Source organism: Flavobacterium phragmitis, assembly GCF_900112575.1.
GTDB classification, from domain to species: Bacteria; Bacteroidota; Bacteroidia; order Flavobacteriales; family Flavobacteriaceae; genus Flavobacterium; species Flavobacterium phragmitis.
The window spans coordinates 1-57,671 of sequence record NZ_FOMH01000014.1 but is presented as its reverse complement, the minus strand read 5'-3'; the positions used below and the strand labels follow the sequence as shown (position 1 = coordinate 57,671).

Annotated in this window: 53 protein-coding genes and 1 tRNA gene (1 of these 54 running past the window's edge); 24 read left to right on the top strand and 30 right to left on the bottom strand. The window is 32.8% G+C overall.

Translation table 11 applies throughout. The features are described 5' to 3' along the window. Nucleotides 1–893: the 5' portion of an HD domain-containing protein gene (locus BM289_RS21905; RefSeq protein ID WP_091497677.1), read on the bottom strand. Its footprint begins 337 nt before the window's first position; 893 of the gene's 1,230 nt are visible here — the first part of the coding sequence; its start codon is at nt 891–893; its stop codon lies beyond the left edge, outside the window. Nucleotides 894–1,118: 225 nt separating this feature from the next. Here BM289_RS21905 and porX point away from each other — a divergent pair, with 225 nt between their 5' ends. The 4 genes from porX (at nt 1,119) to BM289_RS21885 (ending at nt 4,997) form a co-directional block, all read left to right on the top strand. Further along, nucleotides 1,119–2,672 carry a T9SS response regulator signal transducer PorX gene (gene porX, locus BM289_RS21900; protein WP_091497676.1) on the top strand — a complete coding sequence of 518 codons (1,554 nt, stop codon included), beginning with the start codon at nt 1,119–1,121 and terminating at the stop codon, nt 2,670–2,672. 115 nt (nt 2,673–2,787) lie between these two features. After that, nucleotides 2,788–3,195 carry a tRNA (adenosine(37)-N6)-threonylcarbamoyltransferase complex ATPase subunit type 1 TsaE gene (tsaE, locus tag BM289_RS21895; RefSeq protein ID WP_091497916.1) on the top strand — a complete coding sequence of 136 codons (408 nt, stop codon included), beginning with the start codon at nt 2,788–2,790 and terminating at the stop codon, nt 3,193–3,195. Between the two features lie 191 nt (nt 3,196–3,386). Then, nucleotides 3,387–4,586, top strand: coding sequence for an alanine dehydrogenase (locus BM289_RS21890; protein WP_167365481.1), 1,200 nt, complete (start codon nt 3,387–3,389; stop codon nt 4,584–4,586). 36 nt (nt 4,587–4,622) lie between these two features. After that, complete coding sequence (locus BM289_RS21885; RefSeq protein ID WP_091497673.1) at nt 4,623–4,997, top strand: DUF4258 domain-containing protein; 375 nt, start codon at nt 4,623–4,625, stop codon at nt 4,995–4,997. 183 nt (nt 4,998–5,180) lie between these two features. On the opposite strand, the gene BM289_RS21880 is transcribed toward BM289_RS21885, so the two are convergent. Further along, nucleotides 5,181–5,846 carry a uracil-DNA glycosylase gene (locus BM289_RS21880; RefSeq protein WP_091497670.1) on the bottom strand — a complete coding sequence of 222 codons (666 nt, stop codon included), beginning with the start codon at nt 5,844–5,846 and terminating at the stop codon, nt 5,181–5,183. A gap of 117 nt (nt 5,847–5,963) precedes the next feature. Between BM289_RS21880 and BM289_RS21875 the strand changes: the two genes are divergently transcribed. Both BM289_RS21875 and BM289_RS21870 read left to right on the top strand, forming a co-directional pair. Next, complete coding sequence (locus BM289_RS21875; protein WP_091497668.1) at nt 5,964–8,129, top strand: endonuclease MutS2; 2,166 nt, start codon at nt 5,964–5,966, stop codon at nt 8,127–8,129. Nucleotides 8,130–8,420: 291 nt separating this feature from the next. Further along, nucleotides 8,421–8,834, top strand: a complete 414-nt coding sequence (locus tag BM289_RS21870; RefSeq protein WP_091497665.1) for a thiol-disulfide oxidoreductase DCC family protein — start codon at nt 8,421–8,423, stop codon at nt 8,832–8,834. A 120-nt stretch (nt 8,835–8,954) separates the two neighbouring features. Here the strand turns inward: BM289_RS21870 and ettA are convergent, their stop codons facing one another. The 3 genes from ettA to holA all read right to left on the bottom strand — a co-directional run bounded on the left by ettA (nt 8,955) and on the right by holA (nt 11,974). Then, nucleotides 8,955–10,646 carry an energy-dependent translational throttle protein EttA gene (ettA, locus tag BM289_RS21865; protein WP_091497662.1) on the bottom strand — a complete coding sequence of 564 codons (1,692 nt, stop codon included), beginning with the start codon at nt 10,644–10,646 and terminating at the stop codon, nt 8,955–8,957. 76 nt (nt 10,647–10,722) lie between these two features. Beyond that, complete coding sequence (locus tag BM289_RS21860) at nt 10,723–10,905, bottom strand: CAL67264 family membrane protein (protein WP_091497659.1); 183 nt, start codon at nt 10,903–10,905, stop codon at nt 10,723–10,725. Between the two features lie 64 nt (nt 10,906–10,969). Continuing rightward, nucleotides 10,970–11,974, bottom strand: coding sequence for a DNA polymerase III subunit delta (gene holA / locus BM289_RS21855; protein WP_091497657.1), 1,005 nt, complete (start codon nt 11,972–11,974; stop codon nt 10,970–10,972). A 69-nt stretch (nt 11,975–12,043) separates the two neighbouring features. Here holA and BM289_RS21850 point away from each other — a divergent pair, with 69 nt between their 5' ends. The 3 genes from BM289_RS21850 to BM289_RS21840 are packed head-to-tail and all read left to right on the top strand — an operon-like array spanning nt 12,044 to nt 14,403. Continuing rightward, entirely contained in the window at nt 12,044–12,496 is a 453-nt protein-coding gene (locus tag BM289_RS21850; RefSeq protein WP_091497654.1) for a type I restriction enzyme HsdR N-terminal domain-containing protein, read from the top strand. A gap of 21 nt (nt 12,497–12,517) precedes the next feature. Continuing rightward, a complete protein-coding gene (locus tag BM289_RS21845; RefSeq protein WP_091497652.1) occupies nt 12,518–13,537 on the top strand; it encodes a glycosyltransferase family 2 protein in 1,020 nt (339 codons plus the stop codon). 32 nt (nt 13,538–13,569) lie between these two features. After that, nucleotides 13,570–14,403 carry an OmpA/MotB family protein gene (locus tag BM289_RS21840; RefSeq protein ID WP_091497649.1) on the top strand — a complete coding sequence of 278 codons (834 nt, stop codon included), beginning with the start codon at nt 13,570–13,572 and terminating at the stop codon, nt 14,401–14,403. Nucleotides 14,404–14,561: 158 nt separating this feature from the next. On the opposite strand, the gene BM289_RS21835 is transcribed toward BM289_RS21840, so the two are convergent. The 4 genes from BM289_RS21835 to BM289_RS21825 form a co-directional block, all read right to left on the bottom strand. Further along, nucleotides 14,562–15,182: an L-threonylcarbamoyladenylate synthase gene (locus tag BM289_RS21835; RefSeq protein WP_091497648.1), complete on the bottom strand. Its 621-nt coding sequence runs from the start codon at nt 15,180–15,182 to the stop codon at nt 14,562–14,564. 95 nt (nt 15,183–15,277) lie between these two features. Beyond that, nucleotides 15,278–17,614, bottom strand: a complete 2,337-nt coding sequence (locus tag BM289_RS21830) for an ATP-dependent helicase (protein ID WP_091497645.1) — start codon at nt 17,612–17,614, stop codon at nt 15,278–15,280. 217 nt (nt 17,615–17,831) lie between these two features. Next, nucleotides 17,832–17,996 (bottom strand): hypothetical protein, encoded by a 165-nt coding sequence (locus tag BM289_RS25520; RefSeq protein WP_167365480.1) that lies wholly within the window; start codon nt 17,994–17,996, stop codon nt 17,832–17,834. A gap of 116 nt (nt 17,997–18,112) precedes the next feature. After that, complete coding sequence (locus BM289_RS21825; protein WP_091497642.1) at nt 18,113–18,880, bottom strand: sulfite exporter TauE/SafE family protein; 768 nt, start codon at nt 18,878–18,880, stop codon at nt 18,113–18,115. 124 nt (nt 18,881–19,004) lie between these two features. On the opposite strand from BM289_RS21825, the gene BM289_RS21820 reads away from it, so the two are divergent. Then, nucleotides 19,005–19,529 (top strand): DUF7935 family protein, encoded by a 525-nt coding sequence (locus tag BM289_RS21820; protein WP_091497640.1) that lies wholly within the window; start codon nt 19,005–19,007, stop codon nt 19,527–19,529. Between the two features lie 8 nt (nt 19,530–19,537). Here the strand turns inward: BM289_RS21820 and BM289_RS21815 are convergent, their stop codons facing one another. The 4 genes from BM289_RS21815 to BM289_RS21800 form a co-directional block, all read right to left on the bottom strand. Further along, entirely contained in the window at nt 19,538–19,972 is a 435-nt protein-coding gene (locus BM289_RS21815; protein ID WP_091497637.1) for a hypothetical protein, read from the bottom strand. Nucleotides 19,973–19,982: 10 nt separating this feature from the next. Next, nucleotides 19,983–20,891: a patatin-like phospholipase family protein gene (locus tag BM289_RS21810; RefSeq protein ID WP_091497635.1), complete on the bottom strand. Its 909-nt coding sequence runs from the start codon at nt 20,889–20,891 to the stop codon at nt 19,983–19,985. A gap of 129 nt (nt 20,892–21,020) precedes the next feature. Then, nucleotides 21,021–23,081 (bottom strand): M1 family metallopeptidase, encoded by a 2,061-nt coding sequence (locus BM289_RS21805; RefSeq protein WP_091497632.1) that lies wholly within the window; start codon nt 23,079–23,081, stop codon nt 21,021–21,023. Between the two features lie 8 nt (nt 23,082–23,089). Beyond that, nucleotides 23,090–23,812, bottom strand: a complete 723-nt coding sequence (locus BM289_RS21800) for a transposase (RefSeq protein WP_208610273.1) — start codon at nt 23,810–23,812, stop codon at nt 23,090–23,092. 88 nt (nt 23,813–23,900) lie between these two features. On the opposite strand from BM289_RS21800, the gene BM289_RS21795 reads away from it, so the two are divergent. Further along, complete coding sequence (locus tag BM289_RS21795) at nt 23,901–24,644, top strand: Dph6-related ATP pyrophosphatase (protein ID WP_091497625.1); 744 nt, start codon at nt 23,901–23,903, stop codon at nt 24,642–24,644. Next, a complete protein-coding gene (locus BM289_RS21790; protein WP_091497622.1) occupies nt 24,644–25,030 on the top strand; it encodes a hypothetical protein in 387 nt (128 codons plus the stop codon). Before BM289_RS21795 ends, BM289_RS21790 begins: the two co-directional genes overlap by 1 nt. Here BM289_RS21790 and BM289_RS21785 read toward each other — a convergent pair. The 4 genes from BM289_RS21785 to BM289_RS21770 all read right to left on the bottom strand — a co-directional run bounded on the left by BM289_RS21785 (nt 25,023) and on the right by BM289_RS21770 (nt 28,124). After that, complete coding sequence (locus tag BM289_RS21785; RefSeq protein WP_091497619.1) at nt 25,023–25,424, bottom strand: DUF4348 domain-containing protein; 402 nt, start codon at nt 25,422–25,424, stop codon at nt 25,023–25,025. The genes BM289_RS21790 and BM289_RS21785 overlap by 8 nt on opposite strands. Next, nucleotides 25,424–25,963 carry a DUF1697 domain-containing protein gene (locus BM289_RS21780; protein ID WP_091497615.1) on the bottom strand — a complete coding sequence of 180 codons (540 nt, stop codon included), beginning with the start codon at nt 25,961–25,963 and terminating at the stop codon, nt 25,424–25,426. Before BM289_RS21780 ends, BM289_RS21785 begins: the two co-directional genes overlap by 1 nt. Before the next feature lie 41 nt (nt 25,964–26,004). After that, on the bottom strand, nt 26,005–27,771 hold the full coding sequence (locus BM289_RS21775; RefSeq protein WP_091497612.1) for a hypothetical protein: 1,767 nt from the start codon (nt 27,769–27,771) through the stop codon (nt 26,005–26,007). Between the two features lie 92 nt (nt 27,772–27,863). Continuing rightward, nucleotides 27,864–28,124, bottom strand: a complete 261-nt coding sequence (locus BM289_RS21770; protein WP_091497609.1) for a hypothetical protein — start codon at nt 28,122–28,124, stop codon at nt 27,864–27,866. 279 nt (nt 28,125–28,403) lie between these two features. Between BM289_RS21770 and recG the strand changes: the two genes are divergently transcribed. Continuing rightward, the gene (gene recG / locus BM289_RS21765) at nt 28,404–30,512 is read left to right on the top strand and encodes an ATP-dependent DNA helicase RecG (RefSeq protein ID WP_091497606.1); all 2,109 of its coding nucleotides are present in this window, start codon (nt 28,404–28,406) and stop codon (nt 30,510–30,512) included. Nucleotides 30,513–30,743: 231 nt separating this feature from the next. Here recG and BM289_RS21760 read toward each other — a convergent pair whose 3' ends face one another. From BM289_RS21760 to BM289_RS21745, 4 genes are all read right to left on the bottom strand, one after another. Next, entirely contained in the window at nt 30,744–31,343 is a 600-nt protein-coding gene (locus BM289_RS21760) for a PAS domain-containing protein (protein ID WP_091497603.1), read from the bottom strand. 63 nt (nt 31,344–31,406) lie between these two features. Beyond that, complete coding sequence (locus tag BM289_RS21755; RefSeq protein WP_091497601.1) at nt 31,407–31,751, bottom strand: hypothetical protein; 345 nt, start codon at nt 31,749–31,751, stop codon at nt 31,407–31,409. A 53-nt stretch (nt 31,752–31,804) separates the two neighbouring features. Beyond that, nucleotides 31,805–32,659 carry a histidine kinase gene (locus BM289_RS21750; RefSeq protein ID WP_091497911.1) on the bottom strand — a complete coding sequence of 285 codons (855 nt, stop codon included), beginning with the start codon at nt 32,657–32,659 and terminating at the stop codon, nt 31,805–31,807. A gap of 32 nt (nt 32,660–32,691) precedes the next feature. Beyond that, nucleotides 32,692–33,291 carry a TlpA family protein disulfide reductase gene (locus tag BM289_RS21745; RefSeq protein WP_091497598.1) on the bottom strand — a complete coding sequence of 200 codons (600 nt, stop codon included), beginning with the start codon at nt 33,289–33,291 and terminating at the stop codon, nt 32,692–32,694. A gap of 493 nt (nt 33,292–33,784) precedes the next feature. On the opposite strand from BM289_RS21745, the gene BM289_RS21740 reads away from it, so the two are divergent. From BM289_RS21740 to BM289_RS21720, 5 genes are all read left to right on the top strand, one after another. After that, a complete protein-coding gene (locus tag BM289_RS21740; RefSeq protein WP_091497595.1) occupies nt 33,785–34,843 on the top strand; it encodes an efflux RND transporter periplasmic adaptor subunit in 1,059 nt (352 codons plus the stop codon). 86 nt (nt 34,844–34,929) lie between these two features. Further along, entirely contained in the window at nt 34,930–38,028 is a 3,099-nt protein-coding gene (locus BM289_RS21735) for an efflux RND transporter permease subunit (RefSeq protein ID WP_091497592.1), read from the top strand. A gap of 62 nt (nt 38,029–38,090) precedes the next feature. Then, complete coding sequence (locus BM289_RS21730) at nt 38,091–39,401, top strand: TolC family protein (RefSeq protein ID WP_091497589.1); 1,311 nt, start codon at nt 38,091–38,093, stop codon at nt 39,399–39,401. A gap of 223 nt (nt 39,402–39,624) precedes the next feature. Continuing rightward, complete coding sequence (locus BM289_RS21725; RefSeq protein WP_091497586.1) at nt 39,625–40,488, top strand: bestrophin family protein; 864 nt, start codon at nt 39,625–39,627, stop codon at nt 40,486–40,488. A gap of 74 nt (nt 40,489–40,562) precedes the next feature. Then, nucleotides 40,563–41,486 carry an AraC family transcriptional regulator gene (locus BM289_RS21720; RefSeq protein ID WP_091497584.1) on the top strand — a complete coding sequence of 308 codons (924 nt, stop codon included), beginning with the start codon at nt 40,563–40,565 and terminating at the stop codon, nt 41,484–41,486. Between the two features lie 119 nt (nt 41,487–41,605). Here BM289_RS21720 and BM289_RS21715 read toward each other — a convergent pair whose 3' ends face one another. The 3 genes from BM289_RS21715 to BM289_RS21705 all read right to left on the bottom strand — a co-directional run bounded on the left by BM289_RS21715 (nt 41,606) and on the right by BM289_RS21705 (nt 45,082). Further along, nucleotides 41,606–41,980: a DUF779 domain-containing protein gene (locus BM289_RS21715; protein ID WP_091497581.1), complete on the bottom strand. Its 375-nt coding sequence runs from the start codon at nt 41,978–41,980 to the stop codon at nt 41,606–41,608. Nucleotides 41,981–42,283: 303 nt separating this feature from the next. Next, complete coding sequence (gene adhP / locus BM289_RS21710; protein WP_091497578.1) at nt 42,284–43,318, bottom strand: alcohol dehydrogenase AdhP; 1,035 nt, start codon at nt 43,316–43,318, stop codon at nt 42,284–42,286. Between the two features lie 258 nt (nt 43,319–43,576). Then, nucleotides 43,577–45,082, bottom strand: a complete 1,506-nt coding sequence (locus tag BM289_RS21705; RefSeq protein WP_091497576.1) for an aldehyde dehydrogenase family protein — start codon at nt 45,080–45,082, stop codon at nt 43,577–43,579. Nucleotides 45,083–45,357: 275 nt separating this feature from the next. Here BM289_RS21705 and pheT point away from each other — a divergent pair, with 275 nt between their 5' ends. Further along, entirely contained in the window at nt 45,358–47,778 is a 2,421-nt protein-coding gene (gene pheT, locus BM289_RS21700; RefSeq protein ID WP_091497573.1) for a phenylalanine--tRNA ligase subunit beta, read from the top strand. Between the two features lie 364 nt (nt 47,779–48,142). On the opposite strand, the gene BM289_RS21695 is transcribed toward pheT, so the two are convergent. The 4 genes from BM289_RS21695 to BM289_RS21680 all read right to left on the bottom strand — a co-directional run bounded on the left by BM289_RS21695 (nt 48,143) and on the right by BM289_RS21680 (nt 53,823). Beyond that, the gene (locus BM289_RS21695; RefSeq protein WP_091497570.1) at nt 48,143–48,517 is read right to left on the bottom strand and encodes a hypothetical protein; all 375 of its coding nucleotides are present in this window, start codon (nt 48,515–48,517) and stop codon (nt 48,143–48,145) included. A gap of 235 nt (nt 48,518–48,752) precedes the next feature. After that, entirely contained in the window at nt 48,753–49,577 is an 825-nt protein-coding gene (locus tag BM289_RS21690) for an N-acetylmuramidase domain-containing protein (protein ID WP_091497567.1), read from the bottom strand. Next, nucleotides 49,577–51,730, bottom strand: a complete 2,154-nt coding sequence (locus BM289_RS21685) for a hypothetical protein (RefSeq protein ID WP_091497565.1) — start codon at nt 51,728–51,730, stop codon at nt 49,577–49,579. Before BM289_RS21685 ends, BM289_RS21690 begins: the two co-directional genes overlap by 1 nt. A gap of 77 nt (nt 51,731–51,807) precedes the next feature. Further along, nucleotides 51,808–53,823: a hypothetical protein gene (locus BM289_RS21680; RefSeq protein WP_091497563.1), complete on the bottom strand. Its 2,016-nt coding sequence runs from the start codon at nt 53,821–53,823 to the stop codon at nt 51,808–51,810. A gap of 262 nt (nt 53,824–54,085) precedes the next feature. On the opposite strand from BM289_RS21680, the gene BM289_RS21675 reads away from it, so the two are divergent. From BM289_RS21675 to BM289_RS21660, 4 genes are read left to right on the top strand one after another with little or no spacing between them, the layout of a single operon-like run. Then, nucleotides 54,086–54,517 (top strand): hypothetical protein, encoded by a 432-nt coding sequence (locus tag BM289_RS21675; RefSeq protein WP_091497560.1) that lies wholly within the window; start codon nt 54,086–54,088, stop codon nt 54,515–54,517. A 7-nt stretch (nt 54,518–54,524) separates the two neighbouring features. Continuing rightward, a complete protein-coding gene (locus tag BM289_RS21670; protein ID WP_091497558.1) occupies nt 54,525–55,172 on the top strand; it encodes a hypothetical protein in 648 nt (215 codons plus the stop codon). Continuing rightward, entirely contained in the window at nt 55,145–55,927 is a 783-nt protein-coding gene (locus BM289_RS21665) for a sensor histidine kinase (protein WP_091497554.1), read from the top strand. The genes BM289_RS21670 and BM289_RS21665 overlap by 28 nt, the downstream gene beginning before the upstream one ends. Beyond that, nucleotides 55,917–56,567 (top strand): response regulator transcription factor, encoded by a 651-nt coding sequence (locus BM289_RS21660; protein WP_091497551.1) that lies wholly within the window; start codon nt 55,917–55,919, stop codon nt 56,565–56,567. Before BM289_RS21665 ends, BM289_RS21660 begins: the two co-directional genes overlap by 11 nt. 1 nt (nt 56,568) lies before the next feature. Here the strand turns inward: BM289_RS21660 and BM289_RS21655 are convergent, their stop codons facing one another. Continuing rightward, nucleotides 56,569–57,081 carry an adenine phosphoribosyltransferase gene (locus BM289_RS21655; RefSeq protein WP_091497548.1) on the bottom strand — a complete coding sequence of 171 codons (513 nt, stop codon included), beginning with the start codon at nt 57,079–57,081 and terminating at the stop codon, nt 56,569–56,571. Nucleotides 57,082–57,197: 116 nt separating this feature from the next. Between BM289_RS21655 and BM289_RS21650 the strand changes: the two genes are divergently transcribed. Beyond that, a tRNA-Arg gene (locus tag BM289_RS21650) sits at nt 57,198–57,271 on the top strand. Between the two features lie 107 nt (nt 57,272–57,378). On the opposite strand, the gene BM289_RS21645 is transcribed toward BM289_RS21650, so the two are convergent. Beyond that, nucleotides 57,379–57,671, bottom strand: a 293-nt coding sequence (locus BM289_RS21645; RefSeq protein ID WP_143102112.1) for a transposase, incomplete at its 5' end; no start/stop codon positions are given.

The following is a 57,671-nucleotide window of genomic DNA, read 5'->3' as shown; positions in this document are numbered from 1 at the left end:
TGTCTCTGCCATGCTTTTAAGGCGCTTATAATATCAAAATCATCTAATTGAGAAAACAAATCCAGTTTTTCGGCATCAAAGTCTTCAAGTGTTACCTTATTATGCATGAAATACGAAAGCGGTTCACTGCAAGGTAATTTAATTCCTTTTAACGTCAATTCTTTCGCTCTTTTTAGCACTTTCATCAGAATTAATTCGGCAACCAAACTTGTTTTATGCAAATAAGCCTGCCAATACATTAATCTTCTGGAAAGCAGAAATTTCTCTACAGAATAAATTCCTTTTTCTTCTATAACCAAAACATTGTTCTCCACATTCATCATCTGAATCAAACGTTCAGAATTCACATTTCCTTCTGCAACTCCTGTATAAAAACTATCCCGTTTTAAGTAATCCATTCGATCCATATCCAATTGACTAGAAATCAATTGCAACATGAATTTTCTATGATATTCTCCTTTAAATACCTGAATCGCCAAACTTAATCTTCCATCAAATTCGTCATTCAGCTGATTCATAAATAATAATGAAATCGCTTCGTGGTGCACATCTTCAACAATACTTTTTTCCATTGCATGAGAAAATGGTCCGTGTCCAATATCGTGAAGTAGAATCGCGATTAACAGTGCATTTTCTTCTTCTTCAGAAATGACAACATCTTTAAAACGAAGCGTATCAATTGCTTTTTTCATCAAATGCATGCATCCTAAAGCATGATGAAAACGAGTATGATTTGCTCCTGGATACACTAAATACGACAATCCCATCTGAGAAATTCGACGTAAACGCTGAAAATATGGATGCTGAATCAAATCGTAAACCAGCTCATTTGGAATCGTTATAAAGCCATATATAGGATCGTTGAATATTTTAAGTTTGTTGATATGAGTCACTAGTGCGATATTTTTTAGGTCAACAAATATAAGTAAATAAGTATAAAGAGATTGGTGTTTTTTATTTAAAAATGAAAGTCGAAATTATAATGATTATCAATAAAATAGATTAAAAAATGTTAAATTTTAAAATAAATTCATAGTTCTGCTTTGGTAATTTTATACTATTTTTAATAGTTTTTAAGTTCTATTACTTTTAAATTGCAGTATAAATTAATTTGTTTTATGGATAAGATCAAAATACTTTGGGTCGATGATGAAATCGATCTTTTAAAGCCCCACATATTATTTCTGGAAAAGAAAAACTACGAAGTAACTACTTGTAATAACGGCCTTGATGCAATTGCCTTATTTGAAGAAGATAATTTTGATATTGTTTTTCTGGATGAAAACATGCCCGGAATGAGTGGCCTGGAAACACTTTCTGAAATGAAAGAAAAAAAATCAGCTATTCCAATGATTATGATTACCAAAAGCGAAGAAGAATATATTATGGAAGAAGCCATAGGTTCTAAAATCGCCGATTATTTAATCAAACCAGTTAATCCTAATCAGATTCTATTAAGTTTAAAGAAAAATCTGGATGATTCAAGGTTAATTACTGAAAAAACCACTTTAGATTACCAGAAGGAATTCAGAAAAATTGCAATGGAATTGGCAATGGTCAATTCTTACGAAGATTGGATCGAGTTGTATAAAAAGTTATTGTTCTGGGAGTTAAAACTAGAAGATATAAACGATACAGCAATGATCGAAATTCTGGAATCTCAGAAAGTAGAAGCCAATTCGCAATTTGGAAAATTTATTGAACGAAATTATGAAGATTGGTTTGCACCAAAAGCAGACAAGCCAATTATGTCCAACAATCTATTCAAGGAACTGGTTGTTCCTGAACTTAAAAAGAAAGAAAAACCAATTCTTTTCGTAGTAATTGACAATCTTAGATATGATCAATGGAAAGCCTTTGAATCTGTTGTGGCTAATTATTATAAATTAGAAAAAGAAGTCCCTTATTATTCTATTCTTCCAACCGCTACGCAATACGCCCGAAATTCAATTTTCTCAGGTTTAATGCCTGTTGAAATGGAAAAACAATTTCCTCAATATTGGAAAAATGACGTGGAAGATGGAGGAAAAAACCTTTATGAAGCAGAATTTCTTTCAGCACAATTAAAGCGTTTAGGCTTAAATATTAAGGAAGATTATTTCAAAATCACAAATTATTCTGGAGGTAAAAAGTTAGCCGAAAACTTTAAAGCTTTAAAAGGAAACGACTTAGTAACGGTAGTTTACAATTTCGTCGACATGCTTTCACATGCTAAAACTGAAATGGAAGTTGTAAAAGAATTAGCTTCAGATGACAAAGCCTATCGTTCATTAACATTGAGCTGGTTTAAAAATTCTCCTTTATTAGAGATTATCCAACAAGCACAGCTTTTAGGCTTTAAATTGATCCTAACTACGGATCACGGAACAATTAATGTAAAAAATCCGTCGAAAGTTGTGGGAGATAAAAATACAAGTTTAAATTTGCGTTACAAAACGGGTCGTAGTTTGACATACGAGCAAAAAGATGTTTATGTAGTTAAAGAACCTAAAACAATTGGTCTTCCTGCAATAAATATGAGTAGCTCGTTTATTTTTGCCAAGAATGATTTTTTCCTGGCTTATGTAAACAACTACAATCATTATGTAAGTTATTACAAAAACACGTATCAACATGGAGGAATTTCACTAGAAGAAATGATCATTCCGTTTTTGGTATTTAATCCGAAATAAAAAGTATATCGCCACGAATTACACAAATTATCACTAATTTATTTTGATAATTTGTCAAGAAAACAAGTTTTAATTCGTGAAAATTAGTGAAATTCGTGGCAAAAATAAAACAACAATGAACATCGTTTTTTCATTAGATCAAATTCAGGAAGTTGCACAGCAGATAATAGATTCTAATCCTAAAAAAATTATTCTTTTTAATGGAGAAATGGGAGTTGGAAAAACTACATTAATCAAGCAATTATGTAAAACTTTAGGGGTTCAGGACGCAACCAGCAGTCCAACATTTTCTTTAGTTAACGAGTATTCTGCCAGCAACAATCAAATTGTGTATCATTTTGATTTTTACCGATTAAATAAAGAAACCGAAGCTCTGGATATGGGTGTCGATGATTATTTATATTCTGGAAATTGGTGTTTTATTGAATGGTCTGAAAAAATCGCAAGTTTAATTCCAGAAGAACATTCTACAATAAATATCAAATTACTTTCTGACGGAAAAAGAGAATTGAATCTAAGTTAAAATCTTTGTGAATCTCTGTGTCAACTCTGAGAATCTTTGTGGAATAAAGCGACAGAGCAATATATAAAACAATTTATCGCCTGAGAAGTATAAAAAATTTCTTAACATTCCCATTTACAGTATTAGCAGAATTTTTGCATTAATTTTAAAACTTTTTACGTAATTTGTACCTTTAATTTTTTGCGCAATCCATGTCAATTACCTTAACTCCGTTTACAAAACAACAATTAATACCGCAGGAAGAAAAACTTGAGGTTGGTCGTTTTAAAAGAGAATTATTTATAGGAATTCCTAAGGAAACCAGTTATCAGGAACGTCGTATCTGTCTTACTCCTGATGCCGTAAATTCCCTAACTTATGCCGGACATCGTGTAATGATTGAATCCGGAGCCGGAGAAAGTTCAAGTTATACAGATAAGGAATATGCAGATGCAGGTGCCGAAATCACAAAAGATACTAAAAGAGTTTTTGGCTGTCCGATTTTATTAAAAGTCGAACCGCCTACATTAGCTGAAATTGAAATGATTAATCCTGAAACGACTATCATTTCGGCTATTCAGCTTAAAACCAAAAAGAAAGAATACTTTGAAGCATTAGCAAAAAAGAAAATCACAGCTTTAGCTTTTGAATATATCAAGGATGAAGACGGCTCTTATCCTGCCGTTAAATCCTTAAGCGAAATTGCAGGAACTGCATCTGTTCTAATTGCTGCGGAATTAATGATTACAAACGAGTTCGGAAAAGGGCTTTTATTTGGAAATATTACGGGCGTTCCTCCTACTGAAGTAGTTATCCTTGGAGCTGGAACTGTTGGCGAATTTGCTGCAAAAACTGCAATAGGATTAGGTGCCAATGTAAAAGTTTTTGACAATTCAATCACCAAACTTCGTCGTCTTCAAAATAATTTAAGCCAGAGAATTTTCACTTCTACCATACAGCAAAAAGGACTTTTAAAAGCTTTAAGACGTTGTGATGTCGCTATTGGCGCGATGCGTGGAAAAGAAAGATGTCCAATCGTAGTAAGCGAAACCATGGTGGAACACATGAAAAAAGGCGCTGTAATTGTTGATGTAAGTATCGATACGGGAGGTTGTTTTGAAACTTCTGAAGTTACAACTCACGAAAAACCTACCTTTATAAAAAATAACGTTTTACATTATTGCGTTCCAAATATTCCATCTCGTTATTCCAAAACCGCCTCATTATCAATAAGTAACATTCTAACACCATATCTGCATCAGATAGCCGAAGATGGTGGTTTAGAAAGTGCTATAAGATGCAACAAAGGACTTAAAAACGGAATATATCTGTATCACGGAATCCTAACAAACAAAGCTATTGGCGACTGGTTTGATTTACCTGATAACGATATTAATTTACTTGTATTTTAAAGGAACTTTAATGTACCTTTGCAAAAAAATTATTTCATGAAGTTCGTACACCGTTTTGCATATTACTTAATCGGCCTAATTATGGGTTGTTTTATTGTTTCAGGATTTTTTATTGGTAAAGACACCCGTTGCAATTATTTCCCAAATGCCCGAGTTTTAAATAATCTTCGTACAAAACCTTTTCAATATTCAGATAAAGCTGTTCAAACCCTAAGCGAAAAATGGGTTGATACGGCTGATATAAAAAACACTTTAACTTACGGAGATGTTGATTTTGACCAAAGCAATATTCCGTTCAAAAAAGGAAAACTGTATATCATTGAAGGGAAAACGGCAAAAAATCAGCCGATTATTTTAAAAGTGGTGAATTATGAGAATAAAGCTGTTTTAGAAGAAATTTTAAAAAAATAATATTTCTGTCATTTCGACTGAAAGGAGAAATCACACTAGATTTTCCGCAAAGTAAAATCCAATCTTTGTAGAGTCTCTAGTGTGATTTCTCCTTTCAGTCGAAATGACAAAATTGAGAAAAAAAAGCAAAGTTTTTCCCTTTGCCCCTTTGTTACTCTGAAACTTTGTAACTTTAAAAAAAAATCACCACTCAATTTCTTTCAATCCTTTAGATTTTAAGAATTCATTGGTCTGACTAAAATGTTTGTTTCCAAACCAAAAACCTCTATTAGCGCTCAACGGCGAAGGATGTCCCGATTTTAAAATATAATGTTTTGATGCATCAATCAAAGAAGCTTTTTTCTGAGCGAAACCACCCCAAAGTAAAAAAACAACATTTTCAGATTTAGCAGAAATTTGTTTGATTACAGCATCGGTAAATTTTTCCCAGCCTTTTCCCTGATGGCTTCCGGCTTCAGATTGTCTTACGGTCAAAGTAGCATTTAAAAGAAAAACGCCCTGATCTGCCCATCGCTCCAAGTTTCCTGTTTTTGGCAATGGCTTACCCAAATCGGTTTCGATTTCTCTAAAAATATTATATAGTGAAGGCGGAAACGGAATTCCGTCATTTACAGAAAAACATAATCCGTTAGCCTGATTTGGACCATGATAAGGATCTTGTCCAATTATAACCACTTTTACCTGATCAAAATGACAATGATCAAAAGCCGAAAAAATCTGATTCCCTTTTGGATAACACACTTTTGTCGCGTATTCAGATTTTACAAAATCAATTAAGGTATTGAAATATGGTTTTTCAAATTCTTCATTCAAAACAGGTTTCCAAGAAGAATGCATTTTTACGTCCATAACTTTTTTTTGCGAATTTCAGAAATTAATACTAAAAATCATATTTATGCATAGATAATTTTCGATTTCAATCATAATGTTTTTGTACTTTTGCCTTTACTTTCATAAAGTTATTAAATGATCAGTATTACCGAAAAAACGTTACAAGACTTACAATTTCCAACCGTTCTAGAAACCATTTCAGATGGATGCAACACCGATATTGGAAAAGAAAAGGCTTTACAAATAAAACCAATCAGAGACAAAGAAGAATTGATGCAGTCTTTAATGCAGACATCAGAATATGTATCTTCATTTCAAAATAATAACGCAATTCCAAATCATGGATTTGATGCGATTACTCATGAAATAAAATTTCTTGCCATAGAAGACAGTTTTCTTGAAGTGGGAAGTTTTAGAAAAATTGCTAATCTTTCTGCAACAACAAATGTACTATTGAATTTCTTAAAAAAATTCGATGACTACTATCCTAATCTAAATGCAAGAGCTTCAAGAGTAGAACTGACTAAAGATATCATTACTGCGATTGATACTATTGTAGATAAATACGGAGAAATTAAAGACAACGCCTCTCCTGCTTTGGCTGGCATTCGTCAGAATATGAATTTGGTTCGCGGAAAAGTAAATCAAAGTTTTGGTTCTGCTTTAACACAGTATAATAGTTTAGGATATTTAGATGATATTAAAGAAAGCTTTGTTCAGAACCGTAGAGTTTTAGCGGTTTTGGCAATGTATCGTCGAAAAGTAAAAGGTTCTATTTTAGGAAGTTCTAAAACTGGAAGCATTGCTTACATCGAACCAGAAGCCACTTTAAAATATTCTAGAGAATTAGCAAATCTGGAATATGAAGAGAAAGAAGAAATTACAAGAATTTTAAAAAATCTGTCTAATGTAATTCGCCCTTATCTTCCTTTATTAATTGAATATCAAGATTTTTTAAGCGATATTGATGTCGTTGCAGGTAAGGCAAAATATGCAAATCGAATTAATGCAATTTTACCAACAATTACTGAAGAAAGAAGATTATTCTTTAGAGAAGCGTATCATCCAATTTTGTATCTGAACAACAAACAGAAAAAGGAAGTAACTCATCCACAAACCATTGAGTTAAAACAAGAAAATAGAATTATTGTAATCTCGGGGCCAAATGCCGGAGGAAAAACGATTTCCTTAAAAACAGTTGGCTTATTACAATTGATGCTACAATCCGGAATTTTGATTCCGGTTCATGAAAGAAGTGAAACTTTCTTGTTTGACAGAATCTTAACTGATATTGGAGACAATCAATCTATTGAAAATCATTTAAGTACTTATTCATATCGTTTAAAAAACATGAATTACTTTTTAAAGAAATGTAATAAAAAAACCATGTTTTTGATTGATGAATTTGGTACTGGTTCTGATCCTGAATTGGGTGGAGCTTTGGCGGAAATTTTCTTAGAAGAATTTTACCATCGTGAAGCTTTCGGAATTATCACAACACACTATTCTAATTTAAAAATTTTAGCAAACGAATTGCCTTATGCTACAAATGCGAATATGATGTTTGATGAAAAATCTCTTGAACCAATGTACAAGTTAGCTTTGGGACAAGCAGGAAGTTCATTTACTTTTGAAGTTGCTCAGAAAAACGGAATTCCGTTTGGACTGATCAATCGTGCGAAAAAGAAAATCGAGGTTGGAAAAGTTCGTTTTGACAAAACAATTGCTACTCTTCAGAAAGAGCGTTCGAAATTGGAAAAAACGTCGCTGAATTTAAAAGAAGAAGAAACTCGTGCACGTGAGGAAAGTAAAAAGATGGAAAACATTAATACTAAAATCCAGCAGAAATTAGAAAGCTATCAGGAATTATACGACAGTAATCAAAAAATAATTTACATTGGACAAAAAATTGATGATATTGCTGAGAAATATTTCAACAACAAAAACAAAAAAGAACTAATTGGCGAATTTTTGAAAATTGTTGAGATTGAAAATTCGAAACGCAAAAAAGCAACTCCGAAAGAAGTCAAAGCAAAAGTTGAAAAACAAAAAGAAATTATTGCTGAAGTACAGGTAAAAGTCGAAGAAATTAGAAAAGAGAAAAAAGAGAAAAAACTTAAACCTGTTGTCGAAAAACCTAAACCAATTTTAAAAGTAGGTGATCGAGTAAGAATGCTTGACGGAAGATCTGTGGGAAGTATTGATTTGATAGAAAAAAATAAAGCAACAGTAAATTACGGGATCTTTACTTCGAAAGTAAGTTTGGATGAATTAGAATTAGTTGAAGCAGTTAAAAAATAAAGGTTTCAGTTGTCCATACAATTTTCAACCTAAAAAAAGCTAAAAAATAGTCAAAATCAAAATAAAGCGATTTAAGAAACGATAAAAAGTAAAACGACAAAAGAGGTCAACAATTTTTAAAAACACATTAAAATAAATTTATTAAAGCCAGTTTTAATATATTAAAATTATAAAAAATTTAAACTTAATAGATTTTATAAATACATCCTCTATAAACTGTTTTTCTTGTCCATTTTAACACTTTTTACACGTATTAAAACTTGAAATATTAAATCTAAAATTCTGTTTTTAATGGAAAGTCTTCCAAAAGATAAAAAAATAATTCTTTTTGATGGAGTTTGCAATCTCTGTGATTCTGCTGTGAAATTTATTATCCAACATGACAAGAAAGATGTTTTCAGATTTGTAGCATTACAATCAGAATTAGGAATAAAAATTTGCAAACATCTGGGAATTAGTTTTTCAAAAATGGACAGCATTATTTTATACAATCCTGAAACTGCCTATTTTTACAAATCTTCAGCTGTTATTGAAATAGCTAAAAATTTTGGTGGTTTTTGGAAATTACTCCAAATCTTTAGAATTGTACCTATTTTTATCAGCGACAGGATTTATGATTACGTTGCTAAAAACAGATACAATTGGTATGGCAAAAAAGAAAGCTGTATGATTCCCACTCCGGAATTGAAATCAAAATTTCTTTAAATTTTTAAATTCCAATTTAGAAATTCCAAATTCAAATTTAGTATAATTCAAAACCTAATAAAAAATCCCAAATTCACAATAATTGGAATTTGGGATTTTCATATTGAAATTTTCAGATTCTTATCTAATCAATTTTCTGTATTTAATACGTTTTGGAGTTAAGTCACCACCAAGACGTTTCTTTTTATTTTCTTCATATTCCGTAAAACTTCCTTCAAAAAAATAAACTTCAGAATCTCCTTCAAAAGCTAGAATGTGCGTACAGATTCTATCTAAGAACCATCTGTCGTGAGAAATAATTACAGCACAACCAGCAAAATTCTCCAAACCTTCTTCCAATGCACGAAGTGTATTAACGTCAAGGTCATTCGTAGGCTCATCCAGTAAAAGTACGTTTCCTTCTTCTTTTAAAGTCATTGCTAAGTGCAAACGGTTACGCTCACCACCTGACAACATAGAAACTTTTTTGTTTTGCTCTCCACCACCAAAGTTGAAACGTGATAAATAAGCTCTTGAGTTCACTTGCTTTCCTCCCATCATAATCAACTCCTGACCATCAGCAAAGTTTTCCCAAATAGATTTGTTCGGATCAATATTAGCATGAGACTGATCTACGTAAGCAATTTTTACAGTTTCACCAACCGTAAATTCACCACTGTCAGTAGCTTGCTCACCCATAATCATTTTGAAAATAGTAGATTTACCTGCACCGTTTGGTCCGATAATTCCAACAATACCAGCTTGTGGCAAAGTAAAATTCAAATTATCATATAATAATTTATCACCAAATGCTTTTGCAACATTTTTAGCTTCAATAACATTTGTTCCTAAACGAGGACCATTTGGAATGTAGATCTCTAATTTCTCATCCAGTTGTTTTTGATCTTCATTTAATAATTTATCGTAGTTCTGTAAACGCGCTTTTTGTTTTGTCTGACGACCTTTCGCACCTTGGCGAACCCACTCCAGCTCACGCTCTAAAGTTTTTCTTCTTTTTGAAGCAACTTTTTCTTCTTGCGCTAAACGATTCGATTTTTGATCCAGCCATGAAGAATAGTTTCCTTTCCACGGAATACCTTCTCCTCTATCCAACTCTAAAATCCATCCTGCAACATTATCAAGGAAATAACGGTCGTGCGTTACAGCAATTACAGTTCCTGCATATTGTGCTAAATGTTGCTCTAACCAAAGTACTGACTCCGCATCTAAGTGGTTGGTAGGCTCATCCAGAAGTAAAACATCTGGTTGTTGCAACAACAAACGGCATAAAGCTACACGACGACGCTCACCACCAGAAAGGTTTTTAATTGGTGTATCCCCGTCTGGAGTACGTAACGCATCCATTGCGATTTCTAATTTTGTATCGATTTCCCAAGCACCCAGAGCATCAATTTTATCTTGCAATGCTGCCTGACGGTCCATCAATTTATCCATTTTGTCCTGATCTTCGTAATATTCCGGAAGACCAAACAAATCATTAATTTGATTATATTCCTCTAAAACTGCCATAGTTTCAGCTGCACCTTCACGAACAATTTCGATAACAGTTTTAGAATCATCAAGAATTGGTTCCTGCTCTAAATATCCAACAGTGTAACCTGGCTGAAAAACTACATCACCTTGATAATTTTTATCAACCCCTGCAATAATTTTTAAAAGAGAAGATTTTCCAGAACCGTTAAGACCTAAAATACCAATTTTTGCTCCGTAGAAAAAACTCAAATAAATATTTTTAAGTACTGGTTTGTCTGCTCCCTGATAGGTTTTACTCAATTTCTGCATTGAGAAAATTACTTTCTTATCGTCTGACATTTTTTATTTTTTATTTTTTATTTTTATTATTTACTTTTTTTTTTTGATATTGCAATTGTTATTGCCATTGAATATTTTAAACTCTACCTTTTAATGCATTAAAAACCCATGCATTAGCTAAAAACCCAACTCCAACAGCTCCAAATCCCCATCCTGAAACATCACTATATCTAAAAGCCCCGAGACCTATAAGCAAGAATCCCATTAGTACCATTATAAAAGTTGCCCAGCCTAAGACAGTATTTTTATTCATTCCCATAATTGTGTAATAATTTTAAAGTAGTAAAATTTTTAGAAACGCAAATATCGTGAATTTTAATGGCTTAATTAAATATTTTATACAGCATTTCTTTTAAGAGATCAGATTGTGGTAAAGCATTCGCTCCGACACCTTTACTTTTAATATCGATATCTCGTAAAGCACCTACAATCTGACTTACCTTTCGCATTGGATAATTTTTCACAGCCAAATCATACTCTTTTAGAAAGAACGGATTTACACCAAGAACCGATGCCACATTTTTAGGGTTTTTATCTTTTAATCCGTGATATTTTAAAAGCTGTACAAAAAAACCAAACACCAAACCAGTTGTCATAACCAACGGATACTCTTTTGGATTATGAGCAAAATTATCTGCTATCTTGTAAGCTTTCAACTGATTGCGTTCTCCAATTGCTTTTCGAAGTTCAAAAACATTATAATCTTTACTAAAACCAATATTTTCTTCAATATGTTCTGCCGTAATCATTGTGCCTTTCGGCAAAATAATCTGCAGTTTTTCCAGTTCATTATTAATTTTACTCAAATCAGTTCCTAAAAACTCCACAAGCATGGCATTTGCTTTGGGATCAATAGTATATTTTTTTCCTGCCAATACGCGTTTAATCCAGTCTCCAACCTGATTTTCGTATAATTTTTTACTTTCGAAAACCACTCCTTTTTGCCCCAGTAATTTGGTAACTTTTTTACGTTTATCAAGTGTCTTATATTTATAGCAAAACACTAAAACGGTAGTCTGCATCGGATTATCTACATAAGATTCAATTTTATCAATTGTCCTTGATAACTCCTGAGCTTCTTTTACAATAACAACCTGACGATCAGCCATCATCGGATAGCGCTTAGCTGTTGAAACAATATCGTCTACAGAAACATCTCTTCCGTACAAAACCGTCTGGTTAAAACCTTTTTCTTCTTCGGCTAAAACATTCTCTTCAATATATTCCGATAACTTATCTATATAATAAGGTTCTTCACCCATTAAAAAATAAATTGGCTTTATATCTCCGGCTTTAATATCGTTGACAATTTTAATTACTTCGTCCATTTAATTATTGTTTCAAGTTTAAAGTTTCAAATTCGTTTGAAACGAAAAACTATTTTTTATTTTTGCTCTATGATTAAACTTAATTTCCCTGCTTATAGTTTCCGATTCAAAAATAACGAAAATAAAGTCTCTATTTTTGATGAAATCAGGAAAAAATTTATAATTCTCACACCAGAAGAATGGGTTCGTCAACACGTTGTCCATTTTTTAATGCATGAAAAAAAATATCCAAAATCTTTAATCAATGTAGAGAAAGTTTTAACTGTCAATGGATTACGAAAGCGTTACGATGTTGTGGTATTCAATCCAGATGGCACAATACACATCTTAGTAGAGTGTAAAGCACCCGAAGTTAAAATCTCTCAGGCAACTTTTGATCAAATTGCTCGTTACAATATGACAATGCAGGCACGGTTTTTGAATGTCACAAACGGACTAAACCATTTTTACTGTCAAATGGATTTTGAAAACGAAAGATATGAGTTTTTAAGAAGCCTGCCTGACTATAAAGAAAACCATTAAAAATAAATAATTAAAGTACTTTTGGATAAGATAGCAGTAGTCATTTTAAATTGGAACGGAGTAAAATTGCTGGAGCAGTTTTTACCATCTGTTATTCAGTTCTCAGAAGGCGCGACGATTTACGTTGCAGACAATGACTCTAAAGATAATTCAGTTGAATTTGTTCAACAAAATTTCCCTACAATTAAAATTGTAAAAAACACTGGCAATCATGGCTTTGCAAAAGGCTACAATGATGCTTTACAACATATTGATGCTGAAATTTATGCATTAGTAAATTCAGATATTGAAGTAACCGAAAATTGGCTTAAACCCATTTTGGAAACTTTTGAAAATGAAAAACAAACTGCTATTATCCAGCCTAAAATTCTTGATTTTAAAAACAAGGAATATTTCGAATATGCTGGAGCCGCAGGTGGTTTCATTGACAAATATGGTTTTCCTTTCTGCAGAGGAAGGATTTTTGAAACCTTAGAAAAAGACAACGGACAATACAATGATAACAGTGAATTATTCTGGGCATCTGGCGCTTGTTTCTTTATCAGAAAAAATGTTTATCATGAACTTGGAGGTTTTGATGAAAGCTTTTTTGCTCATCAAGAAGAAATTGATTTATGCTGGCGTGCTTTAAACGAAGGACATATTATTAAATACAATTATCAGTCTCTGGTTTATCATGTTGGGGGAGCAACTTTACAACAAGGCAATCCAAAAAAGACGTATCTGAATTTTAGAAATTCATTATTAATGCTTGTCAAAAATCTACCGAAAAGAGGATTATTCTGGGTGATTTTCTTCCGTATGGTTTTAGACGGTATTGCAGGTATGCGCTTTCTTACACAAGGGAAAATTGGACATACTTTTGCCATTTTAAAAGCACATTTTTCATTTTATTGCGTATCTTTAAAATATCTCGGAAAACGAAAAGAATTTCAGATTCAGCAATACTATATGGTAAAAAGCATCGTTTTTCTTTATTATATAAGGAAAATGACCTTATTTAAAGAAATCTTTAACAGTATTCAAAATATTAAAAACTAAATTTGTAATCAAGTCTAATTAAAATTAAATTTATGAGAAAAATAGTTATCGCACTATCAGTATTAATGGCCCTAACGTCATGTGTTTCTAAAAAGAAATATGCGGAATTAGAAGCTAAAAACAAAGAGACTCAAGATTTGTTAAACTCTTGTACTGTAAAATTAAACACGTGCTTAGAAGAAAAAGCTGGATTAGCTGCAACAGCTGAGAGCTACAAACAACATAATCAAGACTTAATCAACAGTTCTAAAGATTTAACCATCTTAACAACTAAAGGTGCTGAAAACCTAGAGAAATCTCTTGAAAGCTTAAAAGAAAAAGATTTGAAAATCTCTAGACTTCAAGATGCTTTAACTAAGAAAGACAGTGTTACTTTAGCATTAGTTACAAGCTTAAAAGGAGCTGTTGGAATCAACGATCCAGATATCGAAGTAAATGTTGAAAAAGGAGTTGTATTCATCTCTATCGCAGATAAATTATTATTCAAAAGCGGTAGCTATGACGTAAGTGATAAAGCTAAAACTGTTTTAGCTAAAGTTGCTAAAGTTGTAAATGACAAACCTGATTTCGAATGTATGGTTGAAGGCCACACTGATAATGTACCATACAAAAGCAACGGAATTATCTTAGACAACTGGGATTTAAGTGTTAAGCGTTCTACTTCTATCGTTCGTGTATTAACAAACGATCTTGGTGTTAACCCAGCTAAATTAATTGCTGCAGGTAGAAGCTCTTATGTACCATTAGTTGCTAATGATACTGCTGAAGATAAAGCTCGTAACAGAAGAACTCGTATCGTAGTTATGCCAAAAATCGATCAGTTCTATGATATGATTGAAAAAGAAATGAAAAAACAAGCTAAATAATTCCTTGTTTTAGATTTTATAAAAACAGAAAAAGCAGGTCAATCGACCTGCTTTTTTGTATCCTAAAAAGAATAAAAGTATTTTAGATAACTAACTAAATTTTAACTGTAATAAAGTTAGGCATTATTTTTATAAGTTTACACAATTAAAGTATTTATTTACAAAATATCAATATCACCCTTTCCTTCTCTTACAATAACTGGCTCATGTTCAGAAAGATCTATAATTGTAGAACCCACATTATCTCCATAACCACCATCAATTACCATATCTACAAGATGTTGCCATTTTTCGAAGATTAATTCTGGATCTGTAGTATATTCAATTACATCATCCTCATCCCGAATCGAAGTCGAAACTACTGGATTTCCTAATTGACGTACAATTTCTAAAATGATATTATTATCTGGAACACGAATACCAACTGTAGTTTTCTTTTTAAATTCCTTCGGAAGATTGTTATTCCCTGGCAAAATAAAAGTATAAGGTCCCGGTAACGCTCTTTTCAAAATTTTAAAAGTCGAGGTATCAATTTGGCGTACATAATCTGAAAGGTTACTCAAATCATGGCAAATAAAAGAAAAATTCGCCTTTTCTAATTTCACTCCTTTAATTCTAGCGATTTTTTCTAATGCTCTTGAATTGGTAATATCACAACCTAAACCATAAACAGTATCTGTTGGATAAATTACCAATCCACCATTCTGAAGCACTTTTACTACTTTTGCAATTGCTGCTTCACTTGGTTTATCTGGGTATATTTTTATAAATTCGGCCATTTTGTTTTTTATTTAAAGTTAGGTTTGTTTTGAGTTAAAAACATTACACTTTTAAAATTTCATATTTCATATTTATCGCCTAATAATTAAAACAATTATCCAACGATATCTAATTTAGCAAATCTTAAAAGCAATTTCTTAATTCCCCCTACTTCAAATTTTATTTCTGCTTTTCTATCTGCACCAACACCTTCCATATTAATAACTTCACCTTTTCCAAAACGTTCGTGCATTACAATATTTCCGATTGTCAATTTGTTGTCAAATAAATTTGCACCACTTGCATTTGGATTAGTTCCTGTAACAGGTTTTAGTTTTCTAATATTAAGATCCGGTTTCGGACTATTATCGGTAACATTTTTAGGAGGAGTTCCTGCAACAGGTTTGTTTAATCTCAATTTAGATTTATCTACATCTCCAAAAATATCTCCATCAATTGGCGACTTATAACGGTAATTGGTTTCTGCAGGAGTTAGATATTCCAAATACTGATCTTCGATTTCCTCAATAAATCTAGAAGGTTCACTATCTGTTAGTTTTCCCCAACGGTAACGTGATTGTGCATAAGTCAAATAAGCCTGATGTTCAGCTCTTGTTAAAGCAACATAAAATAATCGACGCTCTTCTTCCAATTCACTTCTTGTACTCATACTCATGGCACTCGGAAATAAATCTTCTTCCATTCCTACCACAAAAACGTGTGGAAACTCCAATCCTTTTGCCAAGTGAATTGTCATCAAAGCCACGCGATCATCATCATTGGTATCTTTATCTAAATCTGTTGCTAAGGCTACATCTTCCATAAACTCAGAAAGCGCACCTCTAGCTCCGTCAATTTCTCTTTGTCCTTCAGTAAAGTCTTTAATACCGTTCAAAAGTTCTTCGATGTTCTGAATCTTTGCCATTCCTTCAGGAGTCGCATCTTTTTTCAATTCCTGAACCAAACCGGTTTTCTTGGCAACATGATCCGTAATATAAAAGGCATCCTGATTTTGATCAATTACCTGAAAACTCTGAATCATCGTCACAAAATCTTTCAATTTGTTTTTTGTTCCAGCATTTAATTTCAGGTCGATTTTATCAATATTCACCATTACTTCCCAAATCGAACGTTTGTAATGGTTAGCCGCAATAGTTAATTTTTCGACAGTTGTATCTCCAATTCCACGGGCTGGATAATTAATTACACGAATTAGCGCTTCCTCATCTTTCGGATTTAAAACCAAACGTAAGTAACACAAAACGTCTTTAATTTCTTTACGTTGATAGAAAGATAATCCGCCATAAATTCGATATGGAATATCACGTTTCCTCAAAGCGTCCTCCATCGCACGCGACTGCGCATTGGTACGATACAAAATTGCAAAAGAACCATTATGCAACTGGTGCTGCATTTTCTGCTCAAAAATGGTGCTCGCAACAAAACGGCCTTCTTCAGCATCTGTCAAACTTCGGTGGACTTTAATTTTTGGTCCAAATTCGTTAGCCGTCCAAACTACTTTATCCAGTTTGGTTTTATTATGTTCCATTACAGTATTCGCCGCTTCCACGATATTTCGCGTCGAACGGTAATTCTGCTCCAAACGAAACATTATTACCCCTTCATAATCTTTTTGAAAATTCAAAATATTATTGATATTCGCTCCACGGAAAGCATAAATACTCTGCGCATCATCCCCAACCACGCAAATATTCTGAAATCTATCCGATAAAGCTCTAACAATCAGATACTGAGAGTGGTTCGTATCTTGGTACTCATCAACCAGAATATAACGAAAACGGTCCTGATATTTAGCTAAAACTTCCGGAAAACGATTCAGTAATTCGTTGGTTTTCAACAACAAATCATCAAAATCCATTGCTCCAGCTTTAAAACAGCGTTCCACATACTGTTGATAAATTTCTCCTAATCTTGGTCTTTTTGCCATTGCATCGGCTTCAACCAATTCTGGATTATTAAAGTACGCTTTAACCGTAATCAAACTGTTCTTATAATTGGATATACGCCCCAGAATTTGTTTTGGTTTGTAAATATCACGATCCAGCTGCATTTCCTTAATAATCGAAGAAATTAATCTCGCTGAGTCTTGAGAATCGTAAATAGTAAAATTAGAAGGATAACCTAAATGATCCGATTCTGCACGAAGAATACGTGCAAAAATCGAGTGAAAAGTTCCCATCCAAAGATTTTTTGCTTCAGATGCTCCCACAATATCCGAAATCCTTTGTTTCATCTCACGAGCCGCTTTATTGGTAAAAGTAAGCGACAAAATATTGAAAGCATCAATTCCTTGAGCCATCAAATACGCAATCCTAATTGTTAAAACACGGGTTTTTCCCGAACCTGCACCAGCAATAATAATCATTGGCCCGTCTTTCTTTAAAACAGGCGCTCTCTGTGCTTCGTTGAGCTGGTCAATATATTTCTGCATGTAATTTTTCTCCTTTTATGCAAAATTAAGAATTTAAAAAGAAAGTTCCTAAGATACTGAGATGCTAAGGTTCTAAGTTTTTTTTGAAGCCAAAGAATAGGCATTTTATCAAACAAGGATTCCCGCTTTCGGCTTTATCTCTTCGCTCCACTACGAGGATATCGCCTCTATCGGGGCTAGATTTAAACAATTGGCTTTCTTTAAATAATTCGAAAAATCAATTTTTAATATTGTACTTCTTTTGTAATTTTTCTTTAAACTCGGAAAAAGAAATAGTTCTACCGTTTCTTATATCATCCTCACTTTTCTGAAGCTCTTTAAGAATGGTATCACCTGACAAATCATCATAAAAATCTTGAGAATCTTCGATAATTTCATTCATAATTATAGTTTTAATTATTTAATAAATATAATAATTGCAAATTAGAATTGCTAATGGTTTTGGTGAACGGTTGCTAAAAAAAACTTAGCAACTTAGCGCCTCAGAATCTTAGTATCTCATTTAAGAAACACATCATAAGCAAATCGAATCAAAGTTCCAACCACCACAATCAAAAAGAAAATTCGAATAAAACCATTTCCTTTATTAATTGCCAGTTTAGCGCCAAGCCAGCCTCCAAGTCCGTTGCTTATTGCCATTGGAATTGCAATTGTCCAGATGATTTTACCTTTCATCATAAATAAACAAATCGAACCAAAATTAGTCGCCAAATTCACCATTTTGGCATTAGCGGAAGCGTGAAGAAAATCAAAACCCAAAAGTGCAATAAAAGCCACTACAAAAAAACTTCCTGTACCTGGACCGATAAATCCATCATAAAAACCAACAATTATACTGATTACAACGGCATAAATTATTTGTGTCATTTCAGAATGGTCTTTAGCCACGTGTTGTCCAAAGTTTTTCTTAGCATACGTATAAATAAACAATAACGATAAAACAACTAATAAAAGCGGTTTCATAAAATCATTACTAACAAGCGTTAAAACCGTTGATCCTAAAAATGCAGAAGGAACCGCCAAACACATCATTATGATTAATAATTTCCACTGAATTACCACTTTTTTTAAATACTGAAAAGCGGCAAAAGCAGTACCGCTAAAAGCTGGAATTTTTAGAGTGCCAATAACTGTAGAAACTGGAAGATTGGGCAATAAAATTAGTCCCATTGGAGTTTGAATTAATCCGCCACCACCAACAATAGCATCAATAAATCCCGCGGCAAAAGCAGCCAAACAAAGGAAAAGTATTATGTATGAATCCATTAAAAATATATTTCACTAACTTTAAAAAACAAGTCGTAAAAGTACAGTTTCCTTTTTGTTTATTGTCACAAATTTAAAATGGATTTCTCGTCAAAAAGTATATTTTTGCTTAAAAATTATACCAATGGATTTTAACAAAATAATAGAACTCGCTAGTTATACTTTGCCAGCAATAGTTACAGGATTTGTAGCTTATCGTTTTTTTGAACTGCATATTAAGAACAACGATAGAAAACGTGCTTTTTTACTAAATAAACAAGCACATAAAGAATCTCTTCCAATTCGTCTGCAGGCTTTTGAGCGCATGACTTTGTTTTTAGAGCGTATTAATTTAACGAAACTACTAATTAGAGTTTCTCCAATCTCACAAAACAAACACGATTACGAAAACTTTCTAATCGATCAAATAGAACAAGAATTCGAACACAATTTAACGCAGCAGATTTATATGTCTGAAGAATGCTGGACCATCATTGCGACAGCTAAAAATGCAACAATTCAAATGATTCGCAAGGCTGCAATGAGCGATAAAGTAGAAAATGCCGATAAATTGCGTGAAGTAATTTTAAATGATTTATTAGAAAAACAATCACCAAGTAACGCTGCTTTGAGCTTTATTAAAAATGAAGTGGCCGAACTTTGGTATTAAACGTACTTTTAGATTGATTTTAATATTTTCTGACCCCAATCTTCATCTGTATCAGAAATTAAGATAGTTTTAAAACCAAACTTTTCACCTTCAATTTCGACTCCTATTGAATCATCTATATGAACATCAATATTAAACATGGGAGGAAACTTTGAACAAGAAAAATTCCTATTAGATATATTTTTATGGTGTTTCTGTTGATTTATAATATAATCAACAGAAATACCATAAGTATAGAATATCCACTTTATTCTTGATATACTTCTATGAGAGGTTGTATAAATATAAATTTTATGTTTTCTTCTTCTTAATTCTTTAAACAACAATAATGTTCCTTTTCTTATTCTTTCGATTTTAAGCAACTTCTGAAATACATTTACTTTCTCTAAATCGAATTTATTATTTGCTATTAAAGTATCGTCAAGATCAAAGGAAATTATCATAATATAAATCTCAAATCAATATTTTGTTATCACTCATAACTTCCGATTTATTCTGAGCATATTCATAACCCTGTTCCCACCATTCCTTCATAACATCCTTATTAAAAATCAAGGCGTTATCGGTTAATTTTATCGGAGTGTAATATAAATTAAGTTTTACATTCTTGTTCGTTGCCATAAGTTTTCCTATAGCAATATCATGTTTTTCTACCTGATCTAAAGCGATCCGAAACAAGTCAATCATTAGAGAAAACGGGTTTTTGCCAATAACTGTTTTTGTTGTATTTACTTCTGTTTCTAAAACAATAACATCAATTTCAGTAGCACCTCTGTTGATTGCTTCACGTATTGGAACCAAACTTGAGAATCCTCCGTCTCCATATTCACAATTGTTTTTTTCGACCAGACTCATAAAAGGAACATAGTTGCTGGAAATCCAAGACCACTCGCAAAACTCCTCATAAGTACAATCTTTAACCGATTTATATTCTGATTCGTTTTTGGTAAAATTAGTTACTGTTACAATAACGTCTGTTTTCAGCTTTTTAAGTTTGTTGAAGTCAGATAAAGAGAAATTATTCTGTATGTATTTCTTTAATCCTTTACTTTCTCCAAAAGTTCTTTTTCCTTTAAAAAACTGACGCAAAACATTAAAGTGATTAATCGTTACTATGTCAACTCCATCTTTATTTTTAACCACAAAAGGACAAATATTAAAAATACTTGCCATCGTAACATTGGTATAAACAGAATGTATTTTTTTAATATGACCGAGAGCTAAATGCGGAATTAATAAACTTCCAGTTGAAGTTCCTAAAAACAAATCGTATTCGTGCTTTTTTTCTTCTATTAAATACTGGGCAACACCACCGGCAAAAGCACCTTTACTGCCACCACCTGAAATAACCAATGCTCTCATAAAATGTATGTAGGTTTTATTTTTGGGTTTTTATTCAAGAAAAAAGAATATAGAATATAAACTTTTATTGAATCTATTCTCTTTACTCTATTCTCTTTACTCTATTTTCTATGCTCTATTTTCTATGCTCTACTCTTTCAACAAACGATCTAATTGAAATTGTTCATCGGGGTTCAAATTAGGCAAAATTCTATTAAATGAAGCACGCATTTCAGGATTTTTTAATAAAAGTCGAATGGTATCTCTTCCAAACTTTGAAAACTGCCACATATGATGCGTCGTTGCTCCAACTAAATTACTCAAAACCTGATCGTTAATTATTTTAAAAGCAATCAACTTTTCTAAAGCATTTTGTCTTGTTGTCGCTTCATATTTAGTAGACGAAAAAGCGATTAATTCATTGATCAAAGGCTCGGGATCAGAAGTGTAATTTGTCGTTGATAATGCTAGCGAAAGCCATAAAGTACGCAGGTTATAATCATTAAAACCAATCCAGTTTCTAGATTTGTCCAAATAAGTAGTTCTATGAGACGGAAAATTTCTCCAAAGCCAATACAAAGCTATTTCTTGAGTTTGATACGATTTATCATCCAAAAAAGTTTCATAATTTGCTCTGAAGTCTTCAGGGATTTTAGTCATAGTTTCCGCTATATTCTGACGAACCTGAATATCATTAGTTTCCAATGCTAAAAGTAAAAGTGGTTTCTTTGCTTCATATTTTTCATTTTCCAATTGGTCTACAATCGCTTCTTTTACTGAACGATAAACATTAGATTCCAAAGTAGTTTTTAAAATATCTATTTTTTCAGCCAAGGGTGTTTTCTTTAACTTATCGATTTCCAATCTTTTCTCAATGGCTTTATTCTTGCTCAGCAATGCATTCGCCGTCGGTGTATCAAAAACTGTTGATTCCAGCCATGTCTTTTTAAACTTATCCAAATCAAAATCAGATACTTTTTTAATCTCATCGAAGAAATTCTGAGTATTTACGGTTTTATAAGCATATTTGTTCAAATAACTTTTTATTGCCTTTTTAAAAGCTTTATCTCCAATAGATTCATGCAAAACAAATAAAGTCCAAGCTCCTTTTTCGTAAAATGTTAATGAACTTGCTTTAGCATTTAAAACCGGAATTGTATCGGTTCTCGAAGCAAATTTGATTTGCTGCGCAGTATCGTATAATTTGGAATAAAAATAATCTTCTCCATAAATATCTTTTTCTGCCAATAACGCAAAATAAGTCGCAAATCCTTCCTGAAGCCAATGATGCGTACTACTTTCTGCTGTGATTAAATCTCCAAACCAGTGATGTGCTAATTCATGGGCATCAACATTAGTATAATTTCGATCGCAGAAACCAATTGAATCTACCACATAACGAGTCGCAAAAAGTGTCGCGGTTGTATTTTCCATTCCCGCATACAAAAAATCACGAACTGGAATTTGTCTATTAATCTGCCAAGGATATTTAACTCCGATTTCCTTCTCCAGAAAATCAAAAATACGCTTTGAGTAACGGTAAGTCGGTTCAAAACGATTGGAATCTTTTGGCTCGTAATAATACTCTAATGGAATTTTGCTTTTAGATTTAAATTCTTTTTTATCGAATTTTCCAATTGCCAACATCAGCAAATAGGAACTCATTGGTTTTTCCATTTTGTACTGCCAATGAATTAGATTTCCATCTTCTTTTTTTTCTTTTAAAAGTCCATTAGACACAACCTGATATTCTTTATCAAACGAAATTCCTAAATTGAAAATTAGTTTCTCATTTACATCATCAAAACTCGGAAACCAATTGCTGGTATACCTTCCTTGTCCTTGTGTCCAGATCTGAACTTCATCATTTTCAATATCAACAAAATATAAAGCTTGTTTTGGCTTTGTTTTATAATTGAAAGTTAAACGATTTTGTCCTTTCTCAAAATGAGAAATCAATTTTAATTGTTTATTGTTATTTTGAATGGTTACTTCTTTGTCATTGATTTTCACATTGGAAAATTCCATGTTTTTAGCATCAAGCGAAATGGTGTCACAATCCCTTAAAACCTCAAATTGAAAATCGACGGCACCCGAAATTGTTTTTTCTTTTGAATTTAAAGACAATTGCCCTGAAACCGATTTGAAATCAACATTCTGTGTTTGCTGTGCAAAAATAAAACTGGTAAATAATAGGAAAATATATTTCATTGAAAATTTTATTTTAAAGAATCTGTGTCCCAAGATATTGGATTGTGCTTAATATAATCGTAAATCTTTTCAAAAGTTTTGTAATTTCTAACAATATGATCGTGATAATTGGTTTGCCAAATTGATTCTGTACCGTTTATCTGTTTGGTCGTTATCGATTTAAAAATTGCTACAAAGGATGAAATTGAATTAGATTTTCGAGAAAATTTAGATTCGCTACATTTCTTTGTTGATATACTGGATGTAGACGCACTGCAGTGCGTCTCTACTATATTCGTTGTGGATAATTTGGAATCTATGATTTCGTCAGATTGGTTTTGTAGAGACGCACCGCAGTGCGTCTCCGCAACGTTTATCGACAAAGATTCGTTGCATTCTGTTGCGGATATACTGGATGTAGACGCAACGCTATTCGCCTCTACAATACATGACGTCGTATTCGTTTCGGTCGAAATATCTTCGTTTTGAATTTCAATTAATAAATGTATGTGATTTGGCATAATAATCCAGTTATGGAAAAACCAATTTTTTCTGATTTTAATCGATTTCAAAAGTTCTCTTTCAACAATCTGTCCATTTTCACTTAAAATCATTTTATCTTCTTCAATATTTCCGAAAATTGATTCTCTGTTTTTTGTCACTATCGTGATAAAATAAACAGCTTCACTAGAATAATCCCAATTTTTTAATCGGTTAGAATCGGTTTTAAATTTATCATTATACAACATCATCATTTTGACATGTAAAATCCCAAAGTTACAAACCTTTCACAAACAAATAGAATGAAATTTGTAAGTTTACATTATAAAATACAAAATCGTGCCTACACCCCAAAAAGCTTTATTTAATTGGAGCAGCGGAAAAGATTCTGCTTTGGCTCTTTTTAAAATACTACAAAATCCAGATTACAAAATTGAATATTTGTTGACTAGCGTAAACCAACAATACCAGCGAATTTCTATGCATGGCGTTCGTGTAGCATTATTACAAGCGCAAGCCGAAAGCATTGGGATTCCATTAAAAATTATGGAAATTCCCGAAATGCCTACAATGGAAGTTTATGAAAATGTAATGATGGAAACGCTTGCAGAATTAAAAACCAAAGGAGTCAAATATTCTGTTTTTGGAGACATCTTTTTGGAAGATTTACGATTGTATCGAGAAAAACAATTAGAAAAGATTGGCTTTGAAGGTGTTTTTCCTATTTGGAAAATGCCAACCCGAGATTTGATTCAAGAATTTATTTCATTAGGATTTAAAACCATTGTCGTTTGTGTAAATGAAAAACATTTAGATAAAAGTTTCGTTGGAAGAATTATAGATGAGGATTTTAGAAATGATTTACCAGAAAATGTAGATGTCTGTGGAGAAAATGGCGAATTTCATACTTTTACTTTTGATGGCCCTATTTTTTCTAAACCTATAGATTTTGAAATCGGCGAAATTGTTTATCGAAAATATGAAAAGCCTAAAAACGAGGATTCATCAAACACAGCTTGTGATACCAGCGATGATAGTGCTTTTGATTTTGGTTTTTGGTATTGTGATTTAATTAAAAAATAATGAATACTTTCTACAATAAAATTGCGCTTGCAGTAACTTTGATTTTTACCTGTTTTTCTCTTCAAAGTTGCTTAGTCAACAGATGCAAAAGACCCCAAATTACAGGTTATATTTACGATTCAGAAACCAAACTGCCCATTGCGAACTGTAAAGTTGGTGAAACTTTAAATCTACAAAACGGATATTTTTCACTGAATGAAAAACGTTATCACCAGTTTACTTTTTTTGGTTTTGAAGCTCCAACTTTAATGGTAAACGAACCAATAAAGAAAGAAGGTTATGAATCACAGCAAATCCATTTTATGCAACCTTTTGGAGGCGGAATGAAAAAAGGAGCCTTACATAAAATGGATACATTATACTTAAAAAAGACACTAATTAAGTAGATTGGTCAATCCAGGTTTTTAAAAACCATTTATTGTCTTTTAATTCGAAAATATAATCCACATAAATTCCATTATCCAGACCACGTTGCTGAAGTGTAGCTTTATGCTTTTTGACTGATAATGTACGTTTTAAGTACTTTTCATCAGATTTTCTGTCTAAGGCTAAAACTTTATATTTATCTTTTGACATTGTATAATCAGTCAATTCAAAATCTTCATTATTCATCTGATATTTTAAAGGAAAAATTACTCTGCCGACCTGAAATTTTGGATCTGCATTAAATTTCTTAAAAAAGGCATTGAAATCTTCAGGAGCTGTTTTTGCATTTTGAGCATAAACAGCAGAATTTAAACTCATCGCAAAAACAAAAAACATTAAAAAGTACTTTTTCATTATTCTGAATACATATTAAGCAAATTAGTCACTGTATTCCAGTTTCTAATAGTTGCAATTACATTTAATTTTTTCTCGATATATTTTTGATCAAATCTTGTTTTTCCAGCACCAACAGCATATTTTATAAAAATTCTATTTTCATCTATACTGGCTTCATCAGGTTTAAACTGACTGATTTTAAGATCATTTATACTTTCTTTTTTTAATGAAGTTGAAACAAAAGCTACATAAAGCTTCTTAGTATCAATCTCTTTTTCTTTCAAAAACGGATTATTAGCAAAACAAGATTCTAAATTCTCTTTGGTAATCATTACAATAGGAACTTCATGTCCAAAAACTTTAAAAATCTCTTGCTTGATCATAAATCCGACTTTGGCTGCGTCTTCTTCACTGTCTACAAAAACATTTCCAGATTGAAGATAAGTTCTAATATTTTGAAAACCGAGATTCTCCAGCATCGCTTTCAAAGCCTCCATTTTCATCATGTTATGACCAGAAACGTTGATTCCTCGTAAAAGAGCTAAATGTGTTGTCATTTAATTTTATTTTTTTCAAAGATAAAAATTCCTTTTCTGGATTATTCCTCTTCTTCTCCAATTTCAATACCAAACTTGGTTAGAAAATCATTTAACTTTGTTTTATACTTTTCTTTTGCTTCATTTATAATGATTTCTGTTTCTTCGTTTGATTCTATTGCATCAAGATTAAATTCTCTTTTTACCCAATTGTGAAATTCCTCTTTATTTTCATTTTCGCTGTAGTATTCTTCATCTTTATAAAAATAACAATAATCAAAATCTACTGAAATTTCAGTATCCAAAGTCAGTAGATGAATTAATTTACGAGTATTTTCTGCAACAACATGAATGCCTCCTTCATCACCAAAAACAACTATAGGACAATTGTTCAAATCATCATCAATAAGCCAATAGGCATATGAACTTCCGGAACCGTTTGCTCCTGCAAATTCGATAAAACTATTGTAAAATTCTTCTTCTTCAGACCAAGTTTTGATTCCTGTTTTATCATTTGTTACTAATAATCCAAAACATTCTGAATAAGTTTCTGAGCCGTATTCTTCTTGGAATTCATATAATTTCACCAAATCTTCTGGAATAGTGTAATTGCCAAATTGAACTGCAAAATCTTCTAATGAAAAACTGCTGTCATATTCCGCATATTCAGTCTCATTGTCTTCATCTTCATCTTCATCTTCATTAGAATCGGTTTCTGCTGTAAGAACTTCAAAAGCTTTTATAGCGGCCACTTTTACACAATACATTTCTATTCCGGGTGCCGTTTCGTTGTTAATCCATTGGTGTTTTGGATTTCCTTCTTCATCTTGATATTCCAAAATCAGCATGATTTCTTCATTATCATGACACCATAAAGCTCTCATTTGAATATTGAAGCCATTGCCTATTTCTTCTGAAATCTGACTGTAATTCATTCCTTCATAAACAAAAGGAACATATTGATATTCTGTCTCAGAAATCGTTTTACGGATTCTCCCTTCGTTTTTTTCGGATAAAATCTGAACCATTTCTATAAACTGATTCCGGAAATCCGTAAACAAATATCGATCTGTTTTATCGTAATCTATAATTGAAAGACCTTCTTTAAAAACATCTAAATAATTATTACCTAATATTTCTGTACCGTAACTTGTATATTCAATAAAGTCATCATTTACAATATCGGATAATTGATGAGTCGATGGAAAGTAGTTTTCGACTATAATTACAGCTCCATCTGTATCTGTAACCCTGCCGCAGATTAATACATCTGGTCTATTTACATTTACGATTGCCTGAACATCTGTAAAACGTTCAAAATGCATCCACATATCATCGCTGTAGATTAACCAGGCCGTAACATCTCCTTTTACAAAAAGTTCTCCATGATTATATTCTCCTGCAAGTACATCACATTTTAAACCTCCGCCCAAATAATGTACGCTTCCAAACAAAGTAATATTAACTGTGGTCGTTTCTCCTAGAACAATTAATGCAGGCGAATTATCTGTATCGTAAGAACTAATTAGTTTGGTAACATTAAGGTTTCCTTTAAAAATAAAACCTAGAATAAAGATATCGGGATGTTCTTCTGTACTGAAATCCATTTCAAACAAATCCATTTCGACATCTTCTTCTGCCAAAAGAAATATTGGATTTTCTTCATAATCCGGAAAACGCCAGGTATCTTCGAAAACATTGTAGATTTTCTGATCTTTAAAATCGGTAAGATCACCAATAATTTTATGTGCTTCATGTCGGTTGATTACTTTGAATGTAACACCTGAAAATAGCATAGTTTCAAAAGGAACTTTTTCTTCTTTACTCATATTTGAGGCTTAGACTTTTAAAATACTTTAACAAATCTAAGAATAATCTTTATTCATCAAAACAGGTACTTCTAAAATAAAAAAGGAATCTGTTAATGTATTACAGATTCCTTTTTTTCAAAAATTTCGAAAGTACCTGATAAATTTGTAGTTAAGCTGTTTATTGTTTTAGTTCTGGTAAATGTTCCGTCTTTACTAAAAAAATATTGATCATTCCAGGTCGAATCATATTGAGTACTTATCCATTTTCCATAATAATCATTTACGTCTAATTCTGCTTTACTGCCAGAATCATCATTTGAACAAGAAATCAGCGAAATAGATAGTATAACTAAAAATGTAATTCTTTTCATTTTTTTAGGTTTTAAAGGTTAACTATTATTAAGATTAATCATTCTTGAGATGGTTGATCTAATTTTTGCATGGTAACGAAAGCTTAACATTCAAAATCTTAAGAACCATATTTGACTTTCAAAATTCCCAATTAAAATCTATCTTCGCTTTTTTATAGAAAATAGAGGAAAAAGTATAGAAAATAGATAAAAGAGTATAGGGTTTAAAACCTATGTTCTATGTTCTATGTTCTATGTTCTATAATCATTATTCTAAAATCAGAAATCTAAAATAATTTAATGTCTAATAATCTCCTAGATACTCCAATCGAATACTTAAAAGGTGTTGGTCCAACTCGTGGTCAGTTGCTTCGTAAGGAATTGGGGATTCATAAATATGGAGATTTAGTCAATTTTTATCCCAATCGATATATTGACAGAACACGTTATTATAAGATTAATGAATTGCAGAATACAGGTTCTGAAGTACAAATTATTGGTAAAATAATTAATATCAAAACCGTAGAATTTGCTAAAAATAAGAAACGTTTAGTAGCTAGTTTTGTTGATGAAACGGGGCAAATTGATCTCAATTGGTTTCAAGGCCATAAGTGGATTCGCGAAAGTTTAAAGCTAAATGAACCACTGGTAATTTTTGGAAAATGTTCTTTGTATGGAAGCCAGTTTAGTATGGCACATCCAGAAATCGAGTTACTAAGTGAACACGAAAGAAGTTTGCGTTCTGCGATGCAGCCAGTTTATCCTTCGACAGAAGCTTTAACCAACAAAGGCATTTCGAATCGTACTATCAATAAAATGATGGAACAGCTTTTTCTGGAAACTCAGGCGCTTTTTACAGAGACTTTTCCACCATTTTTAATCGAAGAATTAAAACTGATTCCGAAAAGAGCTGCGTTATTTAATATTCATTTTCCAAAAAGTGCCGATATTTTAGCGAAAGCGCAATTCCGACTAAAATTTGAAGAATTGTTCTTTATTCAACTGCAGTTGATTACCAAAAATCTAATTCGAAAACATAAAATCAAAGGGCATCCATTTACAAAAGTGGGTGAACTTTTTAATTTGTTTTATAAAAATCACCTTCCTTTTGATTTGACGAACGCACAAAAAAGGGTAATCAAAGAAATTAGAACCGACATGGGAAGCAATGCCCAAATGAATCGCCTGCTTCAAGGTGACGTAGGTTCTGGAAAAACGATTGTAGCTTTTATGAGCATGCTTCTGGCTATCGATAATGGCTTTCAGGCTTGTTTAATGGCACCTACAGAGATTTTGGCCAATCAACATTTTATTGGATTATCTCATTTTGCTGAAATGCTTGGTATCAATATTAGAATTTTAACGGGTTCTACTAAAACTTCTGAAAGAAAAATTATTCATGAAGAATTAGAAAACGGAACTTTAAAAATTTTGATTGGAACACACGCTTTATTAGAAGATAAAGTAAAATTTCAAAACTTAGGTTTGTCTGTAATTGACGAACAGCATCGTTTTGGTGTAGAACAGCGCTCTAAATTGTGGAAGAAAAATGATATTCCACCACACGTTTTGGTTATGACCGCTACGCCAATTCCAAGAACATTAGCAATGAGTTTATACGGCGATTTAGATATTTCTGTAATTGATGAATTGCCTCCGGGAAGAAAACCAATTCAAACGGTACATCGTTTTGATTCTAATCGATTAAAAGTCTGGAAATTTCTTCGTGACGAAATTGCAAAAGGAAGACAAATTTATATTGTTTACCCCTTAATTCAGGAATCTGAAAAAATGGATTATAAAGATTTAATGGACGGTTACGAAAGTATTTCACGTGATTTTCCGTTACCTCAATATTCCATTTCGATTCTGCACGGAAAAATGAAGCCCGCAGATAAAGATGCCGAGATGAAACGCTTTTCTGAAGGCAAAACCAATATCATGGTCGCTACAACCGTAATTGAAGTTGGTGTTAATGTTCCAAATGCCAGTGTAATGATTATAGAAAGTGCCGAACGTTTTGGGCTTTCGCAATTACACCAATTACGTGGACGTGTTGGACGTGGTGCAGAACAGAGCTATTGCATTTTAATGACAGGACATAAACTAAGTTCTGACAGTAAAACCAGAATGGAAACCATGGTTCAGACCAATGATGGTTTTGAAATAGCCGAAGTTGACCTTAAACTTCGTGGTCCTGGTGATTTAATGGGAACACAGCAAAGTGGTGTCCTAAATCTTCAAATCGCAGATATTGTAAAAGACAGGGAAATTCTGTCTCTAGCAAGAAATTACGCAATGAAAATCTTAAAAGAAGATTCGGCCCTTCAAAAACCTGAAAATGCCATTCTAAGAGCCATTTTCATTGAATTGACCAAGAAGAAAAATATTTGGAATTATATTTCGTAAAGGGACAAAGATTCAGAGTGACAAAGTTACAAAGTAATTGGTTTAAGTAACTTTATAAAGCTTTGTAACTTTGTCACTTTGTTACTTTGTAACTTTGTACCTCAAAAAAAACACACTTCACTGCATCTCACTTAAAATAAGTTTTTTAAATATTCAGGTGATTTAGATTTGTTGGGGGCAAATTTGGGTTGAATATTCAAATTGACGCAATGAAGCATATTCTTAGGAATCTTATTTCTTTGAAGAATTCTTATCAAATAAACCGCTAAAAAGACCTTTGCTTACTTTGTTTTTATCGTCTTTTCCAGTCGCAATTAAATGATCTATATATTCCATATAAGTCTTTTTACGTTCCTCTAAAAAACCAACAAGATATTCTTCAGAAGCATGAATGCCACTGGTTTCTTCAATCTGTAAAAGTTTTTTGTATAAAGGCTCAATAAACTTGACAATAATATCATTAGGAACCGATTTTCGGGTTCCAAAGAAGCCTACAATTTCTCCATCGGTATCGGCGATAATTTTAAAATCGGTTACAACCCAGTAATAACGGCCTGTTTTGGCCATGTTTTTTATAATCACATGAATGTTTTCACTTGATTTAATACTGTCCCATAAGAATTTGAAAATTACTTTGGGCATGTCTGGATGTCTAACAATATTGTGAGGCTGGCCAACAAGTTCGAATTCGTCATAACCAGAAACATCTATAAAGTCTTCATTGGCATATAAAATGGTTCCTTTTTTGTCGGTCTTACTTAGCAGCACTTTATTCTTATTCCAATCTACTTCTCTATCTGAAGGCGTTGGACGATTAATTCTGGTATCCATAGCTTTTACATTTAAATTAATTTACAATTCGATTAAGCGCATAAAAGAATTCTTAAATAATTTTTAATTTAATTCAATTTCTAAAACAAGCAGAATATTTCTGATTTTATGAAACACAATTCCCAATTCATATTCAAGCCATTCGGGAATTTCATTATTAACAGCCAAATTAAGATTATGGATATCATTCGTAATCTGAATTAGTTTTTTATATTGATAATCAAGATCATGAACCTTAAGATTATCTCTATGCCCTTTGAGAATAGTGGCAACTTCCAAAGCGAATTCTGAATCGGCTCCTATTTTATCGATTGAATTTAATGTTATCGTGTCACTTAAAAAATGATCAATAGTTTTTTTTAAATTATGCAGTGTAGGGACTGCAGTAGGCAAATCATACTTAAACATACAACAGGGGTATAAAAAAATTAATATTTGGGGATAAAATTTAATTAGAACGACTAGTTTCTGCTGTTTGTTGATTTGACATGAATATCATTAACTAAATCATCAATTTTTTTGGCGCTTTCTCTCATCATTTCCAAATAAGACAACAGCTTGTCATTATCTGTATGACCTTTTGAAACATCTATAAGTTTTAGAACTGAATTTACTGGCAGTTTCAAGTCTAAAGTTGTTCTGTGAATAAAATCATTGTAGTCTTTTGTTGCTGACATAGAACTGTATTTTGCAGATGCCAGTTTCATATTCTCCAATTCGTATTCATCAGAGATTTTTGAAATATGATTTTCGCTGTGCTCTTTAAAATAATAAGCCCAGTAGCCATTCATGAAAAATACAACTGCCGCCAGAACGGTATGAATAATAAGTGTTTCTAAGTCGAAGTTTACTTGAGAAAAATATACCTGAAGTCCATTTGCATCATTGTAAACGAAATTTTGGAGATATGCCAAACCGGCGTGATGCAATATAACTAAAAGTGTTAACGGAATCTGTAATTTCCAGTTCTGGTATACAATTAATATAGTACTGGCAATAAACACAGTAAAATGCATTTCGAACATACCATGCATTTGATAAATATACTGCGCCATAAAAATGGATAAAACAACAGCGAGTACATATTGGTAAAACTTAGAATTCTTTATAAAAAACTTTGCCGAATAATAAGCCAAAAGATTAAGCGTCCCGACTCCAACGCCAATTTCGAAAGTGTCATATTTAAAAGACAACCCTATACCGAGCAAAAAGTACACGGCAAGCACATAATTAATAATACTATCTGACTTTTGAGTCATTGTTGACATAAAACTGTGCAGATAATCTTGTTCGTTTAAGCTAGCTTTTGTTTTCATAGGTTTTAGTTTTTGGATTTTTGGAAATAGATTTATTTGGTACATTTTGGTAACGAACATCCGTATGCTTTCATAGCAAAAGCATCAAAAGAGGGTTTGTGTTTTTCACTTAAATAAGCATCAATTGCCATTTGAGCATAATTAGTTTTGGCGTCGGTACAATATCTCGTTTTATTGTAATTACCACGATAATATAAATTATGTGATGGATCTAATAAAACCGCCTGAGGCGTAGAAAAAACGCCACATTTTTCAGCAATTGATTCTTCAAAATAAACTGGGATTTTAGCATCAAACTTATCCTGAATTTCAGCAATAGTAAAACGTTGCTCCTTATTTAATACTACAATTTTAAAATCAATCTGATTTCCGTAAGTCTTAATCAAATCCTTTACATGAGGCACGTTAAATCGTGAACAAGGGCAATCTGGATTAAAGAAATGAATAAAAATAGGTCTTTGATCATACGGACAACAAGCTCCCAAATCGATTTTAGAACCCATTGCTATCGCTTTATAATTTTGAGGTACTGGCGTTGGAAGACTGTATTTAAATTCATTCTGCCAAAACAGATAACCAATAGCAAGAAGTAATAACGAAAACCATAATGTTAGAAGTAATTTTTTCTTCATAAATCATCTTTTAAATTAGTTTAAACGACAAAAAAGTAAACACTTGTTAATAATCTTATTAACTATATTCTGTAAAAAACCTAAAAAAACAACCTCTAAATCTTAAATTTAACAATATCAACTGTATAAAATATCAGTATTATCGCTAAAAAAAATCATTTTGTTTAACATACCAATGTTACAAATAAAATCGATAAAGTGCAAAAAAAATCAGACAAAATGCATAAATTTTAATTTTGAAATTATTTTACTATAGTTTCTAATTTGTAAAATTCTTCCTAAACTCTTGTAAACATTAAAAAAATGATTGTTAGGCTTAATTAAAAAAAATTAATCTTTTCTTAAACCTTTTAATCTCTTTTTAGTCTAAACGCAAACCTTTGTACCTACAAATGTTAAATAAAAGCCAACAGCTTCTGATTTCATACCAAAAAGTTAAATTTGTAAGCTTACTAAAAACAGAAACCTTAAATACTATATCCACCTCAATTTTATGAAAGTAAAACACCTCATTTACACCCTTTTAATCGTCACAATTGGAGGTTTTATTACCTACAGAATTATATCAAACAAGAGCAAAAATGATGACTCTAAAAAATTTAATGATAAAAATTCTCCAACAACTGTTAACGGAATTGTAATAAGAACAGCCACTTTTGACAATAATTTATCACTTTCGGGTTCGATAGAAGCTAACGAACAAGTTGAAATTCATAGTGAGGTTTCAGGAATTGTAGAAGGAATATTTTTTAATGAAGGCTCTTTTGTAACCAAAGGACAAGTCCTTTTTAAAGTAAACGATATTGAATTAAAAGCACAGTTAAGACAAGCTGCTACCAAAGAAGGTTTGGCGGCCGAAAATGAAAGAAGAGCTAAACTTTTACTTCAAAAAGAAGCCATCAGCCAAGAAGAAGCTGATATTGCAAGAGCGGATCATGCTTCGGCACAGGCACAAACCCAGTTAATTAAAGCTCAAATTTTTAAAACATCTGTAAGAGCTCCGTTTTCAGGAAAAATTGGATTGCGCAATATTTCTCCTGGAACTTATATTACGCCTACCGTTTTAGTGGCAAAATTGGTAAATACAAGCAAACTCAAAATTACTTTTTCTATTCCTGAAAAATATGCATCACAAGTACAATCCGGATCAGTAATCGATTTTACAGTTTCTGGCTCTACTAAAACTTATAATGCCAAGATTTACGCTATCGAACCTGAAGTTGCGGTTGCAACGCGTACTCTTCAAATTCGTGCTATTGCAGATAATACTGATGGAAAACTTTTCCCTGGAACTTTTGCCGATATTAAATTACCTTTAAATATTATTAAAGATGCAATCGTAGTGCCTTCTCAGGCTATCATCCCAATTCAAGACGGTAAAAAAGTATTTATAGCGAATAATGGTCAAGCCAAAGAAGTAATGGTTGATGCTACAACAAGAACAGATTCTTCTATCTTAATTTTGTCAGGATTGAAAGCTGGAGACACTTTAATTACAAGCGGTGTAATGTCATTAAAAAATGAAGCGCCTATTAAAGTTAAAGTACAATAATTATAAGTTAGGAGTTACAGGTTATGTGTTAAGAGTTTTAAATCTCATTAAATCTAAAATCTGAACTCTAAAATATAAAATCAAACATGAGTTTATCAACTACAAGTATTAAAAGACCCGTTTTAACCATTGTACTGAATTTATTAATTATTCTATTCGGTTTTATTGGTTATACTTTTTTGGGCGTTCGAGAATTCCCTTCTATCGATCCGGCACAAGTATCGATTCGCACCAATTATACAGGTGCTAACTCAGACATTATCGAATCACAAATTACTGAACCTCTTGAAAAAGCAGTAAATGCTATTGATGGAATCCGAAATATTACTTCTTCCAGTAACCAAGGAAGTAGTACAATTACAATCGAATTTAATTTAGATAAAGATTTAGAAGAAGCTGCCAACGATGTTCGTGATAAGGTTTCGCAGGCAATTAGAAATCTTCCTCAGGACATAGATGCTCCACCTGTCGTATCTAAAGCAGATGCGGACAGTGAATCTATTATTTCAATGACTGTTCAAAGTGACACTAGAAGTTCACTAGAATTAAGTGATTATGCAGAAAACGTTATTTCACAGCGATTAGAAACCATTCCTGGAGTTAGTGCCGTGCAAATTTGGGGACAAAAACGTTACGCAATGCGCTTATGGATTGATCCTGCAAAATTAGCAGCTTACGGCTGTACGGTTGCAGAAGTTCGCACGGCATTGAATGCCCAGAATGTTGAATTGCCTTCAGGAAAATTAACCGGAAACAATACCGAATTAACCGTAAAAACAGTTGGTAATCTCTCTAAGCCAGAAGAATTCAACAATATTATCATTCGCACAGATGGTGATAAAATTGTTCGCTTAAGCGATATTGGAGGTGCCGAATTAGGGCCAGAAAACATAGAGACTTCCTTAATGTCTTCTGGACTTCCAATGATTGGTATGGCAATTGTGCCAATGCCCGGAGCTAATTACTTAGATATTTCAACAGAATTTTACAAAAAATTCGACGCTTTAAAAAAAGATTTACCAAAAGATATCAAACTTAACATTGCCCTTGATAATACACGATTTGTTAAAAAATCTGTTTTAGAAGTTGCCGAAACTTTAGGAATTTCAATCATATTGGTAATTATTATTATTTATTTGTTTTTTAGAGACTGGGCAATTGCTTTCAGACCTTTAATTGATATTCCTGTTTCATTAATTGCAACATTTTTCATTATGTGGCTTTTCGGATTTTCAATTAATGTATTGACACTTTTAGCTATTGTTCTCGCAACAGGTCTGGTCGTAGATGACGGAATCGTAGTGACTGAAAATATTTTCAAAAAAGTAGAAGAAGGAATGTCGCCTATTGAAGCGGCAATTAAAGGTTCTAACGAAATTTTTTATGCCGTAATTTCGATTTCAGTTACTCTTGCAGCGGTATTTTTACCTGTGATTTTCTTAGAAGGATTTGTCGGAAGGTTATTTAGGGAATTTGGAGTAGTCATTGGAGCAGCGGTATTAATTTCTGCCTTTGTTTCATTGACATTAACACCTATGCTGAATGCCTACTTGATGAAAGGCGGAGAACAAAAGAAATCGAAATTCTACATTAAAACGGAACCTTTCTTTGAAAAAATGAATAGCAGTTATGCTGAAGCTTTGTCAAAATTTATGGCAAAGAAATGGATAAGCTTCCCTATTCTAATTACTTGTTTTGGAATCATTTATTTATTTTTCACGATCCTTCCGAAAGAAACTGCTCCTTATGACGACAGAAGCTCTGTAACAATGCGTATGACTACACCAGAAGGGTCTTCCTACGATTACACCTACCGCTTCATGCAGGAAATATCACAATTGGTTGATGATTCTATTCCAGAAAAAAAAGTAAGCTTAGTTATTACCGCCGGAGGTTCCGGAGGTTCCGCAACTAACTCAGGTTTCGTAAGGCTTTCACTCACAGAACCTGAAGAAAGAGAAAGATCTCAAAAAGACATTGCCGATAAATTAAATAAATGGACAAAAAAATATCCTGATGCTAAAATATCTGTAATTCAGCAACCTACAATTGCAGTAAACAGACGTGGAGGTTTGCCGATTCAGTACATTATTCAGGCTCCAAACTTTGATAAATTAAGAGAAAAAATTCCGCTTTTTATGAATGAAGTAAATAAAAGTGACGTTTTTTCTACTACCGATGTCAATTTAAAATTCAATAAGCCAGAGGTCAATGTAACAATTGATAGAGCAAAAGCAGAAAGTTTGGGAATTTCTATTTTAGATATTGCACAAACTTTACAGCTTTCTTTAAGCGGACAGCGTTTTGGTTACTTTATCAAAAACGGAAAACAATATCAGGTAATTGGGCAATTTGACCAAAAAGACAGATCTAAACCTTTGGATTTAACTTCTATGTTTGTAAAAAACAAAAACGGAGAATTGATTCAAATGGATAATGTTGTAAAAGTATACGAGCAGAGTAATCCGCCTCAATTATACCATAACAATCGTTATATGTCGGCAACCGTTGCTGCTGGTTTGGCTCCAGGAAAAAGCATGGGAGACGGTATCAAAGAAATGGATCGTATTAAAGCTAAAGTTTTAGACGAAAGTTTCACAACCGATTTAGCTGGGGAATCTCGAGATTTCGTAGAAAGTAGCTCAAACACTTCTTTCGCCTTCGGATTAGCATTATTATTAATCTTCTTGATTCTTGCTGCACAATTTGAAAGTTTCATTGATCCGTTTATTATTATTCTTACTGTTCCAATGGCAGTTGCAGGAGCATTATTCTCATTGTGGTTGTTCAACCAAACTTGGAACATCTTCAGCCAGATTGGTACTGTAATGTTGATTGGTCTGGTAACTAAAAATGGTATTTTGATTGTCGAATTTGCCAACCAGTTACGTGAACAAGGGAAACCAAAATTAGAAGCTATTTTAGAAGCTTCAGAAGCACGTTTACGTCCAATTTTAATGACCAGTTTAGCAATTGCATTAGGAGCGCTTCCTATTGCAATGTCTCTTGGTGCTGCGTCAACCAGTAGAATTGGTATGGGAGTTGTAATTGTTGGAGGAACAATCTTTTCGTTAGCTTTAACACTTTTTGTAATTCCTGCAATCTATTTAATGTGGTCAAGAGCTAGAAAACACTATCCTGAATTTGATCATATTGAGGAATACGAAAGAGAAAGTATAAAATAGAAACCAAAAAATCACGAGTTTTGTTTATCAAAATTCGTGATGCCTGGTAAAAGAAAATTAAAATGAATATCAAAAATATATACTGTACTTTAATAATTCTCTTGGCCTGCATTATTCAAACCAATGCGCAGGAAGTTCTGACTATTGAACAGGCTATGACAATAGCTTTGGAGAATAATTTTGAAATTAAAATTGCAAAAAACAATTCCAGAATAAGCGAAACAAATGTTACTGTTGGTAATGCTGGAATGCTCCCAACAGCAACCGCAAATATCACTGACAATAATAGTGTTACTAATTCAACACAAGTACGTCAGGATGGAACATCGACTTCATTAAACAATGCCAAAAACAATAGCTTATCTTATGGCGTAAGTTTAGGATGGACTGTTTTTGACGGAATGAAAATGTTTGCCAAATTAGACCAGTTAAAAGAACTTCAAAAATTAGGAGATGCCGAACTTAAAAGAACTATTTTACTTAAAATTGGCCAGGTAAATTCGGCTTATTATGATTTGGTGCAGCAACAGCATCAACTTGCCGCTTTGGATACTACAATCGTGATTTCAAATCAAAGATTAACTTTGGCTAAAAACAGATTCAGTATTGGAAAAGCTTCAAAATTAGAGGTTTTAAATGCGCAAGTTGATTTAAACTCGGATCAAGTTGCCTTGTTGAGACAAAAAGAATCCTATGCAAATGCAAAAATCTTATTAAATCAATATCTGGCACGTGACCCAAAAATTGATTTTAAAGTTACCGATGAAGTGAATGTGGACAATAAATTAGTATTAGCCGATTTATTAGATTTAGCTCAAAAACAAAATCCAGCATTGGAATCGCAAATAATCAATAAACGTATTGCCGAATTACAATTAAAACAAGTAAAAGCAGACCGATACCCTACTCTAAGATTAACAACAGGTTACAATATTTCTGAAAGCCAGTCCAGTTTAGGTTTTACCAGTGAAAACTCTTCTAAAGGTTTAAATTATGGATTTAATGCTTCTATGAATATTTTTGATGGTTTCAATCAGCACCGAAATGAAAAAGTAGCCAAAATGCAGATCGAAAATTCGCAGATTGCAATAGAACAACAAAACATGATTTTGAATACACAATTAAGCACTGCTTTTCAAACTTATTTAACCAATCTGGAATTAATTGATCTGGAAGAAGATAATGAAGCAATTGCAAGACAAAATCTGGAAATTACTTTAGACAAATTTAAAATTGGAACTATTACGACTTTAGATTTTAGAACGGCTCAGCTTAATTATGTTAATGCAAAAGTACGTTATAGCAATGCTCAATATGAGGCTAAATTATCTGAAATTGCATTAAAAGAACTAGCAGGAACTATCAATTTTTAATTTCTTCCTGAATTTAAATTTTAACTTTTTATAATTATCTGCTAATCTGCTAAATGTGCGAGCTAAATTTACTCTCGCAGATTAGCAGATTTTTTTATACATATACGTAAATTACATGGCTCTAAATTTCATCAAAAACTATCCTATTTTGAGTCAAAATATTTTTTCCTTTTTATACAAATGAGCTATTTTTTAAACTAAATTTGTTTCAAAACAAACTTAAATGATCACATACAATACCAAAGACTGGTTTACTTTTATTTTTCATTTTCATAAATCAGATACTGTTCGAAAACTGTTTCCAATTATGATTGCTATTGGAATTTATTCTGCAATTGTATGTTATCTTGAACTTCATTATTTTAAATTCACAAAAAACGATTATATCCATAACATTCCAATCATGCACGGAATGCTTGGTTTTGTAATATCGCTTTTGCTTGTTTTTAGAACCAATACAGCTTATGATCGCTGGTGGGAAGGCCGTAAACTTTGGGGCGGACTTGTAAATAACAGCCGTAATTTTGCCATAAAACTTTCGGCTATTTTAAAAGACGAAAATGACCAAAAGTTTTTCAGAAAATACATTCCGATGTATGCTGACATTTTACATAAACATTTAAAAGATGAAGACACCAGCAAACAGCTTTTCGAAGATGTAGAATTAGAAATTGATCAGCATAAACACAAACCGAATCAGTTAAAAAGAATCATGTATCATAAAGTCAATGATTTGTATGATGCTGGAAAAATTTCCGGTGAACAACTGATTACCTTAAATGATGAATTGGTTGCTTTTACAGATATCTGCGGGGCTTGTGAACGTATCAAAAACACTCCTATTCCCTACTCTTACAGCGCTTTTATTAAAAAATTCATTTTCTTTTATACTATGACACTTCCTTTTGGTTATTCCGTAAGCTTAGGCTATCTGGTTGCGCCAGTTGTAGTTTTTATATTTTATGTATTGGCTAGTTTGGAACTTATTGCCGAAGAAATTGAAGATCCGTTTGGAGATGATGAAAATGATCTTCCAACCAAAAAAATCTCAGAAAACATCAAAAAACATGTAGAAGAATTGATTTAATAAAACGTTAAATCTGCCATTTTATATTCTATTTTTAATTAAATTTAAAGTCTTCACCAAAAACTTAAATTTCAATGAATAACCAGCGTTTTCTAGTTAATCCTCTTCAATTATCACAAGAAAAATCACTGAAGACTCTTGTGGAGAACAGAACAATTTACAATCTTAACCATTGTGAACTGAATTTGTTTGAAACTTACGAATCGACTAAAATGGTTCCGTTAAAATTTAATGATTTGGTCGTGACAAGTATGCTACGAGGCAAGAAAGTCATGCATCTTTTTGATGATCCTGAATTTGAATATCTTCCTGGCGAAACTGTTATTGTACCGTCCAATGTAGAAATGAAAATTGATTTCCCTGAGGCATCTAAAAATAATCCGACTCAATGCTTGGCTTTAGCTATTGATCAGGATAAAATTGCAGAAATTCTAAACTTCCTAAACGAACAATATCCGAAAGAAGGAAACAATATGTTTTGGCAGTTAAACTACCAGAATTATTTCTTTTACAATAATGTTGAAATGGCGGCAACCATCAATAAACTGATCAAAGAATGTATGAGTACTTCAATCACAAAAGATATTTTAGCCGATTTAACATTAAAAGAATTACTGATCAGAATTATTCAGACACAAACCGTAAAATCTTTGGATGAAGGAAAATTTCATGAAATCAATAATCCAATTACAGAAGTTACTGAATACATCAAGCAGAATTTAAAGGAAAACATGAGTTTGAAAACTTTAAGCGAAAAAGCCTGCATGAGCACTACTTCTTTCTATCGTTTCTTTAAACGTGAGCTTGGAATGAGTCCGATTGAGTATATTTTAAATGAGAAAATAAAATGTGCTAAAAATTTATTGAAAAACCCAACGCTTCAAATTAATGAAGTCTGTTATTTAGCTGGATTTGAAGATGCGAATTACTTTATTCGATTATTTAAAAAACACGAAGGAATTACACCGAAACAGTATCAGTTACTTTTTATAAATTAGATACAAAGTGACAAAGATGCAAAGGTTCAAAGTTTTTCAAACCTGAAACTTGAAACCTGAAGCAAAAAAAAACACTCAATCTCAATAAACTGAAAACTGAGACTGAGACTGAAAACTTATTATTCAATCCTAAAAACTGGTTCTAAATCCTTTTCTTCTTCGGGAGTAAAAATTCGATATTCTATTTGAAAAGTCTTTTTTAATGGGGTTTCTAGAGAAAAACCTCCTACTCCAAATGCATCAATTACGGTCAAAGTAAAATGAGCATGTTTCCAGTATTCGAATAAATCTTTGTCTACCCAAAATTCCACGTCTTCGACTGTACCAATACAAACGTCCCCGGTACGCTGATAATAACCTCCTTTTTCAAAACATTGTGGCTGCGTGCCTTCACAACATCCTCCTGCTTGGTAAAACATTAAATCTCCGTGTTTTTCCTTAAGGATATTGATTAATTCAACTGCTTTTTCTGTGGCATCAATACGTTTAATCATAACTTTGAAAATTAAAAAAGAGAGGTTTCGAAAAAGTATCTAGGCTCTCTTTTATTTTTTACAATCTTACTATTTATAAAGCCTCAGCGAGGCGAGATATTTATAGAAAATCAATTACAGTTTTGCAAAAGAGCTCCAGAGGAGCGAAATATTACAACTTTTTAAAAGATATCGCTCCTCTGGAGCTTTGCCATTAAAAACAAAAACAGCTTCTATAAATATATTGTTTCCCGAAACTGATCTTTCTGAATCAAAAAAGGCTATCCAAAAACTATTGGACAGCCTTTTAACATAACCAACTATTTAAGAACTTGCGATATCCAGAACAATTCTTCCTTCAATCTGTCCTTTTTTCATTTTATCAAAAACGGTGTTTACATCTTCCAATTTAGAGGTTGTTACGGTTGCTTTAACCTTTCCGTCAGCAGCAAACTCAATTGCTTCTTTCATGTCTTTTCGGGTTCCAACGATTGAACCTCTAATCGTAATTCTATTTAAAACCGTATCAAAAATAGACAAATCAAAATTCCCTGGAGGAAGTCCGTTTAATGCCATTGTACCTTTTCTTCTCAATGTTTCAAGCCCTTGTTTGAAAGCAATTGGAGAAACTGCGGTAATCAACGCCCCATGCATTCCACCAACTTCTTTCTTTAAGAATTCTCCAGGATTTTGATTTTTCGCATTCACAACCAAATCGGCACCTAGTTTTTTTGCCAGTTCCAATTTATCATCTCCAATATCAATTGCAGCTACGTTCATTCCCATCGCTTTTGCGTATTGTACTGCAACGTGACCTAAACCTCCAATCCCAGAAATAGCCACCCATTCGCCAGGTTTAACCTCAGTTTCTTTTAATCCTTTGTAAACAGTTACACCCGCACACAAAATCGGAGCCATTTCGATAAAGTTTACATTCGAAGGTAAAATCCCCACATATCTGGCATCTGCAATAACAAATTCTGCAAATCCACCATCCACGCTGTAACCTCCATTCTGTTGACTTTCGCATAATGTTTCCCAGCCAGTAATGCAATGATCACAGCCACCGCACGCGCTGTACAACCAAGGCACACCAACGGCATCTCCTTCCTTTACATTTTTAACATCCTGTCCTACCGCGGCAACATAACCAACGGCTTCGTGTCCCGGAATTAACGGCATTTTAGGTTTAACCGGCCAATCTCCGTCAACGGCATGTAAATCGGTATGGCAAACGCCACTTGCAATTACTTTTACAAGAATTTCATTTCTGCCTGGGCGTTTTACTTCAACCTCTTCAATTTTTAAAAGAGATCCAAATTCTCTGACGACCGCGGCTTTCATTGTTTTTGGAAGCATAATTATATGGTTTTACGAGAATAGAAAACCTACCGATTTCCTAATCTCTGGTTTATATTCTTTTTATGAACAATCTACCAAACGAAATAATAATTAAATGACGCTGATAAAACAGATTTACTTCGTAAAAACGCAGATTAAAACGGATTTTTGCAGATTAATAAAAAAAATCCGTCTCAATCCGTGTCTTCGTGTTAGCGAATCAGTATCATCCGTGTGCTATTTTTAAAAATTAGTACAAGTAATAGTCCTAATTCTTTAGAAGAAACCTAATTTCTTTTTATCATAAGAAATCAGCATGTTTTTAGTTTGACGGTATTGGCTCAACATCATTTTATGATTTTCACGACCAATTCCGGATTGTTTATAGCCACCAAATGGAGCACCAGCAGGATAAGAATGGTATTGATTAATCCAGACACGACCAGATTGAATCGCTCTTGGAACCTGATAAATTTCATGAGCATCACGAGTCCAAACTCCTGCTCCTAAACCATACATCGTATCATTTGCAATTTCAATAGCTTCTTCTGTCGTTTTAAAAGTCGTAACCGCCAAAACAGGTCCGAAAATCTCTTCCTGAAAAATTCGCATTTTGTTGTGCCCTTTAAATAAAGTTGGCTTAATGTAGTAACCGCCTTCTAATTCGCCACCTAGTTTATTTTCATCTCCTCCAGTCAGTAATTCAGCACCTTCCTCTTTTCCTAATTTGATATAAGACATGATTTTTTCTTTCTGAACAATCGAAGTCTGAGCACCAATCATAGTCGATTTATCTAACGGATTTCCGGCTACAATTGCTTCTGTTCTTTCAATTACTTTTTTAATAAACTTCTCGTAAATATCTTCATGAATCAACAATCTGGAAGGACAAGTACAGATTTCTCCTTGATTAAGTGCAAATAAAACTGCTCCTTCAACTGCTTTATCAAAGAAATCATCATCATGATCTGCCACAGAAGGGAAGAAAATATTTGGAGATTTTCCGCCTAATTCCAAAGTTACTGGAATAATGTTTTCAGTTGCATACTGCATTACCAAACGTCCAGTAGTAGTCGAACCAGTAAAAGCTGCTTTAGATACTTTTTTATTGGTTACTAACGGACGACCTAATTCAGCACCAAAACCATTTACAATGTTTAGAACTCCTGGAGGAAGAATATCTCCAATTAATTCCATTAAAACCATAATCGAAATCGGTGTGCTTTCTGCAGGTTTTAAAACGATTGTGTTTCCAGCGGCAAGAGCCGGCGCAATTTTCCAGACTGCCATTAAGATTGGGAAATTCCAAGGAATAATTTGAGCAACAACACCAAGAGGTTCGCTTAAAGCGATGGAAACCGTCTGCGAATCCAATTCTGCGATTGAACTTTCTTCAGAACGGATTACTCCTGCAAAATATCTAAAGTGATCTATTGCCAACGGAATATCTGCCGCCAACGTTTCACGGATTGGTTTTCCGTTATCAATAGTTTCAACAGTTGCGATATACTCTAGGTTATCTTCAATTTTTTGAGCAATCTTATTTAACAGAATACTTCTTTCGGTTACAGAAGTTTTTCCCCACGTTTTAAATGCTTCATAAGCTGTATCAACAGCCAGTTCTAAGTCTTCTTTTCCAGAATGTGCTGCTTTTGTAAATACTTTTCCATCAATTGGAGAAAGTACATCAAAATATTCTCCTTTAATTGGCGCTACAAACTTTCCACCAATATAATTATCGTATTTTGCCTTGAATTCAGGTCTTTTTGCTGTGGTACTCATAAGATATTCTTTTTTGATTTAATCCAAATTTAGTCTCATAAAAAGAAACAGAATAGCACTAATCATTCATCTTATAGCACAAAAATTACACATTCGATTTTTTTAGTCTTTTATAATATTTAATTAATAAAATTTTAATAGATAAATTATCAAATACTTATTATACAGCATTTTCCAATCACAAAAAAACAGCAAGAAAAAACCAAATATTTTTTTCTTACTCCACGACGCAATCCTTATATTTGTAACCTTGATTTAAGAATAAAAAAGTTACAATGAAAATATCTTACAACTGGTTAAAACAATTTATTAAAACAGATTGGACATCTGAACAGACTTCAGAATTACTTACAGATCTTGGTTTGGAAGTTGAAGTTGTCGAAAAATACCAATCGATAAAAGGAGGATTAGAAGGAGTTGTGGTTGGACACGTACTGACTTGCGAAAAACACCCCGATGCCGATAGATTGAAAGTTACTACAGTAAATGTTGGTTTAGAAGCTCCTATACAAATTGTTTGCGGTGCTGCTAACGTTGCTGCAGGACAAAAAGTGCCAGTTGCTACAATCGGAACTATTTTATACGATAAAGATGGTGCCGAATTTACCATTAAAAAAGGAAAAATCCGCGGACAAGAAAGCCACGGAATGATCTGTGCGGAAGATGAATTAGGATTAGGCTCAAGTCATGACGGAATCATGGTTTTGGCTGAGGATTTAGTTCCCGGAACTCCTGCTTCTGAAGTATTTAAAATTGCGAATGACGAAGTATTCGAAATTGGATTGACACCTAACCGTGCCGATGCGATGAGTCATTATGGAACTGCACGTGATTTAAGAGCCGGAATGTTACAACGTGGTGTTAATATCGAATTAATTACACCTTCTGTAAGCAATTTTAGAGTCGATATGCGCACACTTAAAATTGATGTAAATGTTGAAGACAATCATTTAGCTCCAAGATATTGTGGTGTAACGATTTCTGGCATTTCTGTACATGAATCTCCAAGCTGGTTACAAGATCGTTTAAAAGCTATTGGTTTAACTCCAAAAAATAATATCGTTGACGTTACTAATTATGTATTACACGAATTAGGACAACCTTTACATGCTTTTGATGCTGCAAAAATCAACGGAAAAATTATCGTAAAAACGGTTGAAGAAGGAACTAAATTTGTTACGCTTGACGATGTAGAAAGAACGCTCCATAAAGAGGATTTAATGATCTGCGACGAAAAAGGGCCGTTATGTATTGCCGGAGTTTTCGGTGGAAAAAAATCGGGTGTTTCTGAAGGAACTACTTCAATTTTCTTAGAAAGTGCTTATTTCGATCCAGTTAGCATTCGTAAAACAGCAAAAAGACACCAATTAAGTACAGATGCTTCTTTTAGATTTGAAAGAGGAATTGATCCAACTATTACAGAATATGCTTTAAAACGTGCAGCACTTTTAATTCAGGAAGTGGCTGGCGGAAAAATCACTTCTGATGTCGTGGAAGTGTATCCTAAAAAAGTGGAAGATTTTTCTGTTTTGTTGAATTTCAGCCATGTATCTAAAATCATTGGTCAGGAAATTTCAAAAGATACTATCAAAAAGATTTTAGTTTCTTTGGATATTAAAGTAAACAGCGTTTCTGATTCTGGTCTAGGCTTAACAATTCCTGCTTATCGTGTAGATGTGCAGCGTGAAATTGATGTAATCGAAGAAATCCTTAGAGTTTACGGTTATAATAACATTAATTTCTCTAAGAAATTCAATGCGACTGTAGCCAATTCACCAAGAACAGAAGATTATAAAGTTCAAAATACTATCGCTTCTCAGTTGAATTCTCAAGGATTCCATGAAATGATGGCCAATTCATTGACAACAGCGGCATACGCTAAATTATCGACTTCATTAAAAGAAGAACATAATGTTTCGATGCTGAATCCGTTGAGCAGTGACTTAGCAACGCTACGTCAGTCTTTATTATTCTCTGGTTTAGAAGCTGTTTCATACAACATCAACAGAAAAAATTCTGATCTAAAGTTATTTGAATTTGGTAAAACTTACCATAAATATTTAAATGGATACGAAGAGCACAAACATCTTTCTTTATTAATTTCAGGAAACAGAAACAAAGAAACATGGACAAGTCCGCAGAAAACAACAGATTTCTTTTTACTAAAAGGATACGTAAAAGCGATTTTGTCTCGTTTAGGAATTGAGAAGATTTCAAATGCTCCGGTTCAATCTGATATTTATTCTGAAGGAACTGCTATTACATATAATAATGATATTTTAGTTGAAATGGGTGTGGTTAAAAAGCCTATTTTAAAGCATTTCGGTATTAAACAAGATGTTTATTATGCTGATTTTAACTGGGATTTGGTTTTGAAAATCATTACAGGAAAAATTAAGTACACTGAAATTCCTAAATATCCTGAAGTTCGTAGAGATTTAGCTTTGTTAATTGACGAAAGCACGACTTACGAAAGCATTTTCAACCTTGCAAAACAAACAGAAAAAGCACTTTTAAAAGATGTTAATTTATTTGATGTTTACCAAGGGAGTAAATTGCCAGAAGGAAAGAAATCTTACGCTTTAAGCTTTACAATTCAGGACAACAGCAAAACGTTAACCGATTCTCAAATCGATAAAATCATGTCTAAATTACAACAGACATTCGAAACTGAGCTTGGTGCTAGTTTGAGATAGTTTTTTTTTTTTTCAGGTTTAAAGGTTCAGTTTTCTATACTTTGAACATAATTTTACCGCAAAGAACGCTAAGATTTACGCAAAGGTTCGCAAAGTTTTTATTTATAAAGCTTTACGAACCTTTTTTTATGTTTTCATTAAAAGTTTACATAAAAAAACATTCTTATTGCTATATTTTGAGTGTAGTTTTACCGCAAAGAGCGCAAAGATTTTTCGCAAAGGTTCGCAAAGTTTTTACTCACAAAGCCTTGCGAACTTTTCTACATTCTGTTAACGTTTGCATAGAAAAAAAACCTCGCGTTCTTTGCGGTAAAAATACACACATAGCAAAACTTGAAACTTGAAACCTGAAACTTGAAACAACTCAACTAATCAAATAACGATTCCAGATATGATCGCCAAGTTTTTGAATTCCGGTTCCTAGATTTTCGGTTTCTAATTTGGCACTGGAATTATCATCAAAAATCATTTCCAGAAATAGTTTACCGTTCTCTTCACAGATATTCCATTTTCCATATTCTTTTGTAGAAGATTGATTTGGCAGATAAAGTCCGCCTCCTGAAACACTTCTGAAAGATTCCCGGATGTAAATTGCACTAAAATCTGAATACAGATAAATTTGGTATTTTTCTTCTTCGTACCAGCCACCGCCAGAGTAATCGCGGTCGCTTTTTGCTTTTTCTAATTTCAAAACTTTATTGGACAAAGAATTGATCATTTGATTTACTAAATAACTCATAGTTTATTGTTTTTTTTGTTTCAAGTTTGAGGTTTCAGGTTGCTGTACTTTGAGTATAGTTTTTTTTACCGCAAAGAGCGCAAAGAATTTCCGCAAAGGTTCGCAAAGTTTTTATTCACAAAGCTTTGCGAACTTTTTCTACGCTCTCTTAACATTTACACAGAAAAAAACCTTGCGCTCTTTGCGGTAAAAAAACTATGTTCATAGTAAAACATGAAACCTGAAACACTTTTATTTATCTTGAATATTTCTGATAGGCTTTCATCAGCTTCTCGTCATATTTATTCGTTTTATAGGCTGGGCCATTGTATTTTAAAGCAAATGATGCCCAGTTTTTATTTCTTAGAACTGTGATTAAATTGTTTTTCTCTAAGAATAATCCAAAAGCTTTTAAATGCTCGCCTTCGTTTTGATTCATTTTTTCTACAAACTCATCAATGCTTTTGTAACCGATGGAAACTGCATTAAACCCCATAATTTGAAACAATCCCCAGGAAGCGGAACTGTTTGCCGAATCAATGATTCTTTTATCCTGCGCGAGGTTTTTAGCTTTTTCTAAACGTGTATACTCAGCTGTTCCTCCTACATAGTACTTCTTCGTGTAATTTTCGAATAAAACATCCTGATTATTTGAATTCATATAAGTTCTCGGATTAATTCCTCTTTTTTCGAGTTCTCTCCAGAAAATATGTCCTTCAAATAAAATCTTTGGTCGGCCGTCAATCAGAAAACCTTTTCCATTGCTTTCTACTTCGTTTACCGCTTTTACCACTGCAAGCTCCAAATTAAACTGATTTGAGAAATTGATTAAGTCTTGCTCGGAAAGCAACTTGGAATTAGAAGAAAAGCCGTTTTTACTTTTTTCCAAAAGTGAAGACCATGTTTTTAGTCCGACTACACCATCTACAACCAGATTGTTTTTGGACTGAAAATCCCTGATTGCTTTATCTGTCGCTGTTCCAAAATAATCTGAAACTATTACATTGTATTTTAACTTAGCTAAAAGTTCATTCAAATAATAAACTTCCGGAGACTTTGCTCCTGCTTTTATTGTTCTCATTATTTTTTATTTATGGTTAGGATTGATGCTTTTGAGAAATCAAAAACTTCATTTTTTGTACCGATGAGATTGTCGTTTTTGTCAAAATAATTGACTTTGTAAAAAATCAAAGTAGTATTGTTCACTGTATTCTTAACAATAAAATTGAACAATATTGGGGTCGCGAATTCAGATTTTAAACGTTCTACTGAAAATTTACTTCCTGTTTCCTGAACCGTTAAATCAATCGTAATTCTGTTTGTGGTTGCAGTCTGACCTTTAATCTGAACTTGAATATATCTGTTGTATGCGGTTGACTGTGAAACCACCTGACTAAATTCAGAACTTATATTTTCTATGTTTTCAAAATCGAAAAAGACATTCTTTAATTCACCCGAAGTACTTGGATTAACTGCCGAAAAATCTAAAAGCCTGGTATCATTACTGATAAGTTGAGGATAATTTTTAAAAAAGACATTGTTCAGATAAGTAGCATTTTGATTGTAAACCAACAGTACCGAATTAAGCTTGCAGTTTGAGATAGACTGGTTGTTAATCTGGATTTTCTTTGCTGAATTATCAATCAGAGTTTCCAGAATTTCTCCTATCGTTTGTTCGATATTCAATTCTATAACACTGGAATCTTTTATTTCTTTATGTTTAAAATTAATATTGGCGTACTGCGTAATGGTATTATTTAAAGCGTTAATCATAATACTCGCTTCCGATAAATTTTCGGTAGAAAGATTAAAAAGAAAATGTTTTCCGTCCGTCGAAATATCGGATTGTTGTAAAAAACAATTACCGCTAACTTCGTATTCAGCCGAAATGTCATTTGGAAACAAAAACTGCACTTTATCAAAATAATCTGTAGCATCTCCGTCAATAAAATTATTCTGAAGCAAAGCGATTTTCAATTTGGCTAAATCAAAATCAGAAAGATTTGGACCAATTGCAAACTGAAAACTGATTTTTGAAATTTCTTCCGAAGTCCCCGCTCCTTCTTCATACGCATGAAAAATAGTCGAAATACAAGGTTTCATGGTATTCAAATCCTTTGATAAACTATACACTTTGGAAATCAGCAAAAAAGTATTCGGCTGCACCATTGATTTATAAATGGAAAGTTTACTAAAATTAAAACCTGTCACAAAGATTTGTTTGAACTGCGAAAAATCCTCATTTAGATTAAAAGGAATATTGACAAAACCACCTCCAATTGTCTTATATAAACTCGTTACCGGATCTGCTCCAATTGGATAACTTAAGGTTTTATTTACTTTAAGCAGAAAAGTACTTTTTACATATTCTTCCTGAACATCTGCTTTAATACTGTTCTCACGCTGTATTTCTGAAATAGCTGTCTTTGGAGCTATTGTTGTAGCTAAATTAGCCTTCACCATTAGCGGACTACTAATAAGCGTTGTTTTAGGCTGTATTGTTGTTTTAGGAGAAGTTAAATCTTTTTTCAGAGTAATACCGCTTTTTAAAACGGTAATATCTCTGGCAAACAGAAAATTTCTTTTGATTTTAGAATAGCCTTTAAAATCAAAAAAAAGATCAATATTACATTTTAAATCATTTAGATTTGAAACTAAATTCAGGAACGCAATTTTCACAGCTTCATCAATCAAATCAAACTGAATTTCCTGCGTCCCTGTATCAACGATTCCGTTTACCTTTACAAAATCACGATTTACTTTGAGGTTTAAAACCGCTTCTTTTAGATTTAAAGTAATACTTTTTTGATCAACCTGTAACAACTTGTCTTTCAACTTATATTTTAAAGTAACTTTTCCTAAAAGTCCACCTTTATTTCCAGATTTATCCGGTACATTTTCATAATAAAAAACAGTTCCATTATTTGGTTCAATTTCAACATGTGGAAAGAAAAGCGTAATATCATTTTTAAAATAATCCTTAAAGGAATCATTTTCTGTAATTGCCTTATCACCTTCTATAAGCGGAAAATAATTCTCAATAAAAGGGAGCGTTACAATAATCGGCTTAATATCTATAGAATGAATTATGGGATGTTCTATCACCTTAAACTCTGCTTCTTTTTTCAAATTGACCGCTGTAAAAGCAGTACTGGGTTTGGCGGGCTCAAGATTAAATCTGTTTATGGGAACCAATTTAGTTCCGTCGAGCTTAAATGTATTTAAATCTGGCATAACGTTTAGGTTTAATAATTAGTGACTTATGAAACAAAAGGGACATTACGTCCCTTTTGCAAATTGTCTCAAAAAAATTATTCCATAAATGGAGCTCTGATTTTCTCGATATCAGCATTTTGAGCATCGGTTCCTGTTGGAATTTCAAATAACACATCGCCTTCCTGATAATCGATTTTGATATAATCTGTAGAAAGAGAAACCTTTTTAGATTTTTTACCGATTTTTCCGCTACAGGTATATTTCACTTTATACTCTGTTGGTTTAATCGTATAATCTGATTCGTACCAAGCTCTATACGGAATCGCATCTTCAAAATTATCAACAGTGAATTTGAACTTTTTCGACGACATCTTATCTACTTTTAAAGTCACTTCCAAGGTATCGCAATCATAAAGTTCTTCTGTTGACAAAGTATAATTGATCATGTTCTGAATTGGAAGTGGAACGAAGATCTTAGTTCCTTCAAATTCATACTCTCGAGTTGTATCTTTTAGCTTGATTCTCTTGTCTTTTTCATACATTACTTCTTGACGAACTTTAACTTTGGTTGAACCATTATTTTTTACAAAATCAAACACAAAAGCATTCTTTTCCTTTGATTTATCATTCCAGGTTGCTGGAAAAATAGCATCGATTTCTTTTCCTGATTTACTGGTATTTTTTACAAACGGAGTTCCTTCAGGCGCAATCATTCTTCCGGAACTTTTCCAAATCATTTTACCTTTAGAATCTGGATATCCTACTTCAATAGAAACCTGACTTACCGGGCTATCATTTACAATATCACTGTCTTTGTCCAGTTTAATTAAACCTCCGTTTAAAGAAGCAATCACCTGAACTTTAGAAAAATCTTCGTCTAGCTGAATTTCAGTAATATAATTTTTCAAATCTGCTTTTGCCTCTGCTCCAGTTTTCAAAGTCAACGGAGTCAAATTTCCACTGATTTTTGAATCCAAAACCTGGATTGCAGAGAATTTGATTTCATCTGTAAATTTAACCGCACGAATCTGGCTTCCTGACTTAAGATTCATTCCAACACTTCCAAGTCCCATAAATAATCTGAAAAATCCGTTTGGCTTCTCAGGAGATGTTACCGGTGTAAATTGTTTTTCAGGAGCATCAAATATTTGTTTTTTAACCATTTCAAAAGCAAATTCTCTCTGTTTTTGCAATAACGAATCTTCTACTTTTTTCTTTTCTTCGTTAGAAAATTGCTCATCCGTTATCACTTCACTTGTAATACCACCTTCAGTAAGGATTTTTTCGTATTCATGTTCCCAGTTTAAATCCACAAAAGACCAGCTCACACTTGTTTTAGCAGAAAAATAAGTGTGTACTTTTTTAACATCAATTGTTGTTTTAATAACCGTAGTCGGCATGTAAGCTTTGTACTTTATGTTATTTTCGACAACAAGATTGTTGCTTCCAATTTCCAATGCATTTTTTACCAGTGAAGCACTGTTTCTTCCCATTAAAACTGAGAGCGCATTGTCTCCAAGCCCAAAAGTTGTTCCGGCTCCTTCTCCCTGAATATTAAATGTCCACGGATTGGCTCCTCCAAAAGGATTATTTGGTGATTTTTCACCCACAACATGCATGGCAATATTGTTCTCTGTGAGCTGAATTGGTCTGACATTAGTGGTGTTGAAATCTTTATCTACTCCGATTAAGAAAGAAAACAATCCAAAAAGAGTTGATTTTCTATGATTTTTATAATCAGAATTCAGTCTCGTTTTCAATTTATCAATTGCCTTCTTTAATAAAGCTTCAGGCAAATCAATCGTACTGGTCAAGGTAGTGTAAGCACCGGCCTCTTCTTCTAATCCTTCTGCACCAATTACTGTGGTAGAATCTCCTTCTGATTTAAAAACCTGCATTGCAAACTTAAATCTACCATCAGGATGCTTCGCCAGACGTGGTGATTTTGGATAATAGTAAAACTGCATTGGCAGACCGGCATCTCTCAATAACATATTGTTAGGATCTGGCGAGAAAAGCACTGCATAATCTGCTCCATCTTCTTTCTCTAATAGAATTTCTACTGTTCCGGCTCCTGCATGAGGATAACCTAGGGGTGTTGGTTGTGACATAATTTTAATTTTTTAGTTAATTACTTCATAAGGTTTTACATTTTTTTACTGTCTGTTTCTAGCTTAAAACTGACGATGTAAAATTCTTATTTCACAAAATATTATGTAACAGCACTTTAACCCATTTTTTTTAAATAAATTTACCCAACAAAAAAAGGGTATATTTCCCCTTGTCCAAATTTCAGCATTCCGATAATTTTGTCCTCAACAGTAGTCAAAACACTGCTAACTAAATCCTTAACCAATAAATAATAATTAAATCATGAAAAATCCTCCCGCAAAACCGAGTCAGCTAATTACAAAAGAATTTGCCCGACAATTAAATGTGAATTACAACAATAAAAGAGCTTCACTTACAGCTAAAAAAGCAGAAAAAGAAGATGCAAATGCCATATGGTACTCTTTGGAAGAATTAGAAAACTATATTCATTACATCAAAACTAACGGAACAAAACAAGGTTATAATGTAGATGGAATCCGTTTTTATTTTGGAGTTTATCCTGACGATGAAAAACATGGCGAAAAAGCAGGATTAACTACTTTATTCTTAGTTCCAACAGGAAAAAAAATAGAAAAGAATACGGAAAAGATTCAAAGTTTTGCCTTAAAACAAGAAGCAACTTCAGCTGACATTCAAGACCTCGACCCCATGAACTACGGAAACATTGGAAGACCGCCAAGCTTATTATACTAATATATTTATGTTTGAATTTTTAAGATCTTATATCATTTATCTGGCTTTATTATCAGGAATCGTTGGTGTCTTGTCACTTCCAAAACTTCCTGGCAATAAAGCTAAATTTTTAGTACTTTTAATCTGGTTTTCAATCATAACCGAAATTGTAGGCTACTATTTTACGCAATGGACGGGTTTATTAAACTTTTACGTTTACAATTTCTACATGTTTGCCAGTTTTTCTGCCTATATATTACTTTTAAGAGCCTTGTTGACCAAATACAAAGACCGAATTGCAGCTGTACTATTCCTAATCTTATTTATCATTTCCTATTTCCTGAATAGCTTATATTTTAAAGAAGACATGAACCGTTCTTTCACCTACAGCTTTGCAATTGGTGTTTTATTAGTCTTGATTTTGTCTTGTCTATATCTGATTGAGATTTTTAATTCTGAGAAAATATTAAATTTTAAAAAGTCGGTCTTTTTCTGGTATGTTTTAGGAATACTCGTTTTTCATGTTCCCTTTACACCATTTATGTTGGCAATAAACTGGTTTTTAATCAAACAGGACGAATCTATTTTCAGTCTCGTTTTGTTTATTTTAAATTTTCTGGCACACAGCTGTTTTATAATCGGATTTCTATGGAGCGAAAAGAAATACAATTATTAGTCATTTCACTGGGTATTGTTTTCTTTACCCTCATTATCGTTTTAGTTATCATTTTCTTCTATTTCCTAAAGAAGAAAAATAATTTCGTAGTGGAGAAAATGGAAGCCGATTTGTATTTCCAGTCCGAATTAGTCAAAACCAGAATCGAGATAAAGGATCAGACTTTATCCGAAATCAGCAAAGAACTGCATGATAATATAGGTCAGATTATTTCGGTTGCCATTATGCAACTCAATATTTCAATCAGCAATAAAAATATAAATATTGAAGAACTTAAAGATTTAAAAGCCGTTTTAGCCAAATCACTTGACGAATTAAGAATTCTTTCCCGAATTATCAATAAAGACAATTTACTGCAGAACAATTTTCTCGAAGCCATTCAGCAGGATTTGGAAAGAATTAAAAAACTTAAAAAAATCAAATACAATTTCAATCAGATTGGAACCGTACCGACGATAAACGAAGAACACGAATTAATTATTTACCGAATCTTTCAGGAAGCGCTTCATAACAGTTTAAAACATTCCAGAAGCGATTTATTTGATGTTTTTATCGAAACTACTGATACGGTTTTCAGGTTAAAACTAAAAGATTTCGGAATTGGATATGATCTTAAGAAATCAAATTCCGGTTTAGGTTTGAACAATATGAAATTGAGAGCCAAGCTAATTGGTGCCAAACTAATTTTGAATTCTGATGAAACTGGAACAAGTGTAACTATCGAATACCCTTTAACTCAAGGCCATGAAAACTAACTCAAAAAATAAAATTATAATTGTAGATGATCATTTGTTATTTTCCCAATCCTTAGAGCTTTTAATCAAAAGTTTTGGGGATTATGAAGTAATAGAACGTTTTGAAAACGGAAAAGTGTTTATTGATTATCTTGAAGAAAATACATCGGCTGAAATTGATCTTGTTTTGCTCGATGTAAACATGCCCGTTCTAGACGGATTAAGCACTATGAAATGGTTGAAAGAAAACCGACCAGACCTGAAAGTAATTGCTTTATCAGTTAATGACGATGATGAAATTATTATCAAAATGATTACCAACGGCGCCAAAGGTTATTTATTGAAAGACACTTCACCCGAAATTTTTAGAGAAGCGATAGAATGTGTAATGGAAAAAGGCTTTTATTTCACCGAATTGGTTTCCGGAATGCTCATCAATAAAGTAAACAGCGATAACAAAAAAATTAGTTTAAAGGAAAAAGAAATTGTCTTTATCAAACACGCCTGCACTGAAATGACTTATAAAGAAATTGCATCAGAAATGTGTTTAAGCCCTAAAACTATCGACGGTTATCGCGAAATACTTTTTGACAAACTAGAAATAAAAACCCGTATCGGATTGGTGCTTTATGCCATTAAGCATAAAATTGTTTTGGTCTGAATCAATACGTCAATGCAGCAAAAACTGGATATTCTTTTATTTTTTCTCTTCCGTTAAGAAAAGTCAGCTCCATTAAGAAATTGCATTGTACAATTTCGCCTCCCAATTTCTCAACCAATTCACAGACTGCTTTTGCCGTTCCGCCAGTTGCCAGAACATCATCGTGAATTAATACGCGATCTCCTTTTTTAATGGCATCAGTATGCATTTCCAGACTATCAGACCCATATTCTAATTCATAAGAGGCAGAAATCGTATCATATGGAAGCTTTTTAGGTTTTCTCACAGGAACAAATCCGGCATTTAATTCCTGAGCCAATAACGTTCCGAAGAAAAAACCACGAGATTCTGCTCCTACAACTTTATCGATTTTCTTTCCTTCTAAAGAATCAACCAGAATTCTAAGGCAATTTGTTCTTGCTTCGGGGTTAATTAGCAGTGGAGTGATATCTTTAAATAAAATTCCTTCTTTAGGAAAACCCTGAATATCACGTATATACTTTTCAATCTTCATTTTTTTTTAATTTTCTGTTATTTTTTCCTTGTTTATCTCACATTTATGTCTATCTTTGCACCCGCAATAAGCAATCAACAAAGCTACAAAAAAATAGCTTAATGATAGCAAAAATAGGCCTCGTGGCGCAACTGAATAGCGCATCTGATTACGGCTCAGAAGGTTACAGGTTTGAATCCTGTCGAGGTCACTAGAAAGCCAAATGGCGCCAATTGAAGACAATTGGCGCCATTTTTTAATACGCTAACTTTCAATCATTTTTGCTTTTATTTTCGGATCAGGTTCAAAAGTTGGGGATTAAGCAAAAAGATTGGATAATCTGAATAAGAAAAAATCTATATTTCTAACCCCTCTGAACTGCGCTCTAAAAGCTTTTATTTTAGCATTAAAAGATTCAGCCGAAGCATTTGTGCTTCTGTTATCAAAATAGTTCAAGATTGATTTGTAATTAATGGTTATGGTATTGAGCAGGATATTAAAATTTTTAAAACCTGATTCCTCTACATTTCTATACCAATGAGCCAGTTTGGTCATGGCAATGCGCTTGTCATTGTTGTTATTGTAAATCCCTCGAAGCTGCTGATTTAGAT

Coding starts and splice junctions, on each gene's coding strand:
- porX (WP_091497676.1), top strand. CDS start 1,119: ATGGATAAGATCAAAATACTTTGGGTCGATGATGAAATCGATCTTTTA.
- tsaE (WP_091497916.1), top strand. CDS start 2,788: ATGAACATCGTTTTTTCATTAGATCAAATTCAGGAAGTTGCACAGCAG.
- BM289_RS21890 (WP_167365481.1), top strand. CDS start 3,387: ATGTCAATTACCTTAACTCCGTTTACAAAACAACAATTAATACCGCAG.
- BM289_RS21885 (WP_091497673.1), top strand. CDS start 4,623: ATGAAGTTCGTACACCGTTTTGCATATTACTTAATCGGCCTAATTATG.
- BM289_RS21880 (WP_091497670.1), bottom strand. CDS start 5,846: ATGGACGTAAAAATGCATTCTTCTTGGAAACCTGTTTTGAATGAAGAA.
- BM289_RS21875 (WP_091497668.1), top strand. CDS start 5,964: ATGATCAGTATTACCGAAAAAACGTTACAAGACTTACAATTTCCAACC.
- BM289_RS21870 (WP_091497665.1), top strand. CDS start 8,421: ATGGAAAGTCTTCCAAAAGATAAAAAAATAATTCTTTTTGATGGAGTT.
- ettA (WP_091497662.1), bottom strand. CDS start 10,646: ATGTCAGACGATAAGAAAGTAATTTTCTCAATGCAGAAATTGAGTAAA.
- BM289_RS21860 (WP_091497659.1), bottom strand. CDS start 10,905: ATGGGAATGAATAAAAATACTGTCTTAGGCTGGGCAACTTTTATAATG.
- holA (WP_091497657.1), bottom strand. CDS start 11,974: ATGGACGAAGTAATTAAAATTGTCAACGATATTAAAGCCGGAGATATA.
- BM289_RS21850 (WP_091497654.1), top strand. CDS start 12,044: ATGATTAAACTTAATTTCCCTGCTTATAGTTTCCGATTCAAAAATAAC.
- BM289_RS21840 (WP_091497649.1), top strand. CDS start 13,570: ATGAGAAAAATAGTTATCGCACTATCAGTATTAATGGCCCTAACGTCA.
- BM289_RS21835 (WP_091497648.1), bottom strand. CDS start 15,182: ATGGCCGAATTTATAAAAATATACCCAGATAAACCAAGTGAAGCAGCA.
- BM289_RS21830 (WP_091497645.1), bottom strand. CDS start 17,614: ATGCAGAAATATATTGACCAGCTCAACGAAGCACAGAGAGCGCCTGTT.
- BM289_RS25520 (WP_167365480.1), bottom strand. CDS start 17,996: ATGAATGAAATTATCGAAGATTCTCAAGATTTTTATGATGATTTGTCA.
- BM289_RS21825 (WP_091497642.1), bottom strand. CDS start 18,880: ATGGATTCATACATAATACTTTTCCTTTGTTTGGCTGCTTTTGCCGCG.
- BM289_RS21820 (WP_091497640.1), top strand. CDS start 19,005: ATGGATTTTAACAAAATAATAGAACTCGCTAGTTATACTTTGCCAGCA.
- BM289_RS21815 (WP_091497637.1), bottom strand. CDS start 19,972: ATGATAATTTCCTTTGATCTTGACGATACTTTAATAGCAAATAATAAA.
- BM289_RS21810 (WP_091497635.1), bottom strand. CDS start 20,891: ATGAGAGCATTGGTTATTTCAGGTGGTGGCAGTAAAGGTGCTTTTGCC.
- BM289_RS21805 (WP_091497632.1), bottom strand. CDS start 23,081: ATGAAATATATTTTCCTATTATTTACCAGTTTTATTTTTGCACAGCAA.
- BM289_RS21800 (WP_208610273.1), bottom strand. CDS start 23,812: ATGATGTTGTATAATGATAAATTTAAAACCGATTCTAACCGATTAAAA.
- BM289_RS21790 (WP_091497622.1), top strand. CDS start 24,644: ATGAATACTTTCTACAATAAAATTGCGCTTGCAGTAACTTTGATTTTT.
- BM289_RS21785 (WP_091497619.1), bottom strand. CDS start 25,424: ATGAAAAAGTACTTTTTAATGTTTTTTGTTTTTGCGATGAGTTTAAAT.
- BM289_RS21780 (WP_091497615.1), bottom strand. CDS start 25,963: ATGACAACACATTTAGCTCTTTTACGAGGAATCAACGTTTCTGGTCAT.
- BM289_RS21775 (WP_091497612.1), bottom strand. CDS start 27,771: ATGAGTAAAGAAGAAAAAGTTCCTTTTGAAACTATGCTATTTTCAGGT.
- BM289_RS21770 (WP_091497609.1), bottom strand. CDS start 28,124: ATGAAAAGAATTACATTTTTAGTTATACTATCTATTTCGCTGATTTCT.
- recG (WP_091497606.1), top strand. CDS start 28,404: ATGTCTAATAATCTCCTAGATACTCCAATCGAATACTTAAAAGGTGTT.
- BM289_RS21760 (WP_091497603.1), bottom strand. CDS start 31,343: ATGGATACCAGAATTAATCGTCCAACGCCTTCAGATAGAGAAGTAGAT.
- BM289_RS21755 (WP_091497601.1), bottom strand. CDS start 31,751: ATGTTTAAGTATGATTTGCCTACTGCAGTCCCTACACTGCATAATTTA.
- BM289_RS21750 (WP_091497911.1), bottom strand. CDS start 32,659: ATGAAAACAAAAGCTAGCTTAAACGAACAAGATTATCTGCACAGTTTT.
- BM289_RS21745 (WP_091497598.1), bottom strand. CDS start 33,291: ATGAAGAAAAAATTACTTCTAACATTATGGTTTTCGTTATTACTTCTT.
- BM289_RS21740 (WP_091497595.1), top strand. CDS start 33,785: ATGAAAGTAAAACACCTCATTTACACCCTTTTAATCGTCACAATTGGA.
- BM289_RS21735 (WP_091497592.1), top strand. CDS start 34,930: ATGAGTTTATCAACTACAAGTATTAAAAGACCCGTTTTAACCATTGTA.
- BM289_RS21730 (WP_091497589.1), top strand. CDS start 38,091: ATGAATATCAAAAATATATACTGTACTTTAATAATTCTCTTGGCCTGC.
- BM289_RS21725 (WP_091497586.1), top strand. CDS start 39,625: ATGATCACATACAATACCAAAGACTGGTTTACTTTTATTTTTCATTTT.
- BM289_RS21720 (WP_091497584.1), top strand. CDS start 40,563: ATGAATAACCAGCGTTTTCTAGTTAATCCTCTTCAATTATCACAAGAA.
- BM289_RS21715 (WP_091497581.1), bottom strand. CDS start 41,980: ATGATTAAACGTATTGATGCCACAGAAAAAGCAGTTGAATTAATCAAT.
- adhP (WP_091497578.1), bottom strand. CDS start 43,318: ATGCTTCCAAAAACAATGAAAGCCGCGGTCGTCAGAGAATTTGGATCT.
- BM289_RS21705 (WP_091497576.1), bottom strand. CDS start 45,082: ATGAGTACCACAGCAAAAAGACCTGAATTCAAGGCAAAATACGATAAT.
- pheT (WP_091497573.1), top strand. CDS start 45,358: ATGAAAATATCTTACAACTGGTTAAAACAATTTATTAAAACAGATTGG.
- BM289_RS21695 (WP_091497570.1), bottom strand. CDS start 48,517: ATGAGTTATTTAGTAAATCAAATGATCAATTCTTTGTCCAATAAAGTT.
- BM289_RS21690 (WP_091497567.1), bottom strand. CDS start 49,577: ATGAGAACAATAAAAGCAGGAGCAAAGTCTCCGGAAGTTTATTATTTG.
- BM289_RS21685 (WP_091497565.1), bottom strand. CDS start 51,730: ATGCCAGATTTAAATACATTTAAGCTCGACGGAACTAAATTGGTTCCC.
- BM289_RS21680 (WP_091497563.1), bottom strand. CDS start 53,823: ATGTCACAACCAACACCCCTAGGTTATCCTCATGCAGGAGCCGGAACA.
- BM289_RS21675 (WP_091497560.1), top strand. CDS start 54,086: ATGAAAAATCCTCCCGCAAAACCGAGTCAGCTAATTACAAAAGAATTT.
- BM289_RS21670 (WP_091497558.1), top strand. CDS start 54,525: ATGTTTGAATTTTTAAGATCTTATATCATTTATCTGGCTTTATTATCA.
- BM289_RS21665 (WP_091497554.1), top strand. CDS start 55,145: ATGGAGCGAAAAGAAATACAATTATTAGTCATTTCACTGGGTATTGTT.
- BM289_RS21660 (WP_091497551.1), top strand. CDS start 55,917: ATGAAAACTAACTCAAAAAATAAAATTATAATTGTAGATGATCATTTG.
- BM289_RS21655 (WP_091497548.1), bottom strand. CDS start 57,081: ATGAAGATTGAAAAGTATATACGTGATATTCAGGGTTTTCCTAAAGAA.